Annotated in this window: 46 protein-coding genes (1 of these 46 cut by a window edge); 22 read left to right on the plus strand and 24 right to left on the minus strand. The window is 68.6% G+C overall.

Features of this window, described 5'->3' with window-relative positions; translation table 11 throughout:
• Positions 1 to 72: 72 nt before the first annotated feature.
• On the minus strand, positions 73 to 204 hold the full coding sequence (locus AC5RVS_RS14695; protein ID WP_494108698.1) for a hypothetical protein: 132 nt from the start codon (positions 202 to 204) through the stop codon (positions 73 to 75).
• Positions 205 to 729: 525 nt separating this feature from the next.
• On the minus strand, positions 730 to 2154 hold the full coding sequence (glnA, locus tag AC5RVS_RS14700; RefSeq protein WP_494108850.1) for a type I glutamate--ammonia ligase: 1425 nt from the start codon (positions 2152 to 2154) through the stop codon (positions 730 to 732).
• A 236-nt stretch (positions 2155 to 2390) separates the two neighbouring features.
• Between glnA and AC5RVS_RS14705 the strand changes: the two genes are divergently transcribed.
• On the plus strand, positions 2391 to 2828 hold the full coding sequence (locus tag AC5RVS_RS14705) for an RDD family protein (protein ID WP_493987450.1): 438 nt from the start codon (positions 2391 to 2393) through the stop codon (positions 2826 to 2828).
• A 102-nt stretch (positions 2829 to 2930) separates the two neighbouring features.
• Here AC5RVS_RS14705 and AC5RVS_RS14710 read toward each other — a convergent pair whose 3' ends face one another.
• The 3 genes from AC5RVS_RS14710 to lipB all read right to left on the minus strand — a co-directional run bounded on the left by AC5RVS_RS14710 (position 2931) and on the right by lipB (position 5507).
• Positions 2931 to 3686, minus strand: coding sequence for a DUF4191 domain-containing protein (locus AC5RVS_RS14710; protein ID WP_493987449.1), 756 nt, complete (start codon positions 3684 to 3686; stop codon positions 2931 to 2933).
• Positions 3687 to 3789: 103 nt separating this feature from the next.
• Positions 3790 to 4794: a lipoyl synthase gene (lipA, locus tag AC5RVS_RS14715; RefSeq protein ID WP_493987448.1), complete on the minus strand. Its 1005-nt coding sequence runs from the start codon at positions 4792 to 4794 to the stop codon at positions 3790 to 3792.
• Positions 4791 to 5507 (minus strand): lipoyl(octanoyl) transferase LipB, encoded by a 717-nt coding sequence (gene lipB, locus AC5RVS_RS14720; RefSeq protein ID WP_493987447.1) that lies wholly within the window; start codon positions 5505 to 5507, stop codon positions 4791 to 4793. Before lipB ends, lipA begins: the two co-directional genes overlap by 4 nt.
• Before the next feature lie 104 nt (positions 5508 to 5611).
• Between lipB and AC5RVS_RS14725 the strand changes: the two genes are divergently transcribed.
• Together AC5RVS_RS14725 and AC5RVS_RS14730 are read left to right on the plus strand one after the other, a co-directional pair.
• Entirely contained in the window at positions 5612 to 7396 is a 1785-nt protein-coding gene (locus AC5RVS_RS14725; RefSeq protein ID WP_494108699.1) for a serine/threonine-protein kinase, read from the plus strand.
• A gap of 9 nt (positions 7397 to 7405) precedes the next feature.
• Positions 7406 to 10900, plus strand: coding sequence for a S41 family peptidase (locus AC5RVS_RS14730; RefSeq protein WP_494108700.1), 3495 nt, complete (start codon positions 7406 to 7408; stop codon positions 10898 to 10900).
• 73 nt (positions 10901 to 10973) lie between these two features.
• Here AC5RVS_RS14730 and AC5RVS_RS14735 read toward each other — a convergent pair whose 3' ends face one another.
• From AC5RVS_RS14735 to AC5RVS_RS14755, 5 genes are all read right to left on the minus strand, one after another.
• Positions 10974 to 11405, minus strand: a complete 432-nt coding sequence (locus AC5RVS_RS14735) for an OsmC family peroxiredoxin (protein ID WP_494108701.1) — start codon at positions 11403 to 11405, stop codon at positions 10974 to 10976.
• 171 nt (positions 11406 to 11576) lie between these two features.
• On the minus strand, positions 11577 to 11927 hold the full coding sequence (locus tag AC5RVS_RS14740; protein ID WP_493987443.1) for a hypothetical protein: 351 nt from the start codon (positions 11925 to 11927) through the stop codon (positions 11577 to 11579).
• A gap of 178 nt (positions 11928 to 12105) precedes the next feature.
• Complete coding sequence (gene sucB, locus AC5RVS_RS14745; protein WP_494108702.1) at positions 12106 to 13896, minus strand: 2-oxoglutarate dehydrogenase, E2 component, dihydrolipoamide succinyltransferase; 1791 nt, start codon at positions 13894 to 13896, stop codon at positions 12106 to 12108.
• A 112-nt stretch (positions 13897 to 14008) separates the two neighbouring features.
• Entirely contained in the window at positions 14009 to 15391 is a 1383-nt protein-coding gene (gene lpdA, locus AC5RVS_RS14750) for a dihydrolipoyl dehydrogenase (RefSeq protein ID WP_494108703.1), read from the minus strand.
• A 180-nt stretch (positions 15392 to 15571) separates the two neighbouring features.
• Entirely contained in the window at positions 15572 to 17095 is a 1524-nt protein-coding gene (locus AC5RVS_RS14755; RefSeq protein ID WP_494108704.1) for a leucyl aminopeptidase, read from the minus strand.
• A gap of 314 nt (positions 17096 to 17409) precedes the next feature.
• Here AC5RVS_RS14755 and AC5RVS_RS14760 point away from each other — a divergent pair, with 314 nt between their 5' ends.
• The 4 genes from AC5RVS_RS14760 (at position 17410) to AC5RVS_RS14775 (ending at position 22560) form a co-directional block, all read left to right on the plus strand.
• Positions 17410 to 18348: a proteasome assembly chaperone family protein gene (locus AC5RVS_RS14760; RefSeq protein ID WP_494108851.1), complete on the plus strand. Its 939-nt coding sequence runs from the start codon at positions 17410 to 17412 to the stop codon at positions 18346 to 18348.
• A gap of 33 nt (positions 18349 to 18381) precedes the next feature.
• Positions 18382 to 19737, plus strand: a complete 1356-nt coding sequence (locus AC5RVS_RS14765) for an MFS transporter (protein WP_494108705.1) — start codon at positions 18382 to 18384, stop codon at positions 19735 to 19737.
• Between the two features lie 95 nt (positions 19738 to 19832).
• Positions 19833 to 21035 carry a DUF4192 domain-containing protein gene (locus tag AC5RVS_RS14770; RefSeq protein WP_494108706.1) on the plus strand — a complete coding sequence of 401 codons (1203 nt, stop codon included), beginning with the start codon at positions 19833 to 19835 and terminating at the stop codon, positions 21033 to 21035.
• A gap of 250 nt (positions 21036 to 21285) precedes the next feature.
• Complete coding sequence (locus tag AC5RVS_RS14775) at positions 21286 to 22560, plus strand: RNA polymerase sigma factor (protein ID WP_494108707.1); 1275 nt, start codon at positions 21286 to 21288, stop codon at positions 22558 to 22560.
• A gap of 241 nt (positions 22561 to 22801) precedes the next feature.
• Here the strand turns inward: AC5RVS_RS14775 and AC5RVS_RS14780 are convergent, their stop codons facing one another.
• On the minus strand, positions 22802 to 23023 hold the full coding sequence (locus AC5RVS_RS14780; RefSeq protein ID WP_493987436.1) for a DUF7455 domain-containing protein: 222 nt from the start codon (positions 23021 to 23023) through the stop codon (positions 22802 to 22804).
• Between the two features lie 250 nt (positions 23024 to 23273).
• Between AC5RVS_RS14780 and AC5RVS_RS14785 the strand changes: the two genes are divergently transcribed.
• Complete coding sequence (locus AC5RVS_RS14785; RefSeq protein WP_494108708.1) at positions 23274 to 25385, plus strand: DNA gyrase/topoisomerase IV subunit B; 2112 nt, start codon at positions 23274 to 23276, stop codon at positions 25383 to 25385.
• Here the strand turns inward: AC5RVS_RS14785 and AC5RVS_RS14790 are convergent.
• Together AC5RVS_RS14790 and AC5RVS_RS14795 are read right to left on the minus strand one after the other, a co-directional pair.
• Positions 25382 to 26356 (minus strand): M56 family metallopeptidase, encoded by a 975-nt coding sequence (locus AC5RVS_RS14790; protein ID WP_493987434.1) that lies wholly within the window; start codon positions 26354 to 26356, stop codon positions 25382 to 25384. The genes AC5RVS_RS14785 and AC5RVS_RS14790 overlap by 4 nt on opposite strands.
• Before the next feature lie 5 nt (positions 26357 to 26361).
• A complete protein-coding gene (locus AC5RVS_RS14795) occupies positions 26362 to 26751 on the minus strand; it encodes a BlaI/MecI/CopY family transcriptional regulator (protein WP_493987433.1) in 390 nt (129 codons plus the stop codon).
• A 191-nt stretch (positions 26752 to 26942) separates the two neighbouring features.
• On the opposite strand from AC5RVS_RS14795, the gene AC5RVS_RS14800 reads away from it, so the two are divergent.
• Genes AC5RVS_RS14800 through AC5RVS_RS14815 form a run of 4 tightly spaced genes read left to right on the plus strand, consistent with a single transcriptional unit; the run spans position 26943 to position 34009 of the window.
• Complete coding sequence (locus tag AC5RVS_RS14800; protein ID WP_494108709.1) at positions 26943 to 28577, plus strand: cytochrome ubiquinol oxidase subunit I; 1635 nt, start codon at positions 26943 to 26945, stop codon at positions 28575 to 28577.
• A 32-nt stretch (positions 28578 to 28609) separates the two neighbouring features.
• Complete coding sequence (cydB, locus tag AC5RVS_RS14805) at positions 28610 to 29629, plus strand: cytochrome d ubiquinol oxidase subunit II (protein WP_493987431.1); 1020 nt, start codon at positions 28610 to 28612, stop codon at positions 29627 to 29629.
• A gap of 5 nt (positions 29630 to 29634) precedes the next feature.
• Positions 29635 to 33021: a thiol reductant ABC exporter subunit CydD gene (gene cydD / locus AC5RVS_RS14810; protein ID WP_494108710.1), complete on the plus strand. Its 3387-nt coding sequence runs from the start codon at positions 29635 to 29637 to the stop codon at positions 33019 to 33021.
• Positions 33022 to 33025: 4 nt separating this feature from the next.
• The gene (locus AC5RVS_RS14815) at positions 33026 to 34009 is read left to right on the plus strand and encodes a GNAT family N-acetyltransferase (protein WP_494108711.1); all 984 of its coding nucleotides are present in this window, start codon (positions 33026 to 33028) and stop codon (positions 34007 to 34009) included.
• Between the two features lie 50 nt (positions 34010 to 34059).
• On the opposite strand, the gene AC5RVS_RS14820 is transcribed toward AC5RVS_RS14815, so the two are convergent.
• Together AC5RVS_RS14820 and AC5RVS_RS14825 are read right to left on the minus strand one after the other, a co-directional pair.
• Positions 34060 to 34578 (minus strand): DinB family protein, encoded by a 519-nt coding sequence (locus tag AC5RVS_RS14820; RefSeq protein ID WP_494108712.1) that lies wholly within the window; start codon positions 34576 to 34578, stop codon positions 34060 to 34062.
• Between the two features lie 9 nt (positions 34579 to 34587).
• The gene (locus tag AC5RVS_RS14825) at positions 34588 to 37089 is read right to left on the minus strand and encodes a DNA gyrase/topoisomerase IV subunit A (protein ID WP_494108713.1); all 2502 of its coding nucleotides are present in this window, start codon (positions 37087 to 37089) and stop codon (positions 34588 to 34590) included.
• A 47-nt stretch (positions 37090 to 37136) separates the two neighbouring features.
• Here AC5RVS_RS14825 and AC5RVS_RS14830 point away from each other — a divergent pair, with 47 nt between their 5' ends.
• The 3 genes from AC5RVS_RS14830 to AC5RVS_RS14840 all read left to right on the plus strand — a co-directional run bounded on the left by AC5RVS_RS14830 (position 37137) and on the right by AC5RVS_RS14840 (position 41743).
• Positions 37137 to 39845: a bifunctional acetate--CoA ligase family protein/GNAT family N-acetyltransferase gene (locus AC5RVS_RS14830; protein ID WP_494108714.1), complete on the plus strand. Its 2709-nt coding sequence runs from the start codon at positions 37137 to 37139 to the stop codon at positions 39843 to 39845.
• A 39-nt stretch (positions 39846 to 39884) separates the two neighbouring features.
• A complete protein-coding gene (locus AC5RVS_RS14835) occupies positions 39885 to 40559 on the plus strand; it encodes a DUF5998 family protein (RefSeq protein ID WP_493987425.1) in 675 nt (224 codons plus the stop codon).
• 83 nt (positions 40560 to 40642) lie between these two features.
• Positions 40643 to 41743 carry an alkaline phosphatase family protein gene (locus AC5RVS_RS14840; RefSeq protein ID WP_494108852.1) on the plus strand — a complete coding sequence of 367 codons (1101 nt, stop codon included), beginning with the start codon at positions 40643 to 40645 and terminating at the stop codon, positions 41741 to 41743.
• A gap of 74 nt (positions 41744 to 41817) precedes the next feature.
• Here the strand turns inward: AC5RVS_RS14840 and sepH are convergent, their stop codons facing one another.
• Entirely contained in the window at positions 41818 to 43263 is a 1446-nt protein-coding gene (gene sepH / locus AC5RVS_RS14845; RefSeq protein WP_494108715.1) for a septation protein SepH, read from the minus strand.
• A gap of 325 nt (positions 43264 to 43588) precedes the next feature.
• On the opposite strand from sepH, the gene AC5RVS_RS14850 reads away from it, so the two are divergent.
• Positions 43589 to 43891, plus strand: coding sequence for a DUF4193 domain-containing protein (locus tag AC5RVS_RS14850; RefSeq protein WP_493987423.1), 303 nt, complete (start codon positions 43589 to 43591; stop codon positions 43889 to 43891).
• Between the two features lie 59 nt (positions 43892 to 43950).
• Here AC5RVS_RS14850 and AC5RVS_RS14855 read toward each other — a convergent pair whose 3' ends face one another.
• Positions 43951 to 44457 carry a DUF3093 domain-containing protein gene (locus tag AC5RVS_RS14855; protein ID WP_494108716.1) on the minus strand — a complete coding sequence of 169 codons (507 nt, stop codon included), beginning with the start codon at positions 44455 to 44457 and terminating at the stop codon, positions 43951 to 43953.
• Positions 44458 to 44645: 188 nt separating this feature from the next.
• Here AC5RVS_RS14855 and dut point away from each other — a divergent pair, with 188 nt between their 5' ends.
• From dut to AC5RVS_RS14875, 4 genes are all read left to right on the plus strand, one after another.
• A complete protein-coding gene (gene dut / locus AC5RVS_RS14860) occupies positions 44646 to 45110 on the plus strand; it encodes a dUTP diphosphatase (protein ID WP_493987421.1) in 465 nt (154 codons plus the stop codon).
• A 113-nt stretch (positions 45111 to 45223) separates the two neighbouring features.
• Positions 45224 to 45949: a DUF3710 domain-containing protein gene (locus AC5RVS_RS14865; RefSeq protein ID WP_494108717.1), complete on the plus strand. Its 726-nt coding sequence runs from the start codon at positions 45224 to 45226 to the stop codon at positions 45947 to 45949.
• Positions 45942 to 46289: a single stranded DNA-binding domain-containing protein gene (locus AC5RVS_RS14870; protein ID WP_494108718.1), complete on the plus strand. Its 348-nt coding sequence runs from the start codon at positions 45942 to 45944 to the stop codon at positions 46287 to 46289. The genes AC5RVS_RS14865 and AC5RVS_RS14870 overlap by 8 nt, the downstream gene beginning before the upstream one ends.
• A 3-nt stretch (positions 46290 to 46292) precedes the next feature.
• On the plus strand, positions 46293 to 47078 hold the full coding sequence (locus AC5RVS_RS14875) for a DUF3159 domain-containing protein (RefSeq protein WP_494108719.1): 786 nt from the start codon (positions 46293 to 46295) through the stop codon (positions 47076 to 47078).
• Between the two features lies 1 nt (position 47079).
• Here the strand turns inward: AC5RVS_RS14875 and AC5RVS_RS14880 are convergent, their stop codons facing one another.
• The 7 genes from AC5RVS_RS14880 to AC5RVS_RS14910 form a co-directional block, all read right to left on the minus strand.
• Complete coding sequence (locus AC5RVS_RS14880) at positions 47080 to 47760, minus strand: potassium channel family protein (protein WP_493987417.1); 681 nt, start codon at positions 47758 to 47760, stop codon at positions 47080 to 47082.
• Positions 47757 to 48431: a potassium channel family protein gene (locus AC5RVS_RS14885; protein WP_493987416.1), complete on the minus strand. Its 675-nt coding sequence runs from the start codon at positions 48429 to 48431 to the stop codon at positions 47757 to 47759. The genes AC5RVS_RS14880 and AC5RVS_RS14885 overlap by 4 nt, the downstream gene beginning before the upstream one ends.
• A gap of 134 nt (positions 48432 to 48565) precedes the next feature.
• Entirely contained in the window at positions 48566 to 50050 is a 1485-nt protein-coding gene (locus AC5RVS_RS14890; RefSeq protein WP_494108720.1) for an FGGY-family carbohydrate kinase, read from the minus strand.
• A 20-nt stretch (positions 50051 to 50070) separates the two neighbouring features.
• Entirely contained in the window at positions 50071 to 51327 is a 1257-nt protein-coding gene (locus AC5RVS_RS14895; RefSeq protein ID WP_493987414.1) for a sugar ABC transporter permease, read from the minus strand.
• Positions 51324 to 52265: an ATP-binding cassette domain-containing protein gene (locus AC5RVS_RS14900; protein WP_493987547.1), complete on the minus strand. Its 942-nt coding sequence runs from the start codon at positions 52263 to 52265 to the stop codon at positions 51324 to 51326. Before AC5RVS_RS14900 ends, AC5RVS_RS14895 begins: the two co-directional genes overlap by 4 nt.
• A gap of 72 nt (positions 52266 to 52337) precedes the next feature.
• Entirely contained in the window at positions 52338 to 53441 is a 1104-nt protein-coding gene (locus tag AC5RVS_RS14905; RefSeq protein ID WP_494108721.1) for an ABC transporter substrate-binding protein, read from the minus strand.
• A gap of 59 nt (positions 53442 to 53500) precedes the next feature.
• The gene (locus tag AC5RVS_RS14910; protein WP_494108722.1) at positions 53501 to 54511 is read right to left on the minus strand and encodes an NAD(P)-dependent alcohol dehydrogenase; all 1011 of its coding nucleotides are present in this window, start codon (positions 54509 to 54511) and stop codon (positions 53501 to 53503) included.
• A 219-nt stretch (positions 54512 to 54730) separates the two neighbouring features.
• Here AC5RVS_RS14910 and AC5RVS_RS14915 point away from each other — a divergent pair, with 219 nt between their 5' ends.
• Positions 54731 to 56704, plus strand: coding sequence for an APC family permease (locus AC5RVS_RS14915; protein WP_494108723.1), 1974 nt, complete (start codon positions 54731 to 54733; stop codon positions 56702 to 56704).
• Positions 56701 to 57478: the 5' portion of a class I SAM-dependent RNA methyltransferase gene (locus tag AC5RVS_RS14920; protein ID WP_494108724.1), read on the plus strand. The gene runs 539 nt beyond the window's last position; 778 of the gene's 1317 nt are visible here — the first part of the coding sequence; it begins with the start codon at positions 56701 to 56703; its stop codon lies beyond the right edge, outside the window. Before AC5RVS_RS14915 ends, AC5RVS_RS14920 begins: the two co-directional genes overlap by 4 nt.

Raw genomic sequence — 57478 nt, forward strand, 5'->3', positions numbered from 1 at the left:
GATGGACAGTGTAGGAACTTCCATCATCGGAAGACCTCGACCTCTATCCGGACACCGACGCGCCAACGCTATCTACACTCTCGATTCCGATGAGCCAACGAAGGACAGACCCATGTTGAGCCAGGAAACGATGAGCGTGCTGAATAAAGCCACCAGCATGAGCCGCTGTTGTTTCCGGTTCCACTCATGTATGCCCTGGCTCATGCCCTGACACTATTGATGCCGTTAGAGCTTGTCACCAGATAGGCAAAGAATCTCAACGTCCCTAGGTCGAACAGCAGCAACGCTTGCCGCCTTACTGATAGGCCCCGTCTAGCAATCGGAATCGAGCCTTGAGCGCCGCCACTTCTGCGAAAATCTTGGGGGAGAAGGTCTATCCGGCGAGGTGGCAGAGGTATAACGTTGTGCTCCCGGCGGGGCCCTACATGGGGATAGGGGAGATGCTCAGAGGATGAGAGAACAGCTCCGCGGAAAAGGGGACTGTGGGGCTGTTCCTCTCGCTGGGTGCCTTTATTCGCCGCACCGGTTACTTGGGGGGCCTCCGGGGCAAATTGGAGCAGGCGCCGCGCGTTAGTCTGCCATCCTGACCCGGTTAGACGAGACATGCTCTCGAGCTTGTTCAGCGCCCTTTCCGGACAAAAAAGAGTCCGCACGGGCCGCCGTCACCGAAGTGCTGGCGGCTCGTGCGGACTCCCTGCGGACTAAACCCCGTTTAGCCGCGGAAACCCGCTAGCAGCCGTAGTAGAGCTCGAACTCGTACGGGTTCGGGCGGGCGGCCAGCGGCGCGATTTCCTCTTCGCGCTTGTAGGCGATCCAGGTGTCGATCAGGTCCTGGGTGAAGACACCGCCCGCCTGCAGGAACTCGTTGTCCGCCTCCAGTGCCTCGAGCGCTTCCTCCAGCGAACCCGGAGCCTTCTGGATGTCCTTGGCTTCCTCGGCGGGCAGCTCGTACAGGTCCTTGTCGATCGGGTCGGCCGGCTCGATGCGGTTCTTGATGCCGTCCAGGCCTGCCATCAGTTGGGCGGCGAAGGCCAGGTAGGGGTTGGAGCTGGGGTCCGGAGCGCGGAACTCGATGCGCTTGGCCTTGGGGTTGGAGCCGGTGATCGGGATGCGGATGCCGGCCGACCGGTTGCCCTGCGAGTAGACCATGTTTACCGGGGCCTCGAAGCCCTTGACCAGCCGGCGGTAGGAGTTCACCGTCGGGTTGGTGAACGCCAGCACCGCGGAAGCGTGCTTGAGCAGGCCGCCGATGTACCAGCGGGCGGTGTCGGAGAGGCCGGCGTAGCCCTTCTCGTCGTAGAACAGCGGCTGCCCGCCGGTCCAGAGCGACTGGTGGCAGTGCATGCCGGAGCCGTTGTCGCCGAAGACCGGCTTGGGCATGAACGTGGCGGACTTGCCCCAGGCGTCGGCAACGTTCTTGACGATGTACTTGAACTTCAGCAGATCGTCGGCGGCGTGCGTCAGGGTGCTGAACCTGTAGTTGATCTCGGCCTGGCCGGCGGCACCGACCTCGTGGTGGGAGCGCTCGACCTCGAGGCCCACGGCGTCCAGTTCCACGCAGATCGCGTCGCGCAGGTCCGCCTGCTTGTCGGTGGGGGCCACGGGGAAGTAGCCGCCCTTGACCGGGGTCTTGTACCCCTGGTTCCCGCCTTCTTCCCTCTTGCCGGAGTTCCAGTACGCCTCGACCGAGTCCACCCTGTAGAAGGAATGCTCGGGGCTGGACTGGTAGCGGACGTCGTCGAAAATAAAGAATTCGGCTTCCGGGGCGAAGAACGCGGTGTCGGCGATTCCGGTGGAGGCAAGATACGCTTCGGCGCGCTCGGCCACGCCGCGGGGGTCGCGGTGGTAGGGATCGCCGGTGCGCGGGTTCACGATGGAGAAGTTCAGCGCCAGCGTCTTCTCGACGCGGAACGGGTCGATGAAGGCGGTGGAAACATCCGGAATCAGCTGCATGTCGGACTCGGCGATGCCTTGGAAGCCGCGGATCGAGGAGCCGTCGAAGAGTTGGCCGTTCACGAAGAAGTCCGCGTCAACGGTCTTGGCCGGCACGTTGAAGTGCTGCTGGACGCCGGGCAGATCGGTGAAACGGATATCGACGAACTTCACGTCTTCGTCGGCGATGTACTTGAGGACCTCGTCCGCATTCTTGAACATCGGGGTCATGCTCCTTACGCATTCTGGGGGAACCTGCCTCCGCTGAACGGGGCCGGCAACAGTTACAACAATAGGAGCAGGGAATTTCCCGACAGTGTCGCAATTGTTTCGGGCAGGTTACGAAATCGATGTGCACAGCAAGTTTACCGCCAGTGGTCCTCTCGCTTTACCGGCAGCCAATCCGGGGCCTGAACCCCGGGGAAGCCGGCGGCAGGCGTGACCGGTAAACTTGAGGGGTGGTAAGCAGACGCGATCTTGGTTCCTGGCTCGAAGGCCCCCCGCAGTCCAACATCCAGAAATGGCCCGGGCAGCGGCTCGGGCTCCCGCAGTCCGGCTCCGGCTCGATTGCGCGTCCGGGGCGCCGGATGGTGGCGCTGCTCATTGACTGGCTCCTGTGCTATGCGATCGCGAACGCCTTCCTGGGCGGCAACCAACTCGCTATCCTGGCAGTGTTCGCCGTCGAGCAGTTGCTGCTGGTGGGGACGCTCGGCTACAGTTTCGGCCACCGCCTGCTCGGCATCCACGTGCGCAAACTCGACGGCTCCGCGCCCGGGTTGCTGGCCGCCGTCGTGCGTACCGCCCTCCTGTGCCTGGTGATTCCGGCGGTCATTTTCGACCCCGACCAGCGCGGGTTCCACGATCGTGCCATGGGCACCGTCCTGGTGCGCCGCTGAGGCAGCGCCCAAGGGTGCTTCAACCCCGATCAACGCCAACCCGTTAAACCCGAGAGGCTGCCGGTGAGAACCGGCAGCCTCTCGGTGTGTCAGGCGGGAGGATCAGCGTCCGCGCATGGCCTTGCGATCCGGGCGGGCTTTGAACGGGTCCACGCCCTTCGGGATGGGGAGCTTGTTGCTGCCCAGGGCCGACAGCCGCTTGTCCACGGCGCTGACTTCCTGCTTGGTCAGTTCCTTCTTGAGCTTCTGCACGGTCTTGGCCACCTTGCTCAGCTCCACCTGGCCTTCGCCGCGGCCCGTCTCGATCACATGGATCGTGACGTTGGGCAGGATGCGGCGCATCCGGCGCCGCTCCGACTCGACCAGCTGCCGCACCCGGTGCGAGGGGCCCTCGGTGACCAGCACAATGCCGGGGCGGCCCACGGCGCGGAATACGGCGTCCTGGGTGCGCGGGTTCACGGCCACCGGCTGGTCCTGCAGGATCCAGCCGCGGCGCAGCACGCTGAGCGCCGCCCCGGAAGCACCGGGCTGGCCCTCGATCTGCGAAAACGCCGCACGTTCGGCGCGCCGCGACAGGATGAAGGTGGCGGCCAGCAGGCCCAGCGGGACGGAGATGATCAGCAGCGTGACCCAGTTGTTGATCAGCAGGCCAATGACCAGGCCGACGGCGACGATGCCGAGGAACGCCAGCAGCATGAACCAGACAACATTCGGGTCGTTGCGCCGGGTCATCCGGAAGACCTGGCCGATCTGCTTCAGCCGGCCGGGCTGCTTGTTGGCTTTGGACGGTTTCCCAGCCTTGGGCTTGCGTGAGAAGAGACCCCGCTTCGGGGCGTCGGAATCGGTGCTATGGGCCATAATGTCCAATTCTATCGTGACGGAGGAGGCTCTCGTGCCGGATGCGGACACGGCAACGGTCCGGCAGCCGGCAGGCTCCCGGACCGCGGTTCCGGCGGTTCGGTTACCGGGCAGCCATCAGCGTGGCGGCTTCCTGGCGGGTGCTGCCGGACTCGCCGATGTGCGCGAGCTGGGGCGGAAGCTCCAGGCCCTTCTTGCGCATGGCGGTGGCCCAGAGACGGCTGGCACGGTAGGACGAGCGCACCAGCGGTCCGCTCATCACACCCAGGAAGCCGATTTCCTCGGCCTCCTGGCTCAGTTCCACGAACTCCTCCGGCTTCACCCAGCGCTCTACCGGGTGGTGGCGCTCGGTCGGGCGCAGGTACTGGGTGATGGTCACCAGGTCGCAGCCGGCGGCGTGGAGATCGCGCAGCGCCTCGGAAATCTCTTCGCGCGTCTCGCCCATGCCCAGGATCAGGTTGGACTTGGTCACCATGCCGTGGTCGCGGCCCTGGGTGATGACGTCCAGCGAACGCTCATAGCGGAAGGCCGGCCGGATGCGCTTGAAGATCCGGGGCACGGTTTCCACGTTGTGCGCGAACACCTCCGGTTGGGCTTCGCAGATGGCCGCGATGTGTTCGGGCTTTCCGGAGAAGTCCGGAATCAGGATTTCGACGCCGGTGCCGGGGTTGAGTTCGTGGATCTTCCGGATGGTCTCGGCGTAGAGCCACACGCCCTCGTCGGCCAGGTCATCGCGGGCGACGCCGGTGACGGTGGCGTAGCGCAGGTTCATCTGCTGGACCGACTGGGCGACCTTGGTGGGTTCCAGGATGTCGACGGGTGAAGGCTTTCCCGTGTGAATCTGGCAAAAATCGCAGCGGCGCGTGCACTCGGATCCGCCGATCAGGAAGGTTGCCTCGCGGTCTTCCCAGCATTCAAAGATATTGGGGCAGCCTGCCTCTTCGCAGACGGTGTGCAGCCCCTCCTTCTTGACCAGGTTCTTCATGCCCACGTACTCGGGGCCCATATTGACCTTTGCCTTGATCCAGTCCGGCTTGCGCTCCACGGGGGTGGCGGCATTGCGGGCCTCGACGCGCAACAGGCGGCGTCCTTCAGGGGCGAGCGTCACAACAGGGCTCCTTCGGTCTGGCGGTGGCCAGTGTCGGTGTCGGTGGCCGCGGGTCCGGGGGTGCCCGTCTTGACCAGGGATGTTTCGAACGAGCGGAGTTCTGCCTCCACCCGGTCTGCGATGTCGGCCGGGGCCACGTCCAGCCCGGTCTCGGCCTGGATGGTGGTGGTGCCGGCGTCGGTAATGCCGCAGGCAATGATCTGGCTGTAGGGTGCCAGGTCATTCCGGCAATTGAGCGCGAAGCCGTGCATGGTTACCCGGCGGTTGACGCGGATGCCGATGGCGGCGATCTTGCGGGCGGGGCCGCGCTCGTCGGCCTCGATCCAGACGCCGGAGCGGCCCTCCATCCTGGTGCCGGCCACGCCGTAACCGGCGAGCACGTTGATCAGGACCTGCTCGAGGATGTCGACGTAATCGGCCACCCGGGTTGGATCGGGAAGGGCCACGATGGGATAACCCACCAACTGGCCGGGGCCGTGCCAGGTCAGCTTGCCGCCACGGTCCACGCTGACCACGGGGGTGCCATCCAGCGGCCGCTCATGGTCTTCGGTCCGCTTGCCGGCGGTGTAGACGGCACTGTGCTCGAGCAACAGCACGGTGCTGGGCGCCGTGCCAGCCACGACTTCAGCGTGCAGCTTGCGCTGCAGCGCCCAGCCTTCTTCATAGTCGACGTAGTCAGGGGCGAAGCCCAGTCGTGAAAACTCAAGAGCCATTCAGCAAGACTACGCTTCGAGGGCCGGGCACTGCTATTTGTGTAGCGCCCCAATTGCTGTGGATAACTCCTGCAGCCCACAGCCGAACGGAGTAGAAGTGGTCCATGGAAGATGGGCAGACACTTGGCGCAGCCTCCGTCGAGCCGGAACCGCCGCGTCCCGCGGCGGCGGGGTTGCACGTGCAGCGATGGCTGGGCAGTGGCGCATCAGCCTCGGTCTGGCTTGTCCGCGAGACGGCGACCGGAACGGAGTATGCACTGAAGGTGCTGTCCGCGCCGCCTGCTCCCTCCACCGACGACGCCGGCGGCCCGCCGCCGGTGCGCCGCGCGGCCCGGCACGGATCCGCCGCCGGGGAGGGCGAGCCAGCGCCCTGGGCGATTGCCGCGGAGGGGCAGCAGGGGACCGCGGCTGCTGCCGCCGCCGACCATGAACTGTTGCTGCTGGCGGGCGCGCGGCATGAGCACCTGCTGCCCGTCCATGGCCACGTGGAAACTGATCGCGGGCCCGGGCTGCTGCTGGAGTATGCTGCCGGCGGCTCGCTCGCGGCACTCGTCGCCGCCCGCGGACCGCTGGCCGTGGGCGAGGTGGTGACGATTCTGACCCCAATCGCCCAGGTTCTGGATTACCTGCACGGGATCGGGACCGTGCACGGAGACGTCTCGCCCGGCAATGTGCTGTTCACCGCCGTGGGCAAGCCGCTGCTGGCCGACCTGGGTGTCGCCCGTGCGCTGGGCAGCGACCGCCCGCCGGCGGCGGGCACGCCGGGGTTCGGGGCACCGAGGAGCGGGTCCGGCGGAGGTTGCCTGGATCCCGAAACGGACATCTATGCGCTGGCAGCCCTCGGGTGGTTCGCGCTCACCGGCCGGGTGCCCGGTGCCACCGCACAGCGGCCGCCGCTGGCGGCGTTGGTGCCCCAGGTGCCGGATGATCTGGTGGCCCTCCTGGAAGACGGACTGGCCGAGCGTGTAGGGGAGCGCCCCTCGGCGGCGGAGTTCGCCCGCCGGGCGATTCGGGCCGCAAAGCCGGACGCGCTGGATTTGACGGCGTCGGCGCATCCTACCGTTGCCAGTCAATTGTTGACCCGGCGGCCGGCGGCGGGAAAGGCGGCGGGCCGCCGGGACTGGGGACCGCTGCCACCGTTTCCCCGGCCCCTGTCCCGGCGCGATGCCCGGCCCCTGTCCCGGCGCGATGCCCGGCCCCTGTCCCGGGGCGATGCCCGGCCGGCCGCCGGCCGGTGGGCCAAGGCAGTACTGGCGATCACCTCGGCGGCGGCGGCAGCGGGACTGCTGTCCGCCCTGGCGGGCGCCTTGGCGCCTGCTCCGCCCAACGACCCAGACGCCGCGCGGTCGCCTGGCCGCGGCAAGTCCGTGCAACAGGTGTCCACGGCGCAGCACGAAGGACAGCCGCCTTCTCCCCCCGAGGCCCGGGTCCTGCCGGCGGCCCTGGCACAGGCGCTGCGGGGCGACGATGCGGCCGCGGCCGTGCCTGCCCTGGCTTGGTTGCGCACCGAAGCGGTCAGGACGCGCGATGCAATGCTCCTCGACCGGGTGAATGTCCCCGGAACGGCCGTCATGGACACGGACCGGGAGATCATCGCGGCACTGGAAGGCTCGGGGAGTTGGCTCGAGGGCCTGGAAACCACGGTGGAGGACGCAACCGCTGATCCGGCGGCGCAAGGCGGAGGAAAGGAAACGGTGGCCGCGACGGTCACCACGTCGGCGTTCCGGCAGGTGACCGCCGACGGCAGCGTGGTGGGACGGCGCGCCGAACCCAGCGTGCAACGGGTCCAACTGGAGATGGTGAGGCAGGACGCCGGCTGGCTGATCCAGGCCGTCCATGAGGCGCCCCGCCGCTCCGATGACCCCAGAGCGGGCGCGGGCCGTGACTAAGATCGAGGCATGACTTCATCGAGCTACTTCCGCTACCCGCACGTGCACGGCGATCTTGTCACGTTCGTCGCAGAGGACGACGTGTGGGTTGCACCCATTGCCGGCGGCCGGGCGTGGCGTGTCTCGTCGCTGCAACTGCCGGCCAGGAACCCCAGGTTCTCGCCGGACGGACAGCACCTGGCCTGGGGTGTGGTGCAGGCCAGCGCGCCCGAGGCCGTCACGGCATCGGTCGACGGCGGAGGGTTCCGCCAACTGACGTACTGGGGGCATGCCTCCACCAGGGTAAAAGGATTCACGCCTTCGGGCGACGCCCTGGTGACGAGTTCCTTCGAACGCGAAGAGTCGCGTCATACCTGGGCCTATGCTGTGCCGCTGGACGGCTCCGACGCCCGGGTCCTGCCCTTCGGGCCCGTCGACTCGATCGCGTTCGGGCCGGAACTCGGCGACGAGCGTCCGCTGGTGGTCGGGAGCGTGCTCTCGCGCGAACCGGCTTGGTGGAAGCGTTACCGCGGCGGTACGGCCGGCAAGCTGTGGATCGACCGGGACGGAGGCGGCGAGTTCGAGCGCTTGGCGGCAGAACTCGACGGCAACCTGGCGGACCCGATGTGGATCGGCAACCGGATCGCGTTCCTGAGCGACCACGAAGGCTACGGCAATCTGTATTCGGTGCGGCCGGACGGAACAGACCTCCGCCGGCACACAGACCACGACGGTTTCTATGTCCGCCATGCCGCGACGGACGGCAACCGGGCGGTCTTCGAATCCGCCGGTGAACTCTGGCTCCTCGATTCCCTGGACGCGGCACCGCGCCGGCTCCAGATCACGCTGGGCTCGGCATCCACGAGCCGCCGCGGCCGCCCACTCAACGTGGCACAGCACCTGGCGTCCGCCGTCCCGAATCCAAAGGGAACCGCGTCCGTCATCGAAACGCACGGCACCGTGCACTGGCTGACCCACCGGGACGGGCCTTCGCGCGCGGTGGAATCGACGGCCGGCGTCCGCGCCCGGCTGGCGCGGCCCCTCGGTGACACGCGCGTGGTCTACGTCGCCGACCACGACGGCGAGGAAGCCCTCTACATCCGCCAGGTCTTCGAACAACTTCCCCGCGGCGACCAGCCTGCTCCCGCCGCACCCGCGCCGGCCCCGGCCGAACCGGAGCCCGACGGCTTGCCCCGCCCGGTGTCCGCCTCCGCCGTCGTCCATCCGACCCAATCCCAGCCCATCGTGGAGGTGCGTTCCGTCGGAAAGCAAGGCGTCGGCACGGAGAGCCGGGAACCGGACGCGCGTTCCGCCGAAGCGCTGGAGCCGCAGCAATTGCGCCGCGTGGAGCTGCCCGGACCGGACCGGGTGAGCGCGCTTGCCGCCAGTCCGGACGGGTCGCTGGCGGCAGTGGCCACCGAATACGGGCAGGTACTGGTCCTGGACGCCGGAAACGGGGAGCTGCGGCGCCTCTCCGGCACCGACCACGGGGCCGTTAGCGAGCTGGTCTTTTCACCGGATTCCCGCTGGATCCTGTGGGCCGAGCCGGTGACCGCGGAGGGTACCCGCACCCGCCTGCGGCTCGCCCGGGCCGACGGCACCGGCGGCATCGTCGACGTGACCGACGGACGTTTCCGCGACCATGGGCCGGCCTTCACGCCGGACGGCAAGTTCGCCGCGTTCCTCTCCGAACGGAGCTTCGATCCGGTCTATTCCACCCACAGCTTCGATCTGGGTTTCCCCGAATCGACCAAGCCGTTCCTCGTGGCCCTGGCCGCTGCCACGTCTTCGCCGTTCGGCCCGTCGGTGCACGGCACGCTGCCGGACGCACCGCCGGCGGCTGGGAAGGAGCCAAACGGTTCCCCGAACGGGGAGGACCAAACCCCGTCCGCCGTCGCTGAGGTGGTTGTGGACGCCGAACGGCTGGCCGAGCGGATCATCCCGGTCCCGGTCCAGCAAGGCCGCTACACGGACCTCAGCGCGGTCGAAGGAGCCCTGCTGTGGCTGGCCAGTGATCCCGCCGGTGTCACCGGAGAGGGACGCGCGTCGGCGGAGGAACCGGAGCAGTCCCAGCGGCTGGAGCGGTTCGACCTCTCCCGCCGGGAGGTTTCCGTGCTGGTGCCGGCCGTGGACGCCTATGAGGTGTCCCAGGACCGCAAACGGATCGTGTACGTGCACAAGGCGCAGGTGAAGGCCGTGCCGGCCGCCGGGAAGGTCGACGACGACTCGCCCGAGAGCGTGCAGGTCGACCTGAGCCGGATCCGGGTCACGCTCGAACCGCTCAGGGTCTGGGGACAGGCGTTCGACGAGGCCTGGCGGCTGCAGCGCGACTTCTACTGGGCCGAGGACATGGCCGGGCTGGACTGGCAAGGCGTCTACGACCGTTACCGGCCCCTGGTGGAACGACTTGGGTCGCATGACGACTTGGTGGACCTGCTCTGGGAGCTGCACGGCGAACTCGGCACCTCGCATGCGTACGTTTCGCCCCCGCCGGTCGCGGAACCTGGCTCCGGGAAACAGGGACGGCTCGGCGCCGACCTGACGCGGACCGAGGCGGGCTGGACCGTGCAGAAGATCCTCGCCGGAGAATCATCGGATCCGCTGGCGCTGTCCCCGCTGACTGCTCCGGGCGCAGCCGTCGACCCGGGTGACGTGATCGCGGCGGTGGACGGCATCCCCGTGGATCCGCTGGCAGGCCCGGCGCCGCTGCTGGTCGGCGCGGCCGGCAAGACCGTTGAACTGACCATCGTTAACGGGGCGGGCAGCCCGGAAGCCGGCCTGCAGCGGCGGATCGCGGTGGTCCCCATCCGCGACGAGGAGCGGCTCCGGTACCAGAACTGGGTGTCCGGGAACCGCCGCAACGTCCGCGAGGCATCGAACGGACGCTTCGGGTACCTTCACATTCCGGACATGGTGGCGCGCGGCTGGGCACAACTGCACCGCGACCTGGATGTGGAGACCGCCAAGGACGCGCTCGTCATCGACGTACGGCGCAACCGGGGCGGCCATACCTCGCAGCTGGTGGCCGAGTTGATCGGTCGCAAGGTCACGGCATGGAACCTCGCGCGCGGCGAGCAGCCGGGCACGTACCCGGCACATGCGCCGCGGGGCCCCGTCGTCGTCCTCACCGATGAATACGCCGGGTCCGACGGCGACATCATCACCCAGGTGAGCAAGCTGCGCGGAATCGGTCCCGTGGTCGGGACGCGGACGTGGGGCGGGGTGGTTGGCATCGACGCGAAATTCTCCCTGGCCGACGGCACCGGTGTCACGCAGCCACGGTACGCGTTCTGGTTCACCCAGGGCGTGGGCTGGGGCGTGGAAAACTACGGGGTGGACCCGGACATCGAGGTGCCGTTCCCGCCCCATGCGTACGGGGCGGGGGAGGACCCGCAGCTGGAGCACAGCGTCGGCATCCTCAAGGAGATGCTGGGCGAACTGCCGACCGACCAGCCGCCGGCGCGGGCCGGTTATCCCGTGCTGCGCCCCGGACCGCTGCCGCCGCGTCCGCAGGAGGCCGGCTGAGCGCCGGGTTGAACACTAAAGAACCCCGGGCACACCGAAGGTGCCCGGGGTTCTTCAACGAAAGATTTGTGCGCTAGCCGGCCAGGGTGGCATCAATCGTGATGCTCGGGACGGAGGCCAGGGCGCCGGAAACAGGACAGGTGTCCTTGGCGCCGGAGGCCAGGCGCTGGAAGTCGTCCTCGCTGATCCCGGGCACGGTCGCGTTCACGGTCAGGCGAATCTCGGTGATGCCGGTGCCCGGCACGAAATCCACGGCCGCCGAGGTCTTAATGCTCTCCGCGGTGGTTCCGTTTTCCTTGAGCATGTTGCTGAACTGCATTGAGTAGCAGGTGGCGTGGGCCGCGGCCAGCAGTTCTTCGGGGCTGGTCATTCCTTCGGACTGGTCCGCACGTGCCTTCCAGGTGACATCGTAGGTGCCGATCCCGGACGTTTCGAACGTAGTCTGGCCGGCGCCGCTAAACAGGTCGCCGTTCCACTCGGTGCTGGCAGAACGTGTTGTAGCCATGTGTCCTCCTTGGTCGATGTACAGGATGCGTTTTCCGCCGGTCCCGGCCAGAGTCGGCCGGTGCCGTCATCCTCATCCTAGGGGAGTTGCGCCGGGCTGTCCGGCGGCACCGTTAAAGCCACTGCGACCGGCCCCGGGTCGGGGCCGGCCGCAGCGCGGGAATTCGTAAGGTCAGTTCCAGAGGGTGGCGATGGCGACGTTCAGCAGCGCCAGGCCGCCCACGGAGTGGGCCAGACCGGCCGAAATCGGCTCGCCGGCCTTGTACTTGCGGCGGCCGATGAACGCGAGGACGCCCACGACGAGCCCGATGACAAGCTTGATGGTCAGCTTTACGTAGTCGGCGTCCATGGCCAAGGCCGGGATCAGGCCCATCATGATGATGCCGGTAATGAGCTGCAGGGCGGCGCCGTCGAACTGGCGGGGGTGGACGGTGGGCTTCTTCATGTTGCCGATCCAAATGCCGACGATCATGGCAGCACCGACGATATGCAGGAAGACGAAAATGTTGTAAAGGATGTCCATGGGCCCAGCTTATCGGCCGGGGAAGCGCCCAGATCCGCGCCATGCCGGGCCGGCACGGGGTTTTTCTACCTTGCGTAGTACGGCTGGGGGGCCGAGGGCGGCAGAGCACAGCGGCGGGCTGCGTCCACTGGGGAACGCAGCCCGCCGCTGATTCGTGCGTCGCGCGGGGCAGTCCGGGCTAGAGGCCCAGGTCCGCCTCGAACTGTCCGGCTTCCAGGCGCGCCCGCAGCGTCTGCAGGAAACGGCCGGCATCTGCGCCGTCGACCAAACGGTGGTCGTAGGTCAGGGACAGGTACATCATCGAACGGATGGCGATAGAATCGTCGCCGTTCTCATCCTGGACCACCATGGGCCGCTTGACGATGGCGCCGGTACCGAGGATTCCCACCTGCGGCTGGTTAATGATCGGCGTGTCGAAGAGGGCCCCGACGCTGCCGATGTTGGTGATCGAGAAGGTGCCGCCGGAGAGCTCGTCGGGAGCGATCTTGTTGCTGCGGGTACGTGCGGCAACATCGGCGATCTTGCCCGCCAGGCCGGCCAGGTTCAGGCTGCCGGCGTCATTGATCACCGGGACCAGCAGGCCCTTGTCGGTATCCACCGCAATGGCCAGGTGCTCGGCGTCGTGGTAGGTGATCTCCTGCTTTTCCTCGTCGTACCCGGCGTTCAGCTTCGGATGCTGCTTTAGCGCCTCCGCGACGGCCTTGGCGATGAAGGGCAGGTAGGTCAGCTTGACGCCGTTCTGCTCCTGGAAGGACTTCTTGGCGCGCTCGCGCAGCTTGGCCACCTTGGTCATGTCGACCTCGTGGACCTGGGTGAGCTGGGTGGAAGCGTCCAGCGATTCGCGCATCCGGCGGGCGATCACCTGGCGGATCCGCGGCGCCTTCTCGACGGTGCCGCGCTTCGCCGAGGCCGCCGCCTCCGCCGGAGCCTTTGCGGCGGCGGCGGCTGCGGGAGCTGCGGGAGCTGCGGCCGGCTTGGCGGCTTCGGCTGCCTCCATAACGTCCTGCTTGCGGATGCGTCCGCCAACGCCGGTGCCCTTGACGGTGGACAGGTCCACGCCGTGTTGGTTGGCCAGCTTGCGCACGAGCGGGGTGACGTAGCCGGCGTCCGGGCCGGCGGCGGACTCGGCGGCGGCCGGGGCAGGTGCAGCCTGGGGGGCTGCTGCCTCCGGAGCCTCCGCCTTGGGCGCCTCGGCCTTCGGAGCTTCGGCGGCCGGTTCCGCCACCGGGGCCTCGCGGTCCTCGGCGGGCGCGGCGGCCACCGGCTCCGCTTCCTTCGGCTCCGCCTTGGCGGGGCCGGCACCGGTGCCAATGATGGCGAGCACTGAACCGACCTCGGCGGTCTCATCCTCGGCGACCTTGATTTCCTGCAACGTGCCGGCCACCGGGGACGGGATCTCCGTGTCGACCTTGTCGGTGGAGACCTCGAGCAGCGGCTCATCGACCTCGACCGTGTCGCCCACCTGCTTCAACCAGCGGGTGACCGTTCCTTCGGTAACGCTTTCGCCCAGGGCCGGGAGCGTGACTTCGGTGCCCTCGCCGGAACCGGCGGCCGGAGCTTCCTCGGCAGGGGCTTCCTGCCGCGGCTCCTCCTGCTTCGGAGCCTCCTGCTGGGGCTCTTCCTGCTGGGGGGCCTCCTGCTGGGGGGCCTCCTGCTGGGGGGCCTCCTGCTGGGGGGCTTCCGCCTCTTCTTGCGCCGCCGGCGCTGCTTCGGCGGCCTCGCCTGAGCCGGAACCGTCGCCAATGCGCACCAGCGGGGCTCCGACGTCGGCGGTTTCGTCCTCAGCCACCAGGATCTCTTCGATCACACCGGCTACCGGAGAGGGGATCTCGGTGTCGACCTTGTCGGTGGACACCTCGAGCAGGGGTTCGTCGACTTCGACCCGGTCGCCGACCTGTTTCAGCCAGCGGGTCACAGTGCCTTCGGTGACGCTTTCACCGAGGGCGGGCAAGTTCACGGTTTCAGACATGTGGTGCCCGTTCTCCTTTGAGTCTATTTTTCCGGCCTGGCCGGTACATCGAGTCTTGTCTTGAGCCTAGTGCACCCGTCCGGCGGGGACGGGTGCACCAGCGGAGGGCTTGTTACCCGTGCAGCGGGCGGCCGGCCAGCGCCATGGCGGCTTCGCCGAGGGCCTCGTTCTGCGTGGGGTGCGCGTGGATGAGCGCCGCGACGTCCTCCGGGTAGGCTTCCCAGCTGACGATCAGCTGCGCCTCGCCGATCTGCTCGCCGATGCGGCCGCCGATCATGTGCATGCCCACAATGGGGCCGTCCTTTTCGCGGACCATCTTGATCATGCCGTTGGTGCCCAGGATCGAGCTCTTGCCGTTGCCGGCCAGGTTGTACTCGACGGTTTCCACGTTGTCCTTGCCGAACTTCTCCTCGGCCTGCGGCTGGTTGAGGCCGACGGAGGCAATCTCCGGGTCGCAGTAGGTGACCTTCGGGATGTTGATGTCTTCGATGAGGGCCGGCTTGTTGCCGGCGATCTCCTCGGCCACGAAGATGCCCTGCTGGAATCCGCGGTGGGCCAGCTGGACGCCCGGGACGATGTCGCCGACGGCGTAGATGTTGCCGACGCCGGTGTGCAGCCGCTCATTGGTGATCACGAAGCCGCGGTCAACCGTGAGGCCGGCTTCCTCGAAGCCCAGTCCTGCGGTGCTCGGCCCGCGCCCGACGGCGACCAGCATCAGGTCGGCCTGGAACGTTTTGCCGTCGGCGAGGGTGACCACCACGCCGTCGTCGTTCTGTTCCACCTTGTCGAAGAAAACGCCGGTGTTGAACTTGATGCCGCGCTTCTTGAACGCGCGCTCCAGCTGCTTGATGATGGCCGGGTCCTCGTTGGGCACCAGCGAGGGCAGGCCCTCGACGATGGTGACGTCAACGCCGAACGAGTTCCAGACCGAGGCGAACTCGACGCCGATGACGCCGCCGCCGAGCACCACGGCGCTCTTGGGCAGGGTGTCCATCTTCAGGGCGTGGTCGGAGGTGATGACCTTGCCGCCGATTTCCAGGCCGGGGAGGGTCTTGGAGTAGGAACCGGTGGCCAGGACGATGTTCTTGCCCTTGTAGGCGGTGCCGCCGACCTCGATGGTGTCCGTGCCGACGAGCTTGCCTTCACCTTCGATGACGGTGATGCCCTTGGACTTGACCAGGCCGGTCAGGCCCTTGAACTTCCCGGCGATGACCCCGTCCTTGTAGGCATTGACGGCAGCCATATCGATGGAATCGAGGCTAACGTTCACGCCGTATTTCGCGGCGTCCTTGGCATGGTCGGCCAGCTCGGCCGAATGCAACAGCGCCTTGGTGGGGATGCAGCCGTTGTGCAGGCAGGTGCCGCCGAGCTTGCCCTTTTCCACCAGGCCGACGCTGAAGCCCAGCTGCACGGCGCGCAGGGCAGCGGCATAACCGCCGCTGCCGCCGCCGAGGATCAGGATGTCGAATTCTTGCGCTGTTGCCGAATCGGCCACGTGAACGCTCCCTCGCGTGTTCGCAACGTGTGGTGACACGTCGATGAGTTGATTGGGGTTGACGAACGAAGTTGGTTGGGTTTCACCTTAGCCCTCCCGCATACCATCATCTAGTTGGTGACGGCCCCAACAGGCCGGATTGTGTGCGGATTCACGCGGGAAGTGGCGAGGGATGCAGGCTCAGGAGCTGCGGGCCACCACATCCTCGGCATAGGCAACCAGCGTGCGGACGGCGACGCCGGTGCCCTCCTTCGGGGTGTAGCCGTGCGGAGAGCCTTCGTTGAAGGCCGGACCGGCGATGTCCAGGTGGGCCCACGGGATGCGCACGCCGCCGGATTCGCCCACGAACTCGCGCAGGAAGATCGCGGCGGTCAGCATGCCGCCGTACTTGTCGCCCATGTTGGACAGGTCTGCCACCTGCGAGTCCAGGCTGGGACGAAGTTCTTCCGGCAGCGGCATCGGCCAGAACAGTTCCCCCGCCCTGTCAGCGGCGGCCTTGACGGCATCACGTACCGGTTCTTCGCCCATGACCGCGGCCACCCGGCTGCCCAGCGCGACCATCTGCGCGCCCGTCAAGGTGGCGACGTCCAGCAGGACGTCGGGATGTTCCTCGCTGGCGGCAGCGAGTCCGTCGGCCATGACCAGCCGGCCTTCGGCGTCCGTGTTCAGCACTTCCACCGTCTTGCCGCCGTACATGGTTAATACGTCGGAGGGACGGGAGGCGGTGCCGGAGGGCATGTTTTCCGCCAGGCATAGCCACGCGGTGGCCTTCACCGGCAGTCCCAGCTCGGCGATGGCCAGGACGGCGTTCAGCACCACGGCCGCGCCCGCCATGTCGCACTTCATGGTCATCATGCCCGTGGCCGGCTTGAGCGAGAGGCCGCCGGAGTCGAAGGTGATGCCCTTGCCCACGAAGGCGAGCTTCGCCTTGGCCCGGACCGGCGCGTATTCCACCTTGACCAGGCGGGGCGGGCGGCTGGATCCCTTGCCGACGCCGGTCAAGCCGCCGTAGCCGTCCTTGGCCAGCCGGTTCTCGTCCAGGACGGTGACCTTGACCGGCAGGTTCCTGGCCATCTGCGTGGCCGCCTCGGCGAACGACTCCGGGTACAGGTGGCTCGGCGGCTGGTTGACCAGGGAGCGCGTCGCATTGACCGCCCGTCCCAGCACCGAGGCCCGCTTGAGCGCCTTCGCCAGTTCCTTATCGCCGGCGACCGGCGTGATGACGGTGGCTTCCGCCACCGGGCCGCGGACCCCGGCCCCGCGGGTGCGGTGATCGCTGAAGTCATAGGCCCCCAGGGCCGCGCCTTCGGCAACAGCCGCGGCTTCGGCGACCGTTCCGGCCGGCAGGCCGAGGGCCACCGACCGGACCCCGGCGAGTTGCCGCACGGCCGAGCCGGCGGTGCGGCGCAGGGTTTCTTCCGTCAGCGCCTGCCCGGGCAGCAATTTCCCGACGCCCGCCAGCACCACCACATCCGCCCCGGATTCGGGCAGCCCCGGCAGGCGGTGCACCTCGTCGGCGGCCCCGGTTACACCGAGCAGCGGGAGGGACTCCTGCAGCGTCTTCGACGCCTTGGCCGGCAACGGATTCTCCAGCAGGACCGGACCATCGCCGTCCTGTCCGACCGCAATGACGAGGGCGTTGGACTTGGCCTTTTTGACATCTTTGGCAATGGCGCTGAGCTTGAGCTCGGTCGTGGGGATCACGCAGATCTGTCCTAACTTCTCCTTCAGCCGGCCGGCGCCGGACGGGTGGTGCCCGCCGCCGCTCACCGGTTGCTTACCGTTGTGTTTACAGTAGTTCCAGCAGGAATGAGCCTTTAGAGGTTGGCCGGAACAGGGCCTGCACCTGTCGATCGTAGTCTCTCCGGCACCGGATCCGGTGCCGCGCACGCGCTGTCACGGCCAGCAGTGCAGGAATTTTTCCGCCCGCCCGGGCGCTGAACATTGCTAGAGAGCCATGCACGGCAGGGAAAGACGATGCCGGAACGGAGGGCACATTGCTGGATCCACAGTCGCTGATGTCGACCAACGCGGAGTTGTTCGACTCGCCTGCGCTGCGCGGGCTTGATCTCGTCATGGGATTTACCGGTGCAGCCGAAGCCGGTCATGTGGTGGAGCAGATCGGCGACGAATTGCTCGACGAGCTCGATGCACAGCTGGTCGCCTCCTTCGACGTCGACCAACTGGTGGACTACCGCAGCAGGCGGCCCCGCATCACCTTCGCGGGCGACCGTTTCACCGACTACGAAGCCCCCGCCATCGAGCTCTACCGGCTGGTCGACGGGCTCGGCACGCCGTTCCTGCTGTTGACCGGTCCCGAACCCGACTACCAGTGGGAGCGGTTCTCCCGGGCGGTCGTCTGGCTGGCGAACCGGCTCCAGACCCGGCTGGTCGCGTGGGTCCAGTCGCTTCCGATGCCGGTGCCGCACACCCGCCCGATCGGCGTCACCGTCCACGGCTCGCGGCAGGACCTGATCGACGGGATCACCAGTTGGAAGCCCCAGGCGGAGCTGCAGGCCGGCATCGGCCCGCTGCTGGAAATGCGCCTGGCCGAGGCCGGGCGCGACGTCGTCGGCTATTCCATCCATGTGCCCCACTACCTGTCGGACGCCCAGTACCCACCGGCCGCCGTCGCGGCACTGGAGTACGTCGGCGCCGCCACCTCGCTGACGTTGCCGACAGATCGGCTGCGCGAGACCGGACGCGAGGTCGAAAGCCAGATCGACCGGCAGGTACAGGATTCTGCCGACGTCCAGCGGGTCGTCGGCCGGTTGGAAGAGCGGTATGACGAGTACGCGGGGCACGAAGAGCGCCGCTCGCTGCTGGTCAAGGACAACGAAGAGCTTCCCGACGCCGACGAAATCGGCGCGGCCGTGGAGGCCTTCCTGGCCACCCGGCCTGCCACGGACGACGGCGGGGGCGAAGGAGCCTCCGCAGGGTCCGGCGACGCCGATTAGTACCTTGCCCCGGGCCGTGGGCAAGATGGAGCAATGGATTCGCGGCGGGCTTGGTGGGTGTGGGGGAGCGGGATATTCGCCTACTTGGTGGCGATCACCCAGCGGACAACCTTTGGCGTAGCAGGCCTGCAGGCCACTGAGCGCTTTGATGCCACCGCCGCCGCGTTGTCGACGTTCACCGTGCTTCAACTGGTGGTTTACGCGGGGTTGCAGATACCCGTGGGCCTGATGGTGGACAAGTACGGGCCGCGGATGATGGTGGCCGGAGGAGCCGTGCTGATGCTGGCCGGGCAAACCGCATTGGCTTTCGCGTCCTCGGTTCCCGAAGGGCTGGCCGGACGCGTCCTGGTCGGTGCCGGCGATGCCATGACCTTCGTGTCCGTGCTGCGGTTGCTGCCCAGTTGGTTCAGCGGGAAGCGGATACCGCTGCTGACCCAGTTGACCGGCCAGCTGGGTCAGATCGGCCAGCTGATCAGCGTCATCCCTTTCGTGGCCATCCTCAACCTTGCGGGTTGGACGCCGGCGTTCCTCTCCGTTGCCGCGCTCTCGGCGGTGGCCTTCGTCCTTGCCCTCGCGGTGGTCCGCAACGAGCCGGGCCAACAGCGGAAGGCCCCGCAGCCGAGCTTGCGCCAGACCGGGGCGTCGTTGGCCGAGGCGTGGCGGGAACCGGGTACGAGACTGGGACTGTGGACTCATTTCACGCTCCAGTTCCCCGCGAACGTATTCATGCTCATGTGGGGCTACCCGTTCCTGGTCTCGGCCCAGGGCCTGACGCCGACGGAAGCCTCGGTGCTGATGACGGCCGCGGTCCTTACCTCCTTCGTCGCCGGCCCGTTGCTGGGACGCTGGGTCGGCCGGCATCCCCTGAGGCGCTCCACCATGGTTCTGCTGATCGTTGCGGCAATGTCGGCGGCCTGGCTGTGCGTGCTGGTTTACCCCGGCCCTGCCCCGTATTGGCTGCTTCTGCTGCTGGTCATGGCCGTGTCCGTCGGGGGACCGGGGTCCATGATCGGCTTCGACTTCGCCAGGACCTTCAATCCGCTCAGCCGCGCCGGAACGGCAACCGGGATCGTCAACGTCGGCGGCTTTATCTCGGCGCTGCTGGTAATGCTCGGCATGGGCGTCGTCCTTGACGCCCTGCTGGCCAGCGGGTTCTCCCAGGGAGACCTGTACGCGCTGGACTCATTCAAGCTGGCCTTCAGCCTCCAGTTCCTGTTCCTGATCGCGGGCACGCTGGCGATGCTGGCCGTGCGCAAACGAGTGCGTACCCGGATGTCGCACGGAGGGATCACCGTGCCGCCGCTGCGTGACGCGCTGGCACGGGAGCGCCGCCGGCGGCGCGAACGGATCCGGGAACGCAGGGGGAACGGCGGAACCCGGGGCGGTTGAGCACCCTCCCTCCACAAGGCCTTCGCCAGGGCCACCGTCCACAGCGGCGACCCGTCGGCTAGCGGCCGGGCCGGCCGCAGCGGAAGGCTCCTGTCATGGAGAAGAAGAAGTTCACCGCCCGCCAGCCCGTCGACGTCCTGGGTTTCGTGCCGCATGCGCTGGGATTCCTTCCCGCCGACAGCGTGGTGCTGCTGGCCCTTTCCCGGGGCCGCCTGGGCGCGACGCTCCGCCTGGACCTCCCCACCAGCGAGGACAGCTGCCACCTCGAGCTGTTTACCGACACAGCGGCGGACTATCTGCGCTCCGATGAGGACGCCGACTCCGCGCTGCTGATTCTCTACACGGACCACCCCTGGCGTTCGCCGGACCGGCCGCCTCACGCCCGACTCGTAGCCTCCCTCGGCCGTTCCTTGTCCGCCGCCGGACTGCCGGTGCGCGGGGGCTGGACGGTGGGCCCGCAGCACTGGCGCGAGCTTTACTGCGGCGACATCGGATGCTGCCCGATGCCCGGGCGGCCGGTGTCACAGATCCGGGACAGTGCGTTGAACGCCGAACTTGTCTACAGCGGCAGCACCTATGCGGCATCCGCGGCAGAGGCCGCCGAAGCACCGTCACCGGCAACGTCCGCGGCGCCCGCTGCGGCGGCCGGTATACAGCAGGAGGCGGATCGGCTCGCCGAGGGACGCGCGGGAGGGTGGACCCATCCGGCCTTCTACTTCCATACCCTCTGCCGCTGGGAGCATTCCCTGGCCGCGCACCGGGCCGGAACCGTCACGGCGGAAGCACAGGCATTCCTGCTCGCAAGCCTGACCGACAACGCGGTCCGGGATGGCGTTGCCATCTTCGCCTGCAGCAGCCCCGAGACCGCGTACCGGTGGGCGGATGCGTCCGGCCTCCTCCAGGACACGGACGGGGCGACCGACGCGGTGCCGCCCACGGAGCCATTGCCCGGATCCGGCGATCCTGCGGCGGCCCGGGGCTGGTCAAGGATCTTGATCGGCGACTCGCCCCACGCTCCGGACTGGGATCGCGTGGATGCCACGGCCCACCTGCTCCAACACCTGCACGCCGTCGGAACGGGGCGCTCCCGCGCCGCCGCCGGCACGCTGCATGCCTGGATCGAATGGGCACGGGGGCGCGGTTCGCATGCGCATCAACGGGCGGAAGCCTGCCTGCGCGAATTGCCTGGCTACCGGCTTGCGGAACTGGTGCAGGAACTGGCGGGCAGCGGAATGCTGCCGGTGTGGGCGCGCCGGCGGGAGACGGCCTGGCCGGGCCGGAGGCACCTGGCGGCATGACCGCGGCGTCCGCGATGGTCGAAAACCAGTTCATCCGGCGGTCTGAATCGTGAGACAATGGGAACCGAGACCCGGTTGGGTTCGTGTTTCAAACAGCGGTAGTTCCTGCGGGAATACCGTCGCCGCGGAACAGGTTATGCCTTGCAGACCCTGCGTCCGTGGTTTGGTTTGAAGTCATTCACGGACTTGACAGGGTCATAGTGGTGTTACCCGCAGGTAGCGTCACAGACCGCCGTACGAAAGGTTCTCTGTGTCACCGGACAAGAAGACTGCTGCAGCTCCCGATGAGGAGACTGCTGCCTCCGCTCCGAAAAAGTCCGCGACGACCAAGCGCGCGGGCGCCCAGTCAGCGGCAGCGGCGGAAGCTGCTCCCAAACGGCGCGGCCGCAAGCCCGGTGCCGCTGCCAAAAAGGATGAGGCGAACACCGCCGGGCTGGCTACGGAAGAAGTCGACGAGGATCCCGAAGCTGAGCCGGAGCCCACGGAGGAAGATGTAGAAGCCGCCGAGGAAACCGGCGCCAAGAAGGGCAAGGAAGGCGAGACCGGTTCCGGGTTTGTTTACTCGGACGCCGACGACGACGACGCCCCCGCCCAGCAGGTAGTCTCCGCCGGCGCCACCGCAGACCCGGTCAAGGACTACCTGAAGCAGATCGGCAAGGTCGCCCTGCTGAACGCCGAGCAGGAAGTCGACCTCGCCCTGCGGATCGAGGCCGGTCTCTTCGCCGAAGAGAAGCTGGCCAAGGACGACGGCACCATGGAGACGCGCCTGCGACGCGACCTGGAGCAAATTGTCCACGACGGCAAGCGCGCCAAGAACCACCTGCTGGAAGCCAACCTGCGCCTGGTGGTCTCGCTGGCCAAGCGCTACACCGGCCGCGGCATGCTGTTCTTGGATCTGATCCAGGAAGGCAACCTGGGCCTGATCCGCGCCGTCGAGAAGTTCGACTACACCAAGGGCTTCAAGTTTTCCACCTACGCAACCTGGTGGATCCGGCAGGCCATCACCCGCGCCATGGCGGACCAGGCCCGCACGATCCGCATCCCGGTGCACATGGTGGAAGTCATCAACAAGCTGGCCCGCGTGCAGCGCCAAATGCTCCAGGACCTGGGCCGCGAGCCGACTCCCGAAGAGCTGGCCAAGGAACTGGACATGACGCCGGAAAAGGTCGTCGAGGTCCAGAAGTATGGGCGCGAGCCGATCTCGCTGCACACGCCGCTGGGCGAAGACGGCGACTCGGAGTTCGGCGACCTGATCGAAGACTCCGAAGCCGTGGTTCCCGCCGACGCGGTCAGCTTCACCTTGCTGCAGGAGCAGCTCCACTCGGTGCTGGACACACTGTCCGAGCGCGAAGCCGGCGTGGTGGCCATGCGCTTCGGGCTGACCGACGGCCAGCCGAAGACTTTAGACGAAATCGGCAAGGTCTACGGCGTCACCCGTGAACGCATCCGCCAGATCGAATCCAAGACCATGTCCAAGCTGCGGCACCCGTCGCGGTCGCAGGTACTGCGCGACTACCTGGACTGATATCCGACTGCGCAGCAGGGCCGGCACCCGCAGGGGCCGGCCCTGCTGCGTTAACCGGGGGGCACGGGAAGGGGAGAGAGCCCGCGCCGTATCCAGGCCCGTATGCGCCGGCGGAAACGCCTTCGGAAACGCCAAGGGCGCCGTTCCCCTTGCGGGGAACGGCGCCCTTTGATCGGGGTACCGCGCGGACCTGTCGGACCGCACCGGGGACGGGCTGCGGCTGCAGCTGTTCCCGGAGAACCTATTCGGCGGCGGCGCCGGCCTTTTCGGTCAGCCGGCCGGTCTCGTCCTGCCATTCCGAGGCCTTGGAGCGAAGCTGCGGCTCATGCTGCCGGGCATGGTGCCCGCAGAAGAGGAGTTCGCCGCCGGAGGAGGCCAGGACAGCCCGTACATAGGCTTGGGCGCCACACCGGTCGCATCGGTCCAATGCGGTCAGTTCACGGGGGGCTACTGCTGTTGTCATGATGACCTCCTTACGAGTGCGTCTATCCATAGAACCATCCGAAGCGCGTAAATCTTCGCAAGATGGGGCAACTTTCGCTCACCGCGTATCACGTGTCGGTAACAGCCGGGAGCTGCGTCACATGCCACCGTGCGCCCCGGCGCGGTGCACAAGCCCGCCCGCAAAGGGGATTAGCCTAGTAACGGTCCGTTATTCGCGGCGGGCCGCGGCCAAGGACCGCAGTTCTGTCTGCCAAGGAGCACTCGTACACGTGGCGCCAACGAAGTCTGAGTACACAGCACGCCATCTTTCCGTCCTGGAAGGGCTGGAAGCCGTCCGCAAAAGGCCGGGCATGTACATCGGGTCCACCGATTCCCGCGGGTTGATGCACTGCCTCTGGGAAATCATCGACAACTCCGTCGACGAGGCGCTGGCCGGCTACGGGCAGAGCATCAAAATCACGCTGCACCCGGACGGATCGGTGGAGATCCACGACGACGGTCGCGGCATCCCGGTGGACATCGAACCAAAAACCGGCTTGAGCGGCGTCGAAGTGGTGTTCACCAAGCTGCACGCCGGCGGCAAATTCGGCGGCGGCTCGTATACCGCCTCCGGCGGCCTGCACGGCGTCGGCGCCAGCGTGGTCAACGCCCTGTCGTCCCGCCTGGATGTCCAGGTGGACCGCGGCGGCAAGACATACCAAATGTCCTTCCGCCGCGGCGAGCCGGGCAAGTTCATCGACACGGCCCGGGGGCCGGGCCCGGAGTCCACGTTCGAGCCGTTCGTCACCGGCTCCAAGCTGGAAGTGGTCGGTACCGCCAAGCGCGGCGTCACCGGCACGCGCATCAGGTACTGGGGCGACAGGCAGATCTTTACCCCGGACGCCAAATTCTCCTACGAAGAGCTGCAGAACCGGGCCCGGCAGACCTCGTTCCTGGTGCCGGGGCTGAAGATCACGCTGCGCGACGCGCGCAAAATGGCCGGCACCCCCGGCGGGGACGGCCCGATCGAGGAAGTGTTCCACCACGACGGCGGCATTGCCGAGTTCGTCGAGTACCTGGCCAACGACAGCGCCGTCACGGATGTCTGGCGCTTCCACGGCTCCGGCAAGTTCAAGGAAACCGTTCCGGTACTCGACGAAAACGGTCACAGCAAGATTGCCGAGGTCGACCGCGACTGCGAGGTGGACGTGGCCTTGCGCTGGGGCATCGGCTACGACACCACGGTCCGTTCCTACGTAAACATCATTGCCACTCCCAAGGGCGGCACGCACCAGACCGGCTTCGAACAGGCGCTCCTGAAGACCTTCCGCAAGGTGATCGAGGCCAACGCGCGCAAGCTCAAGGCCGGCAGCGACAAGATCGAAAAGGACGACGTCTTCGCCGGCCTGACCGCGGTGCTCACCGTCCGCCTGGCCGAGCCGCAGTTCGAAGGCCAGACCAAGGAGATCCTGGGCACCTCCGCCGTACGCGCCATCGTGTCCCGGGTGGTGGAGAAGGAGCTGTCCGCCAAGCTGGCGTCCTCGAACCGCGGGGACAAGGCCCAATCCGCGCTGCTGCTGGAAAAGGTCGTCAGCGAGATGAAATCCCGCATTTCGGCCCGCGTCCACAAGGAGACGCAGCGGCGCAAGAATGCGCTGGAGACCTCATCCATGCCGGCAAAGCTGATCGACTGCCGCACCAACGAAGTCGAACGCACCGAGCTGTTCATCGTCGAGGGCGACAGCGCTTTGGGCACGGCGCGGCTGGCCCGCTCTTCGGACCATCAGGCGCTGCTGCCCATCCGCGGCAAGATCCTCAACGTGCAGAAGGCCTCGGTGGGCGACATGCTCTCCAACGCCGAATGCGCGGCCATCATCCAGGTGGTCGGGGCCGGGTCGGGACGCAGCTTCCAACTGGACGCCGCCCGCTACGGCAAGGTCGTGCTCATGACGGATGCCGACGTCGACGGCGCGCACATCCGCACGCTGCTGCTGACGCTCTTCTTCCGCTACATGCGCCCCCTGGTCGACGCCGGACGCGTCTTCGCCGCCGTGCCGCCGCTGCACCGCGTGGAGATCATCAATCATGGCGCCAAGGCCAACGAGGTGGTGTACACCTACTCGGAGAACGAACTCCACAAACTGCTCGCCACGCTGGAGCAGGACGGCAGGAAGTACAAGGAGCCGATCCAGCGCTACAAGGGCCTGGGCGAAATGGACGCCGACCAGCTGGCCGAGACCACCATGGAGCCTCGCCACCGAACCTTGCGCAGGGTGCGGATCGAGGACGCCGAAGCCGCCGAGCGCGCCTTCGACCTGCTGATGGGTTCCGACGTGGCCCCGCGCAAGGAGTTCATCGTGGCCGGCGCCTCGATGCTGGACCGGGAACGGATCGACGCCTAGGCCGCCAGCCCGGGTGCCACCAGCAGGGCGGTCGGCACCGCCAGCAGCAATGCCGCGGCCAGCAGCACCGCGGCCCGGGCTGCCCCGCTGAGGGCCGGAACAGGGGAGAGCAGCCGCCGGAGCCGGTGTGCGGTGACAAGGGTTTCCGCCTCGGCGGCGCCGAGCAAAGCCTTCGCGGGGTCGCCGATGCCGGCGGCGGGGCCCGCCGTGGCCGCCGGCCGCTCACCGGCGGCGACGACGGCGATAGCACGCACCAGTGTCCCGCGGTCCGACGTCTTCAGGGCATGGTCGTCTGCGAGCATCTCGATCAGCTCGTTCACGGCCGTCCTGGCCAGCTTCGACGTGGGGAGCCAGGGCAGGGCCGCCCGCCAGGCGGCGAAGGCCCACAGCAGCAGGTCGTGGCGCTGTTCCAGATGCGCCTTTTCATGCGTCATGACGGCGTGCAGTTCGTCCGGCGAGAGCAACTCGAGCAGACCGTTCGAGAGCACCGTGACCGAGCCGCCGCCGCCCGGCAGGCAGTAGGCCACCGGCGCCGGATGGTTGATCACCAAGGTGCGCGGGGAGTCCTCGGACGGGGAGCTGAGCAGGTTCAGCAGGTCGCGGTGCCGGCCGCGCTGCTTGCGGATCTTGTAGTAGGTCAGCAGCAGCGTGAAGACCAAATGGACGGAGAGCAGCAGGGCGGCGCTGAGCGCGAACACGTGCACCAGGTCAAGGCCCGTGTCCGCGCTGTCGTCAAGCAAAAGGCCGGTCAGTCCACGAAGGCCCGCCAGCAGGTGTTCGCCCAGTGGTTCCAGGCCCCACGTCAGCATCGCCCCGATCATGGACAGGCCGCCGGCCAAGGCGATGGCTTGCCAAAGCACCAGCGCCGTCCCGGGACTGCGGGCTGTCCAGCGTGCCCGAGAGAGCAGGATGGGAGCCGGCCACGCCAAAATGACCGCCATGGCGGCCAGCAGATAGGAGGCCAGGAACATTCAGCTCAGTCGGAAGAGAGGATCTTGCGCAGGGTTTCGGCTTCCTCGTCGCTGACCGTGCCGATAAACCGGGCCAGGACGGCCTCGCGGTCCGGGGCCGAGCCCAAGACTTCGTGCATCAGCTCCACGGTGTGCTCTTCACGGCTCGTTACTGCCCGGTAGCGGTGGGGGCGGATGTCGCGGCCGCGCTGGACCAGTCCCTTCTTCTCAAGCCGGGACAGGACCGTCAGCACCGTCGTGACGGCCAACTCCTTGCCATCCGCTCCGTCCGCGGAGACCTGTGCCAAAGTGTCGCGCAGCTCATTGGCCGTCAGGCCGGCTTCAGCAGGATCGGCGGCGTTCTGGGACCACAGCACGTCCATGACCGCCCGTTCCAAATCTCCGAGAGTAGCCATCTGGTTCCTTTTCGTCTCTTTAACGTCGCATCGACGGCGCGCAGAACCTTTCCGCGACCGTGCTCTTGGTCTCTAATTTACCGTCTTTCGCCCAAATGTTCTACAGTTCGTAGAAGATTAAGTTCTACGGCTTGTAGAAAAGGTTTCCGGAGCTGTCCGGATACCCAGTTCAGTCCGGGGAGGCAATGGCAATGGAAGCACTGGAAATCGCGCGGTGGCAGTTCGGTATCACGACTGTCTACCACTTCCTCATGGTGCCGCTGACCATTGGCCTCGGGCTGCTCGTCGCGATCATGCACACGGCCTGGTACCGCACCGGCAAGGACCAGTACCTGAGGATGACCAAGTTCTGGGGCAAATTGTTCCTGATCAACTTCATCATGGGTGTGGCCACCGGCCTGGTCCAGGAGTTCCAGTTTGGCATGGCCTGGAGCGAGTACAGCCGTTTCGTCGGCGACGTCTTCGGCGCGCCGCTGGCCATGGAGGCGCTGCTCGCGTTCTTCGTGGAGTCCATCTTCCTGGGGTTGTGGATTTTCGGCTGGGGCCGGCTGCCCAAAGCGGTGCACCTGCTCAGCATTTGGGGCGCCTCGCTGGCCACCGTCTGTTCGGCCTACTTCATCCTGGCCGCGAACTCCTGGATGCAGCATCCGGTCGGCGTTGAAATGGTCGACGGGCGGCCGGTGATGGTGGACGTCTGGGCGGTGCTGACCAACAACACCCTGCTGGTGGCTTTCCCGCACACAATCTTCGGCGCCACCTCGGTCGCCGGCGGTTTCCTGCTGGGCATCAGCTGGTACCACCTGTGGAAGCGCCGCCGCGACGGCATCGACACCGTAGGCCCGGACGGCACGGTGGTCGTGGGATCGGATCCGGCACGCGGCAGGGATGCGGCCGACCACAAGGTCTGGCTCCGCTCGCTGCGGATCGGCGCCGTCGTCGCCGTCGTCTCCTTCGCCGGCGTGTCCCTCACCGGGGACCTGCAGGCCAAACTGATGTTCCAGCAACAGCCCATGAAGATGGCGGCGGCGGAGGCCGCCTGCCACGACGGGACCGGCTTCTCCATCCTGACGGTCGGCGACCTCGGCTCCAACGACTGCGACGACATGGTCGCCGTGGTGGAGTTGCCCGGACTGCTCTCCTTCATGGCCAACGGCGACTTCGACACCGAGATCCGGGGCATCAACAGCCTGCTGCCGGAGTACCAGGAGCGCTTCGGGACGCACCTGCCCGACAACCCGATCTACGGCGAGCGCGCCGGCAGCGAAATCGACTACGTGCCGGTCATGGAAGTCACGTACTGGGGCTTCCGGATGATGATCACCTTCGGCATGTTGGCAGCCGCGGCCGCCGCCGTCGCCCTGTGGGTGGTGCGCAAGGGCACCGTGCCCGAATCGAAGTGGCTGATGCGGCTGGCCGTGCTCGGAATCCTCGCCCCGTTCGGCGCCAACTCGGCCGGCTGGATCTTCACGGAGATGGGCCGCCAACCGTTCGTCGTCGCACCCAACCCGGACCCCGACGGCATCGACAACGTCTTCATGTTCACGGCCGCGGCCGTGTCGCCGGGCGTCTCGCTGGGGGAGCTGATTTTCTCGCTGAGCGCCTTCACCCTGGTCTACGGCTCACTGCTGGTGGTGGAAGTGAAGCTGCTCGCGGCCTACTGCCGCGGCGGTGTGCCCGCGGCGATGCCCGAACTGCTGCACGCAACGTCCGCGGATGGCCCGGGCAAGGACGACGGCGGCGACGGCACCGGCGGCCGCGGCAAGGACGGAGACGGAAACAACGGCGACGGCAAAGACACCGATGATGTGCTCGCCTTCGCGTACTGAACCGGCTCCTACGGATCGATAAGGACGGCTACATGGAAACCCTGCCCACCATCTGGTTCATTGTCATCGCCTTCTTCTGGACCGGGTACCTGTTCCTGGAGGGATTCGACCTCGGCGTCGGCATGATGATGCGCGGCTTCGCCCGGAACAACACGGAGCGCCGCGTGCTGCTCAACACCATCGGCCCGGTCTGGGACGGCAACGAAGTCTGGCTGGTCACCGCGGGGGCTGCCACGTTTGCGGCTTTCCCCGAGTGGTACGCCGCCCTGTTCTCCGGCCTGTACCTCCCGCTGGTGCTGGTGCTGCTGGCCCTGATCTTCCGCGCCGTCGGCATCGAATACCGCGGCAAGGTGGACACCGATCGGTGGCGGGCCCGCTGGGACTGGGCGATCGCGCTGGGCTCCTTGGTCGCGGCCTTCGGCGTCGGCGCCATGCTCGCCCTGACCACCACCGGCCTGCCGCTCAACGCCAACGGCGACCGCGTGGGCGGACCGTTCGCCTGGTTCAACGGCTATGCAGTGCTCGGCGGGCTGGCAGTGGTCGGCTTCAGCCTGGTGCACGCGGCGGCGTTCCTGGCGCTGAAGACCGACGGCGGGATCCGGTTGCGGGCCAAGGCGCTGGTCCTGCGCTGGCTGCCGGTGGCGCTGCTGCCGATGGCCGCCTGGGCGGCCGTGTTGGTGCTGCGCCACGGCAAGGCGCTGACGGTGGCGACGCTGCTGGTCGCCGCCCTCGGTGCGGCGGCGGCCTGGCTGCTGGCCAAGGCCGGGCGGGACGGACTCTCCTTCGCCGGGCTGGGCATTTTCGTGGTCGCCGGGACGGCAACCATCTTCACCGCGGTGTTCCCCACCGTGCTGCCCTCGACCGTCGACGAGGCATTCAGCCTGACGGTGGGTTCGGCGTCGTCCTCGGACTACACGCTGGGCGTGATGAGCGTGGTGGCGTTGTTCGGCATCCCGGCGGTGCTGGTCTACCAGGGCTACACCTACTGGGTGTTCCGCAAGCGCGTGAGCGCATCCGCCATCCCCGCAGCACACGCCGTCACCGCACAGTGAAGCCGATGCTTCCGGCGGGCGCCGCCGGCAAACGTGCGCTCTACCTGCTGGGGCTGGCCGCGGCCGTCAAGGCCGGCGGCTTGGTGATGCTCGCTTCGGCGGTGGCCGCCGGGGTGGCGGGCGTGGCGGCCGGGACTTTCAGCTGGGATGCGGTGCTCCTGCCCGGCGCGCTCGGCGCCGTACTGCGCGCGGCCGCGGCGTGGGGCCAGGATGTCGCGGCGCAGCGGGCGGCGGCCGGGGTCAAGGAGGACCTGCGGGCCCGGCTCGCTGCGCGGATCCTGCACGACGGCGGCGGCTCCCCGGCCGGGGGCGACCGCTCCGCCCTGGGTGAGGGCGCCCTGAGCGTGCTGGCCACCCGGGGACTGGACAACCTGGACGACTATTACGCCAAGTACCTGCCGGCGCTGGTGACCTGCGCCACGGTGCCCCTGCTGGTGGGGCTGCGGATCCTGGCCGCTGACTGGGTGAGCGCGCTGATCGTGGTGCTCACGCTGCCGCTGGTGCCGGTCTTCATGATCCTGATCGGCAAGCACACCGAAGACCGGACCAAACAGGCCGCCGCGGCTTTGGACCGCCTGTCCGACCACCTGCTGGAACTGGCCCGCGGACTCCCGGTCCTGGTCGGGCTGGGCCGGGCTGCCGCACAGACCAGGGCCCTGGGCGATGTCGCCCGCGCCTACCGGGAGCGGACCCTGGCCACCCTGCGGGTCGCCTTCCTGTCCTCACTGGCACTGGAACTGATCGCCACCATCTCCGTGGCCGTGGTGGCGGTGTTCGTGGGCATCCGGCTCGTCTACGGCGAAATGGACCTGGAAGCCGGACTGCTGGCCCTGATCCTGGCTCCGGAGTGTTTCCAGCCGCTGCGCGACCTCGGCTCAGCGCATCACGCGAGCGAAGACGGCCTGGAAGCCCTCGAACGCAGCAAGGCCGTGCTGGACGCGCCGCCCGGCCGGCCGCTGGTCCCCGCTTCGGACGCCGGGCATCGGTCCGGGGCCGCCGGCAGGGAAGCGCCCCAGCTGCGGGTCGCGGGGCTGGCTGCCGGCTACCCGGGCCGCGGCCAGGTGCTGGAAGGGCTGGATTTCACGGCACCGGCCGGCCGCATCACCGCCCTGTCCGGACCAAGCGGGGGCGGCAAGACCACGGTGCTGGAGATCCTGGCCGGCCTGCGCCGGGACGGGGCCGGCATCCACCTGGCCGGCCAGGTGTCCGGCGTCGACCGCGGCCGGATCGCGTGGATCCCGCAGCACCCGGTTCCCTCCGAAGCCACCGCGGCCGAAGAGGTGGCCCTGTATGCGGGGCTGGCAGGACCGGCCGGGCGTGCGGCGGCGGAGGAAGCGCTGGCGCGGGTCAATGCCGCCGGTTTGGCGGACGCGGACACCGGCGACCTCAGCCCGGGAGAGCTGCGCCGCGTGGCCGTGGCACGGGCCTTGGCCCGGATCGAACATGTCCCCGGTGTGGACGTGCTGCTGGCCGATGAACCCACCGCACACGTGGATGAGCGCAGCGCCCGCGCGATTCAGGCCGCGCTGCACGGGCTCCGCGGCCGGGTGACCACGGTGCTGGTGGCACACGACCCGGACACGGCGGCGCTCGCCGACCACGTGGTGCCGGTGATGCCGGCGCCCGGGGGAGTTCCTGCCGCCCCGGCGCGTACCGGCGGTCCGCGGCCCGCGGCACCGGAGGCCGAACGCGGCGGGCCCGCGCCCGAATCCACGGCAGGCTCCCGAACGGAAACGCCGGGGGAGGGCGCCGCCGGCGCCGGGCCCGGCCTCTGGCGGCAGGCGGCGCTGCTGCGGCCGTGGAGCCCCCGCTTCCTGGCGGCGTTGTGCTTTGGCCTCGGCGCAGCGCTCTTCGCCGTCGCGTTGGCGGGCCTGTCCGGCTGGCTGATTGTTTATGCCAGCGAGCAACCGCCCATCCTGTACCTGATGACCTCCATCGTCGGCGTCCGGTTCTTCGGGATCGGACGCTCGGTCCTGCGCTATCAGGAGCGGCTGAAGCTGCACGACGCCGTCTTCGAAAGCACCGACCGGCTGCGGATCCGGCTGTGGAACGGGCTGCTGCAGCGGCCGGCGGCGTGGCGGCGGCTGGCCCGCGGCGGCGGCGCCCTGGAACGGCTGGTCGGAGATGTGGACGAACTGCGGGACATCGCGCCCCGCGCCGTCTTCGCCCCGCTGATGGGCCTGCTGGTGGCCGCCGCGTCCTGCGTGGCCACGGCCCTGCTGATGCCCGCGGCCCTGGGGTGGCAGCTGCTGCTCTCGGGGATCTGCGTGGTGGGTGCCCCCGCCGTGACGCGCGGGGCCGACCGCCACGCCCAGGCGACGAACGTGCGGGTCAAGGGCAGGTCGCTGAACGCTTTCACTCGGCTGCTGGCGGCAGCGCCGGACCTGGCCGCAAACACGGCGGCCGGGCCGCTGCTGCAGCGGGCCCGCCGCCTGGACCGGGAAGCCACCGCCGCCGTGCAGCGCAGCGCCTGGGCGCAGGGCCTGGGACACGCCCTGACCGTGCTGACCTGTTCCCTGTCCGCGGTGGTGATGATCGGTTCCGCCGGTGGAACAGTGCCGGGGGCGGCCGCCGTCGTCGTCCTGATGCAGTTGGCGCTGGCGGAACCGTTCATGGCGGTGAACACCGCCGTGCAGCAATGGGGCGCCTGGCGCGAGGCCGGTGCGCGCGTCATGCCGGAGCTGGGCACCAGCGGCGCGGGTCCGACGGGCGAAACGCGGCGGGAAGCCCCGGTCGAAACGTTGGAACTGCGCAACGTTTCCTACCGGTACCCGGGCGCCGGCCACGACGCCTTCACCGGAGTGGACCTGCGGGTGGAGCGCGGACAATGGCTGGCGGTCACCGGCCCTTCGGGCAGCGGGAAGTCCACGCTGCTCGGTGTGCTGCTGGGCTTCCTGCCGCCGGCATCCGGCCACTACCTGGTCAACGGAATGGCCGGCGGGGCGCCGCGGTCCGCCATCGCGTGGATGCCGCAGGAGGCGCACCTGTTCAACTCAACGCTCCGGGCCAATCTCCTGCTGGCGCGCCCGGCCACGGACGCGCCGACCGAAGAGGAGATGTGCTCGGCGCTCACCGCCGTGGGGCTGGGCGGATTCCTGGCCGGGCTGCCGCACGGGCTGGGCACTCGGATCGGCCCGGGCGGGCACTTCCTCTCCGGCGGCCAGCGCCAGCGGCTCGCCGTGGCCCGGGCGCTGCTGGCCGACTCGGACGTGGTGCTGCTGGATGAACCGACCGCGCACTTGGACCGCGAGGCGGCGGACGCGTTGCTGGCCGACCTGCGCCGCGGGCTCGCCGGCAAAGCAGTGGTCATGGTGACCCATGACGAGCGGCAAGCCGCCTGGTGCGAGCACCGGCTGCGTCTGGCTACCGGCTACGCCGCTGCCCTAAGCTGAGGCAATGACCGATCCCGACCTGCCGGACCTTCCCGGCGGAGTCCTGCGCTGGCGCCCCATGTCCGCCTCGGACATCGAGGGCTGGCACCAGTTGATCCGCCGCATGGCCGCCGTGGACCAGCCGGTCTGGGTCGAGACGACGGCGGACCTGGCGGAGGCGTTCGACGACCCCGCCAACGACCCGGCGCAGACCACGGCCATCGGCGTGGACGCCGACGGAACGGTCCGTGCCGTGGGGCGGGTCTACGCGAACGCCGGCTCCGCGGCGGCCCACACCTGGGGCGGCGTCGACCCGGAATGGCGCCGCCGCGGCATTGGCAGGGCGCTCTACGACTGGCAGGCCGAGTGCCAGCGTCGCCGGTTCAGCGCGGCCGGCATCGCCGGCGGTGTCCTGCGGACCAGCACCGAAGAACGGGACCCGGCGCACAACGCGCTGATGGCCGCCGTGGGCGCCACGGTGGTGCGCTACTTCACCGAGATGACCCGGCCGCTGGAGACGATTCCGGAAGCACCGCTGGCCGAGGGGTTCGCGTTCGTCGACCTGGACCCGGAGGACAGCGAGGCCGTGAGGCTCGCCCACAACGAGGCCTTTGCGGACCACTGGGGCAGCGAGCCCAGGGACGAGCGCCGGTGGAACACCCTGGTGAGGCATCCGCAAACCAAGCCGGAGTGGAGCATGTCGGTGGTGGAGGCCTCGTCGGGCGAGACGGTGGCCTACCAGGTGGCCAGCTTCGACCCCGAGTACAAGCTGCAGTCAGGGTACGACGAAGGGTTCACCAATCTCCTCGGCGTCCGCAGGCCATGGCGCGGCCGCGGGCTGGCCCAGGCGCTGTTGGCCGAAGCGATGCGCCGGTTCCGGGCCGGCGGGATGGCACACGCCGGCCTGGGCGTGGACACGCACAATCCCAGCGGGGCACTCGCACTCTACACGCGGATGGGCTACGTGCCCACCCAGCGCTACCTGGACTATGAACTGCCGCTGACCTGACGCGGGCAGGGGCCTGCGCCCCGGCGTCGTGCAGGGCGGCCGGCCGACGGCTACGCCCCGACGTCGTGCAGGTGATGCATGACGTCGTGCAGGAAGTAGCTTCCGAGCGTGGTCACCGTGAAAGCCGAACCGTTGCTGCGCCTGCCGCGCCGGTCCCATTCGGCCGGGGTCACCGCATTGAAGCCGGCGGCCACCTCCGCCGCGGCCGCCGCCAGTTCCTGGGCCACGGCGAGCGGGTCCTGGCTGCCGTAACGCCCCTTTACGGCCGCGGCGTTCTGGTCCCAGTCGGCAAACTCCGGGTTGTCCTGGCTGAGCATCAGCTCCAGCCGGGCATCGAACACCCGGCAGACATCACGCACGTGCGCCGCGTACTCCAGCACCGACCACGTCGAGTCGTTGGGGCGGACGTGGACGCCGGGCTCCGCCAGGGCCGCCTGCCAGCGGGGCACCGTGGCCAGCACCGCCGGTCCGATCCGGTCCGGCGTGACGCCGGCCGGGTCGAAGCCGCATTCCGGGCAGGGCCGCTCGGTGACCCACGTCCAGTCCTTGGTGTCGGGGATGATCGCCATGCAGCCAGCTTAGGAGTCTTCCGCCCCCTGCTGCGATAGGGAGGGACCGACGGCGTCCACCGGCTGGGACAACGGGATGCCGGAACCGTCGCGGCGGCCGTGTTCGGTGGGCAGGGCCCGCGAGGCGCCGTTGGACGAGCTTGCCTTCGCCGGACCGTGCCCGGCCCACGCCAGCGAGAGTATGTCCTCGCCCTTCAGGAAGCGGTGCGCGCGCACTCCGCCGGTAGCGCGGCCCTTGGCCGGGTACTCGGTGAACGGGGTGACCTTGACCGAGCCGGGGGAGGTGCCCGGCAGGGCTTCCCGGGTGGAGGCGACGGTGACGACGACGGCGTCGGCATCCCCCGCGGCGACCGCACCAAAGAACGCCACGGCGTCTTCCGCGCTCAGCTTGATGCCCGCGACACCGCCGGCTGTGCGGCCCTGGGCGCGCACCGCCGAGGCCGGGAAGTGAAGCAGTTGCGCCTGGCGGGTGATGAAGACCAGTTCGTCGTCGTCGGCCGGGACGCTCAGGCCCACGATGTAGTCCTTGGGCTTGAGCGCGATGATCTCCCAGTCGTCCCGGTTGAGCGGGTAGTCCGGGGTCACGCGCTTGACGATGCCCTGCGCAGTGCCTAGGGCCAGGACCTTGTCCAGCGGCGCCAAAGCCACCAGGGATTCGCCCTTCGCCAGGGTCACGAACTCCTTGACCGGGACGCCGCCGGCCAGGTTGGGCGATCCGGCAGCGGCGGCGAGCACCGGCATGTCCAAGACCGGGAGCCGCAGCATCCGGCCCAGCGAGGTCACGGCTCCGATTTCGGCCCGCGCCGTGGTCTTGACGACGGACGCCAGGACATCGTGCCTGATCCGCTGGCCGTCCGACAGGGGCTCCTGGTCCACCGTGCGGGCGAGCTGGCCGGAAGCGGAGAGCAGGACCCAGCACGGATCGTCCGCGATCTGCAGCGGCAGGGCGGCCTTGGCGTTCTTGCCGGCGGCCGCGGGAGCCGGCAGGGCGGTGCCGCGGAGCGGGGCCGCCGCCTCCGATTCGAGCAGCACGGTCCGCCGCGGCGTGGCGTAGAGCGCGGAAACCTCGCCCAGTTCGTCGGAGACCAGCTGGCGCAGCATGGCCTCGTTGGCCAGGATCTCCTCCAACCCGGCGATTTCGCGGCGCAGTTCGTCCTGTTCCTTCTCGAGCTCGATCCGCGAGTATTTGGTCAGCTGGCGCAGCCGCAGTTCGAGGATGTGATTGGCCTGGATTTCGGACAGGTCGTAGATGGCCATCAACCGTTCGCGGGCGGCGGCGGCCTCGTCCGAGGAGCGGATGATCTGGATGACCTCGTCGATGTCCACGATGGCAATCAGCAGGCCTTCGACCAGATGCAGCCGGTCCTTCTTCTTGCCCAACCGGAACGCGGTGCGCCGGCGCACGACGCCGATGCGGTGGCTGAGGTAGACCTGCAGCAGTTCCATCAGGCCCAGCGTGCGCGGCTGCCCGTCGACCAGCGTCACATTGTTGATGCCGAAGGAGTCCTCCATGGGCGAATAGCGGTACAGCTGCGCCAACACGGCGTTGGGATTGAAGCCGTTCTTCAGCTCGATGACCAGGCGCAGGCCGTGCTGCCGGTCGGTGAGGTCCACGATGTCGCTGATGCCCTGCAGCTTCTTGGACGTGACGGCGTCCTTGATCTTTTCGATCACCTTCTCCGGGCCCACGCCGTAGGGCAGTTCGGTGACCACCAGGCCGGTGCGGCGGGCTGTGAGCTTCTCCACCTCCACCTTGGCGCGGGTCTTGAAGGAGCCGCGGCCGGTGGCATACGCATCGCGGATGCCGTCCAGGCCCACGATCTTGCCGCCGGAGGGCAGATCGGGTCCGGGGACGAACCGCATGATGTCCTCGAGGGTGGCGTCCGGGTTGGCGATCAGGTGCTGGGCCGCGGCGATCACCTCGCCGAGGTTGTGCGGCGCCATGTTGGTGGCCATGCCCACGGCGATGCCGGAGGAACCGTTGACCAGCAGGTTGGGGAAAGCGGCCGGGAGTACCGCCGGCTGCATCAGCTGGTTGTCGTAGTTCGGAACGAAGTCCACAACGTCTTCGTCCAGGTGGTCGGTCAGCGCCAGGGCCGGCGGCGCGAGGCGGGCCTCGGTGTAGCGCGGTGCCGCGGGACCGTCGTCGAGCGATCCGAAGTTGCCGTGGCCGTCGATCAGCGGCATGCGCAGCGAGAAGGACTGCGCCATCCGCACCATCGCGTCGTAAATGGCGGCGTCGCCGTGCGGGTGCAGCTTGCCCATCACCTCGCCGACCACGCGGGCGGACTTCACATGCCCCTTGTCCGGCCGCAGCCCCATCTGGGACATCATGTAGAGAATGCGGCGCTGCACCGGCTTCAACCCGTCGCGGGCATCGGGCAGTGCGCGCGAATAGATCACCGAATAGGCGTATTCGAGGAAGGAGCCTTCCATCTCGGAGGTCACGTCGATATCGACGATGTTCTCCGTGTAGTCCTCTTCGGGGGCGGGAGTCTGGCGTCGGGGCATGGGTAGAGCTTCGGTCCTTAGCTAAAAGTTGCGGATACAGTGAGTTTATGGCGCAAGAGGCTGATTCCCCCGATTATCCGGATTATTGGGAAGCGGATGTCGTGCTGCGCGACGGCGGGACGGCGCACCTGCGCCCGATCGTCCCGGCCGATGCCGAGGCCCTGCAGGCCTTCCACGTGGGGCAGTCCGAGAGCTCCATCTACCTGCGCTTTTTCACCTTCAAGTCCAAGCTCAGCGCCCGCGAACTGGCCCGCTTCACCAACGTCGATTACGTCAACCGGGTGGCCTTCGTGATCACCATCGGCGACGAAATCATCGGGATTGGCCGCTATGACAGGCTGGACGATCCCGCCGAAGCCGAGGTCGCCTTCAACATTTCGGATGCCCACCAGGGCAGGGGGCTGGGATCCATCCTGCTGGAGCATCTGGCCGCCGCCGCCCGGGAAAACGGCATCAGCAAGTTTTCCGCCGAAGTGCTGCCGGAGAACCGGAAGATGATCACCGTCTTCAACGACGCGGGCTACGAGGTGCGGCGCCATTTCGACGACGGAGTGGTCGCCCTCGAGTTCGACATCGACCCGACCGATCGCTCCCGTGCCGTGATGGCCGCGCGGGAACACCGGGCCGAGGCCAAGAGCGTGGCTGCCCTGCTGGCGCCCGGATCCGTGGCCGTGATCGGCGCCAGCCGGGACTGGGGCAGCGTGGGCTACTCGCTGCTGGAGAACATCATCGAAGCCGGCTTCACCGGCCCCGTCTACGCCATCAACCCGCAGGCCTTCGAACTGAACGGCATGATCTCCCACGCGGCCATCGCCGACGTCCCGCACCCCGTGGAACTCGCCGTCGTCGCCGTCCCTTACGAGGAAGTGCCCAAGGTGGCCCGCGAATGCGCTGCCGCCGGGGTCAAGGGAATCCTGGTGGCCAGCGACGGCTTCTCCCAAGCCGGGAACGAAGGGTTGCAACGACAGCGCGAGCTGGTGCGCCAGGCCCGCGCCCACGGCATGCGGGTGATCGGCCCCGGTTCGCTCGGACTCCTGAACACCGACCCGGCCGTGTCGCTGAACGCCTCGATGGCGCCCGCCATGCCGCCGCGCGGGCCGCTCGGGCTGTTCAGCCAGTCCGCAGCGATCGGCGTCCTGCTCTACACCGCCGCCAGCCGGCGCGGGCTGGGCCTGTCGTCCACCGTGTCGGCGGGGAACCGGGCCGACGTCTCCGGCAACGATGTGATGCAGTATTGGGAAGACGACCCGGCCACCAAGGCGGTGGGGCTCTACCTGGAATCCATCGGCAACCCTCGAAAGTTCTCCCGGATTGCGCGCCGGCTCTCGCGCAGCAAGCCGGTGATCGTAGCCAAGTCCGACGTGATGGGACTGCAACTGCCGCCCGGCCACGCGGTGCGCACAACCCAGGCCCCGCTGGGCGCCCTCGACGCGATGTTCCGCCAGTCCGGCGTGATCCGCGTAGAGACCAACGAAGAGCTGATGGACGTGGCGCAGGTCCTGGTCAGCCAGCCGCTTCCGGCCGGAGCCAACCTGGCCGTGTTCAGCAACTCCATGGCGCTGGGCAACGTGGTGGCCGACGCCGCCAAGGCGCACCAGCTGGACGTGGTCCGGCGGGAGGTGGCGCTAAACCTGAATACCGGCCAGTCCAACGCGCTGCCGATGCTTCGCCGGCAGGTGCGGCAGGCACTGTCCGCACCCGAGGTGCACGCCGCCGTCGTCACCCTCCTTCCCGCCACCGGAATCCAGACCTCCCTGCTGGCGGAGGTGCTGCGGGACTGCGCCGAAGAAGCCGGCAAGCCGGTGGTCGCCTCCTTCACCGGCGTGCTCGATCTGGCCGAACGGACCGACGGCTTGCTCGCCACCGGAGGCCGCGTTGCCGAGGGCGGGTTGCAGCGCGGCCTGCCCAGCTTTGCCAGCCCCGGCAGCGCCGTGAACGCGCTGGCGGCAGTGGTCCGCTACGCCGAATGGAAGGCCCGCGACCAGGGCGACTTCGCCGAACCGGCGGGAACCGACCCGGCCGAGGCCCAACGGCAGATCGACGCCCTGCTCGCCGGGGTCACGGGGACCGACCTGCTGACGCCTACCCCCGCGCAGACCGCCCGGCTGCTGGGCTGCTACGGCATCACGGTGCAGGAGTCGGCCGGCTTCACGCACGACGACGAGGCCGTGGCCGCTGCCGAACGGCTCGGCTGGCCCGTAGCCGTCAAAACCACCGATGCGCGGCTGCGGCAACGGCTGGACCTCGGCGGGGTCAGGCTGAACATCACCGACGAGGCGACCCTGCGCGCCAACATCGCGCACATGCGGGCCAGCCTGGCCCCGTTCGGCGACATCCCGCTGGAAGTCCAGTCGATGGTGCCCGCGGGCCAGGCCTGCACCATCCGCTCGATCGAGGATCCGCTCCTGGGCCCGGTGGTGTCTTTCGGGCTGGCCGGCGACGCCGTCAACCTGCTGGGGGACTGGTCCCACCGGATTCCCCCGCTGACCACCGTGGATGTGGCGGACCTGGTCCGCGGACCCCGCGCGGCCGAGAAGCTCTTCGGCTACCAGGGCCTGCCGGCGGTGGACGTTCCGGCGCTGGAAGACCTGATCGCCCGTGTGGCGCAGCTCAAGGACGAGCATCCCGAGGTTGCGTTGCTGGAACTCAACCCGGTACAGCTCTCCGACCGGGGCCTGGCCGTGCTGAACGCCGAAATCCGGCTCGGAAACCACGCGCACCGCACCGACAGCGCGCGGCGCGCCATGCGTGACTAAACCGTCCGGGTTGGCCATCTGGCAGCAGGGTAGGGGATTATGGAACACATGAGCCCCCTTTCGACGGCCGAACGCCGCAGTCTCGATGACGCCCTCAACCGGGCAGGCTTTTACCCGCTGCTGGTTTCCGACGTGGTCCACGACGCTTTGGACGAGCGCGAGCCGCTGTCCCACCTGGTGCACCTGGAGACACACTTCGACCGCAACGAGGTGCACCGGCACATCACCGTGCTGGTGCTCACCGAGGACATGCTGGTGATCACCCACGTGGACGACCAGCAGCTGGACGAGGAGGGCGAGCAGATGGTGGCGCAGATTTCCACCGAGTCGGTCCCGGTCAGCCAGATCCGCTCCGTGGTGCTCAGCTACGTCTACGCCCAGCCGCAGAACTACACCTCCGCCGACCAGGCCCGCGAATTGACCCTGGCCATCGCCTGGTCCGGCGGCCAGCGGCTGGACATGGGCCCGGCCGGCTGCGGCGATCCGCAGTGCGACGCCGACCACGGCTACACCGGCAACATCGTCCAGGAAGACATCGTGCTGCGGGTCAGCGCGGAGGCCGACGGGCTGCAGGCGGTCCAAAACGCCAAGGACTTTGCCCGCGCCCTGCGCAAGGTCAGCACCAGCCACCCGGAACCCGCCGCCGCGCCGGGCCCGGTGCAGCAGCGCCCGCGCATCGGCAACCGCCTGGTCCGCGGCCACCACGGCCGCTGACCCGCGGGACTGACTGCGTGACCCTGACACAGGAACCGCTTCCGGCTGCCCCCGGCTACGGCCGCAACTCCCTCGGCGAGGTCATGACCAGCGCCGCGGCCGCGCTGGGCGCCGAGGGCTTCGACAATGAGCTGCAGCTGCCGCCGGCGCGGCGCGTGTGCGTGGTCATGGTGGACGGGCTGGGCAAGGCGCTGCTGAAGCAGCGCGGCGGACATGCACCCTTCCTGCGCCAGGCCATGGACAACTCGCGCACCCTCGGCAGCGCCCTCCCATCGACGACGGCGGCGTCCCTCGCCAGTTTGGGGACCGGGCTGGCACCCGGGCAACACGGCATGGTCGGCTACGACGTCCTCGATCCCGGGCAGGACAAGGTGGTGAACCAGCTCGGAGGCTGGGACCCCGGGGTGGATCCGCAGGTGTGGCAACCGTATCCGACGGTGTTTGAACGGGTAGCGGCGCAGCTTCCGGTCACCACCGTCAGCCTGCCCCGGTTCGCGGAATCGGGCATGACCCGGGCGGCGCTGCGCGGCAGCACGTTCGTGCCCGGCGCCACCGGCCACGCCCGGACCCAGGCCGCGGCCGAAGCGCTGGCGGCCACGGACCGGGCGTTGGTGTACCTCTACTTCAACGAACTGGACAAGGCGGGCCACCGGTTCGGTGCGGCGTCGGCCCAATGGGGGAACGCGCTGGAGGAACTTGATTCGGACATGCGCCGCCTGGCCCGGCAGCTTCCGGCCGATACGCTGCTGCTGCTGACCGCGGACCACGGCATGCTGGACGTGGCGGAGGAATTTCGTTTCGACTACTCGGCGGACCCGGCCCTGGTGGCAGGGGTCCGGCACACCGGCGGCGAACCGCGGCTGGTGCATCTCTATTTTGAACCGGACGCCACGGACGGGCAGCGCGAACAGGTGGCCCGTGCCTGGCTGCAGGAATACGGGAAGCAGGCCTGGGTCTTCACCCGCGAAGAAGCGGTCAGCCGCGGGTTCTTCGGCCAAGTCGACCCGCGGGTGCTGCCGCGCATCGGAGACCTGATGGTGGCCGCCCGCGAACCCGTCGCGTTCTACGACACCCGGCGCGTTCCGGAGACGGCACTGTCCGTGGTCGGCCAGCACGGCTCGCTGACCAAGGCGGAGCGGGAAGTGCCCCTGCTGACGCTGGCGGCTCCGGGCAAACGGCGCTAGGACTCCGCGCCCGCCGATAACGGGAGGCCGCCGGAACGCGCACCCCGCCGGGTCCGGCTGCCGCCGGCGGCAGGTCAGTCGTGCTTGGTGCCGAAGACGATCTCGTCCCAACTGGGAACGCTGGAGCGCTTCGGCTTGATGGCGCGCTTGGGCGGTTGCGGTGCCGGATCGGCCTGCCGGGCGCCTGTGGTTTCGGTTTCGGGGTCCGCGGCGCTCTTCGCCCCGGCCTCCGCAGTCCCGGCCTGGTCCGCGGCCGCTGCTTTGCCTTTCTCCACGGTGTTCAGGGGTGCGGTGGGAGGACGCACAAACTCGATCCGGTCGTCGGCCGCACCTGCTTCCTGCGCGCCGCCGCCGGTCTCGAGGCCCGCGTCGCCGGCTTCGCTGGCTTCGCCGGTAAAGTCTCCGCCCGCCTCCCGACCGTCGCCGCCGGTTTCCGTGGCCTGCGGTTCCCGCAGGAATCCGGGCGCGCCGGAGAGCGTGATTTCGTGCGTGTGGGTGCTGATCCCGTGCCCCAATTCCAGCGACGAGGCCGCGCCGTCGTCGTAGGCCGGAGCCAAGGTCAACGGGAAGCCGGCCCGCGGCCGTGCGCCGGGGGCATCGTCGTCGGAATCGTCCGCTTCCCCGAACGATTCGCGCGGGTGGGCCGCCGGAATCGGACCGTGGGTGAGCATCAGGGCCAGCGCGTCGTCGGCATCTTCGTCGACGCCCAGCCGCTGGCCCCGGCGGGAGCGCAGCACCTCCAGCAGTTCGTCCGACTCGGAGGACTGCCCGCCGTCCTGCCCGCCGTCCTGCTGCCCGGCGGGTTCGAGGTCCGGGTCCGTCCCGGTGTCGGCTTCGAAGTCGAAGACGTGGTCGGTGACGGCCTTCAGCCGGCGTGCGGGTACCGGGCCGTCCACGGTTTCGAGTTCGCTCAGCTGCTGCGCCCACCGGTTGGCATTCTGGATGGTGCGGCGGGCCGCGTGGAAGACCCAGCGGGCGGGCGGTTCTTCCCCGATGGAGTCGGTGGCGGGGGCGGCCGGGGCGGTGAAGGAGGCCACAATTTCCCAGCTGCCGTCGCTGCGACGCCAGGAGTCCCAGACCATCGAGTCGGGATCGATGCCGAAGGCGTGGATCCGGTGGTCCACCATTTCACCCAGGGTGGCAGGCTCATCGCCGAAGGCCGAACGGTAACCATCGTGGCCGGGCAGCGGACCGGCGACCTCCACCTTGCGGGCCTGCTCGACGATGTAGTGGCGCTCCGCCAGCACCGGGCTTTCATAGCGCCGAATCCGTGCAAGGTCGAGGCCGGATTCGGCCGCGACCTCCTCGGCAGTGGCGCCTGCACGAATGCGCGCCTGGATCTCCCGGGGGGACAAACCGGCGTCCGATGGTTCGCCGGCACCGGGAGCGCGGGTGGTTGTCGGTCGGAAGACCGCTGTGCGCAGGGCTTCGTCTATGGCCAGACGGTAGTCGTCCCCACCTGCGCTCAACAGCAGATGTTCGCCATCCTCATGGACACCCACCAGCCGTAGATCCTGCATGAAAACCCTCCACCAGACGACACTTTATGCCTGAAACTCTGCCACCCATACCGGGCTTTTCCTATTGTTTTCGCAGGTGTGGCGCGGTGTTTGTGGCCAAGGTCGCCCTCACCGGGCGCCATTTCCGCAGCCCGCCGTGAACGCCCTTCGAACCCCGCGGTTTGGCAGGCGCACGGAAATCGGCAAGAATCTTCGCGTCACGGGCACAAATCAGACGGCGAATGCGTTGAGCCTGTGCACAGATCGTCAGGCGTGGGGCAGGTGTCCCGGAACCGGGGGTCTGACGTGAAACTGGACTCGACCACCGGAGTGGGAGCAAACAACAATGGCCACTGACTACGACGCCCCGCGGAAGCCGGACGAAGAGACCCACGAGGAGTCCATTGAAGAGCTGAAGTCGCACCGGCGGACCGACACCCAGTCGGCCGTCGTCGACGAGGACGAGGCCGAGGCGGCCGAGGGGTTCGAGCTGCCCGGCGCCGACCTGTCCGGCGAGGAGCTGCTGGTCCGCGTCCTCCCGGCCCAGCAGGACGAGTTCACCTGTGCTTCCTGCTTCCTGGTCCGCCACCGGTCGCAGGTGGCGAAGGAGAAAGACGGGCTGCTCTATTGCCGGGACTGCGAGGGGTAGCTGCGCGCTGCGCTTCGGGCGCCGCGTGCCGGCCGGCGGAGGCTGCCCTCAGCGTGCGGCTAGGCGGCGTCCGGCGCGGGACGGTTCAGCGCCGCGGCGAGTTGCTGCGGCCGGCGCGTGGAGGTAATCCAGTAAGGGGTCAGGTCGGATTCGTCGGTGATTTCGATGGTGACCACCGGGTCGATCCAGCCGCGCAGGCACATGTAGGCGGTGCCGTTCAGCTTGGTGCCACGCTGCTCGGTGGCCGCCTCGCCGGTGAAGGCTTCCACCCGCCCCACGTAGCGGCGCTCAATCTGGGCGCGGCCAACCTGCAGCATCGTATCGGTGACCAGGATCCGCGGCGTGGAAGCGATCAGCAGGACCGCCAGCAGGACGGCGGCGACGACGGCGCCAATGATGCCCGCGGTGATGCTGATCGGGGCCAGCATCACGATGACCGCAGCGGCGGTGCCGGCAGCGATGAGCCAGACCCAGAAGTTCGGCCAGAGCCGCTCATCGAAGTGGGTCACGGATGAAGGACCGCCGGCGGGACCGGAGCCGCCTGCAGGGGTCGCGGGTTGTGTCATGGACTCAGCTTTTCACCTTTTGACAGGCATTTCATCTTGCTCCCGGCGGGGCCCCGGAAGCCTGCCCGCCCGCGGGCGCCACGGTTGAAAAGGCGCTAGAGTGATGTGCGGAATATCTCAGCGGGCCAGGCCCTCGGCGGCCGCCATTTTCCCGCCACATCCGCAATCGCAAGGACAAACGATCACGAGTGCAGCAGACAACTGAAACGCTGACGGTCCAGCTGAAAATGCTCGACGACGGGCTGGAACCGCCTGCCTACGCCCACCCGGGGGACGCCGGGGCCGACCTGCGGAGCCGGATCGATTTCCGGATCGCTCCGGGCGAGCGCGTCCTGGTGCCGACGGGCGTGGCGCTGGCGCTGCCGCACGGGTATGTTGCCCTGGTCCATCCGCGTTCCGGGCTGGCCGCCAAGCACGGGCTGACCATCGTCAACGCCCCGGGCACGGTGGACGCCGGTTACCGGGGCGAAATAGCGGTTACGCTGCTGAATACCGATGCCAGTGAAACGCTCATCTTCAAGCGGGGGGACCGGATCGCGCAACTGGTCATCCAGAAGGTGGAGACCGCCGCATTCGAACGCGTCGCCGAGCTCCCGGACTCCGTGCGGGGGGCCGGCGGGTTCGGATCCACCGGAGGGTTCGGCGCCGGCTAGTGCCGCGCGGCGGCGTGCCCGGGCACGTGCATGCCTGGCCGCGCAGGCAGCATCCCCTCAGCGCAGACATTGAGCAACCCGGTGCAGCACCGGAGGAAGAGGAATCTCACGTTATGGCATTTGGGCGTTCCAAGAAGAAGAACCAGAACGACGGCGAAGAGCCGGAAGCCGGCGCGGCCGCACCCGGCGAGGAAGCCACCCGGCCGGCGCCGGACAGCGGGCCCCGCCGCAACGGTCCCTACGACGACTCCGAGCAGGACACCGGGAACGGCTACCTGGACCTGGGTGCGCTGAAGGTCCGCCCCCGGGAGGGCCTGCAGCTGCGGCTGGAGGTCGAGGAGAAGTCCAAGCGGGTTGTTGCGGTGACCTTGGACCTGGCCGGTTCCAACTTGCAGCTCCAGGCATTTGCCGCACCGAAATCCGAGGGGCTGTGGAAGGAAATCCGCACCCAGATCGCGAGTTCCGTGGGCTCGCAGGGCGGCACCGTCCAAGAGATCGACGGACCGATGGGGACCGAGGTGGTGGCCAAGCTGCCGGCACAGACCCCTGATGGGAAGAAGGGCTTCCGGGTGGCCCGCTTTCTCGGCGTCGACGGGCCGCGCTGGTTCCTGCGCGGCGTGATCGGCGGCCCCGCCGCGCTGGACCGGGCCAAGGCCGCCGACCTCGAAGAACTCTTCCGCTCCACCGTGGTGGTCCGGGGCACGCAGCCGCTGCCGCCCAAGGACCTGCTGCAGCTCAAGATGCCCAAGGGCGTCCCGGGACAGCCGCCGGCCGCCGCGCCGCACAACCCCGGACTGACCGCGCCGGAGCGGGGTCCGGAGATCACCGAGATTGGCTGACCGCTCCCGCGTCCATCGCGGCGCCGCGGACAGCGCCATCGCGCGGCTGCCGGAGCGCGGCCAGGTGGCCGGCACGGGGTTGGTCGAGGCGATCACCATCGCGCCGCCCGGGCAACCGCCGCGGTTTGTCGCCGTCGTCACCGACGCGGGCCAGCAGGAGCCCGGCAAGCCCCGCGACGGCGGGCACCCGCGGGTCCGGCTGGTCTGGCTGGGGCAGCGCCGCGTCCCCGGCATCGCGGCGGGTATCCGGCTGGCCTTCGAGGGCATGCTGTTTAGGGTGGAAGGAACCGCCACCATCTACAACCCGCGCTACGAGATCCTCAGTCCGTTGGAGAATTGACCCATGACAGACCAGCAGCCGGACTCCGGTCCGGAGCACATCGTGCCGCCGGCCGGCGCCGGGCAGCCACCGGGCGCCCGTCCGGAACCCGCGGGGGAACCAGGCACCAGGCGCCCGGACAGGGCCGAAGCACTCGCCGGCGCCTATGCCGCAAGCGCCGCAGTCCACCGTACCGACGACGGACAGATCGATGTGCTGAAGACCGTTGGCGGCGTCCGCGGCCTGGCCGAGAGCATCCTGCCGGGCGTGATCTTCCTGGTGGTCTTCACCATCGGCCGGGAGCTCGGCCCCGCACTGATCGGGGCGCTTGCGGCCGCCGCCGGCTTCACCGTGCTCCGCCTGGTGCAGCGAGGCACCGTGACGCAGGCCTTCTCCGGCCTCGTGGGGGTTGCCATCTGCGCCTTCGTCGCCAACTCCACGGGCCGGGCCGAGGACTTCTACGTCTGGGGCTTCATCACGAATGCCGCCTACATCCTGGTCATGCTGGTGTCGGTGGCCGTCAGGTGGCCGGTGCTCGGCCTGATCTTCGGGTTGATCCGCAGCGAGGGCACGGCATGGCGGAAGGAGCCGAAGCGGCTGAAGGCGTACACCATTGCCACCTGGATCGTGATGGCGGTGCTCTTGCTGCGGCTTGCGGTGCAGCTTCCCCTCTACCTGATGGGCGAGGACGGACTGGTGGCGCTGGGCACCACCCGCTTGCTCATGGGCGTCCCGCTGTACGCGCTGGGGCTGTGGCTGGCCTGGCTGGTCTCCCGCCCGTCCTCCGTGGAGGCGGGCCGGGCCGAGTGAACTAGTCGGCCGCCGCCGTTGCGGGCCGGCCCGTCAGGACCGCCCGCAGGTCGTCCTCGGCCGCGATGGTGGTGATGAAGAAAAGCTCGTCGCTGCCCTCCACCACGTCGTCAGGGCTCGGCGTGATCGGTGCGTCGTCGCGCAGGATCGCCACCACCGTCGCATCCTGCGGCCAGGCGATGGAGCCCAGCCGCTGACCGATTAACGCCGAGTCGGCGGGAACCGTGAACTCGACCATGGATGCGACGCCGCTCTGCAAAGTCAGCAGGCGCACCAGGTCGCCGATCTCCACCGCTTCCTCTACCAGGGCCGTCATCAGGCGCGGGGTGTTCACGGCAACATCCACGCCCCAGGAATCGTCAAACATCCAGTCGTTTTTGGGGTTGTTCACGCGTCCGACCGTGCGGCCGACGCCGAACTCGCTCTTGGCCAGCAGCGAGACCACCAGGTTCACCTTGTCGTCGCCGGTAGCCGAGACCACCACGTCGGCTTCTTCCAGCCGGGCTTCACGCAGGGTGGTGATCTCGCAGGCGTCGCCGACCAGCCAGCGGGCACCCTTCAGCCCGCTGCGGCCGATCACCTCGGGCTTCGGATCGATCAGCAGGATGTCGTGGTTGTTGGAGAGCAGCTCGCGCGCGATCGACGATCCAACGCTGCCGGCTCCGGCAATGACCACTCTCATTCGGACTCCTCCACCGGGGGTTTGGACAAGATCCTGTCGATCTCGAACGTCGAATCCACTGCCATCATGGCGTGCACTATGTCGCCCTTCTGGTAGCGGGTGCCGCGGGCGGGCAGGATTCCCTCACCGAAGCGGGTCAGGTAGGCCACCCGGGCGCCGGAGGCGGCTTCGATCTCGGCCAGTTCCCGGCCCACCCAGCCGTCGTCCAGCTCCACCTCACCCAGGATCAGGCGGCCCGAGGCCTCACGGAAATCGCCCTTGATGCCCTGTTCGGGCAGGATCCGCCGGAGCACCTGATCGGCGCTCCAGCGCACCGCGGCCACCGTGGGTATGCCGAGCCGCTGGTAGATCTCGGCGCGGCCGGGATCGTAAATGCGTGCCACTACATGCGGCACGTGGAAGGTCTCGCGGGCCACCCGGGTGGCGAGGATATTGGAATTATCGCCGCTGGAAACGGCAGCGAAGGCGTAGGCGTTCTCGATGTCCGCGTGCCGCAGGGTGTCCCGGTCAAATCCGACGCCGGTGACCTTGCGGCCGGTGAATCCCGAGCGCAGCCGGCGGAACGCCCGGTCGTCCTGGTCGATGATGGCCACGCTGTGCCCGGAGTCTTCCAGGGTGTGGGCCAGCGTCACGCCCACGCGCCCGCAGCCCATGATCACAAAGTGCGCCATCCACGTCCTTCCGGCACCCGCCGCAACAGCGGGAATCAAATGTACTGCAACCATAACGCTGAACCGGTCCGTCGATGTCATGACAGGGCAGGGGGTCGAAACAGGGCCGGCGGCTGCGGGGCAGCCCGGGCCGCCTACCCGGCCGCGGGCTCCTGCAGGGCGGCGAGCACGTGCATGTGCTCACGGTTCGATGGGTAGAGGAGCCGGTAGGTGGCGTAGAGCTTTTCGTAGAGCGGGGCGGTCGCCGGATCGGGCTTCACCGTCGCCGCCGTGCGTGCCCAGTCGGTCCCGGCGGGCACGGCCCCGGTGCCGATGGCGGCGAGCAGCGCGTCCCCGTAGCTGGCACCGATGGCCTGTTCCGGGACCAGCTGTTCGCGCCCGCTGATGTTGCTGACGATTTCCGTCCAGAGCCTGGCCTTGGTGCCGCCGCCGACGGCCACGACGCGCCTGATCGGTTCGCCGGCGTTCTCGAGGGACTCCAGGATCTGCCGGATGCCGAAGCCGATGCCCTCATACGCTGCACGGAACAGATGGCCGCGTCCGTGGCGCAGCGACAGGCCGGTGATCAGGCCGCGGGCGTCGGGGTCGAAGACGGGTGTCCGTTCGCCGGCAAAGTAGGGCAGCAGCAGCAGTCCGTCTGATCCCGGCGGCACCGCGGCGGCCTCCGTGACGAGCTGCTCGAAGGGGACGTCGCCGAACAGCCGCTGCAGCCAGGTGGTCAGGCTCCCGGACGTGGACATCCCCGCGGCCAGCGTGAGGGACCCCGGGTCCACGCCGGCCGTGGTCCAGAGCTTGGGTTCGGCGCGGAACTCCCCGAGGACAAGGACGAAGAACATGGTGGAGCCGTACATCAGCATGAGGTCGCCGGGCTGTCGGACGCCGGCGCTGAACGCCTCGGCCCAGGCATCGACGGTGCCCGCGCAGACCGGCACTCCCTCGGGCAGCCCCGTCGCTTGGGCCGCCCGGCGGTGGACGCGGCCGCCTACTTCGGCCGGCCACGCCAGCCGGGGCTTCGGCAGGTGGCCGGCGACGGCGTCGTACCGCTCCGCATGCCACCGGTTCCCGCGAACGTCGTAGAGCGGATCGCACTGGCTGGCGGTGTGATGGTCCAACACCAGCTCGCCGGTCAGCCTGGCCAGGATGAAGGAGTTCAGGCTGTGCCAGTTCCGGGCACGGGCGAAGACCTCCGGTTCCCGGTTGCGCAGCCAGCGGAGCTTCGGTCCCACGGCCTGGGACGACAGGACCTTGCCCGCATCGCGAAAGATCGCCTCCGCGCCGAACTCCTCCGTAAGCTCGCGGATTTCGACGACGGCGCGCGCATCGATTCCGTACAGGATCGACGGGCGCAGCGGGGTCAGGTTTTCGTCCGTGACGACCAGGCTGGGACCCATCGCGCTGACACAGACGCCGGCGACGGCCCCGGCGTCGTTCCGGGAGAAGAGCTCCCGGCACAGCCGCACCACCTCCGCCCACGCCCCGCCCTCGGCGTCGAACTCCGCCCAACCCGGCCGCGGGTAGGCGACGTCGTGCGCGGCCGTCGCGCTGTCCAGTACCCTGCCCCCGGCGTCCGCGAGCACCGCCTTGCTGCTGCCCGTGCCGATGTCGATGCCCAGGAACATGGCGCTCCGGCGGCCGGCCACTAGGCGCGGCCGTGCGACGTGCGGGACTTGCGGGATACGGCGTCGAGGATCACGGCCAGCAGCAGCACCAGGCCGGTGATCATGTAACGGAACGAGGACTCAAGGTTAAGCAGGGTGAGGCCGCTGGAGATGGACTGGATGACCAGGATGCCCAAGAGGGCGGAGAACGCCGAGCCCCGGCCGCCGAACAGGCTGGTCCCGCCGATCACCGCGGCGGCGATGGCATTCAGGTTCACGTCCCCGGTGCCGCTGCTCTGTGCCGAGGCGGCCAGCCGGCCGGCGGCCAGCATGCCGCCGACGGCCGCGAACGTCGAGCACAGGACGAAGATGGACACGTAGATGCGGTTGACGGCGATGCCGGCCCGCCGCGCCGCTTCCCGGTTGCCGCCGACGGCGTAGACGGAGCGGCCCCACTGGGTCCGGGTGAACGCGTAGTGCATCGCCAGCACCAGGGCGGCGAAGAAGACGAACATCCAGCCGACGCCGCGGGCCTGGTTCAGGTACCACACCGCGAACAGCAGGATCACGGCCAGCAGGATTGTCTGCATCACGACCAGCTTCATCGGCCGCCCGGACAGGCCCGCCTTGACCCGCTGGCGGGAGAGCGTGAGCTGGCTGAGGAAGAAGCCGGCCACGCCGACGACCGCCAGCACGTACGACAGCCACCCCGGCACGAAGGCCTGCTGGCCGAACCAGACAAGGAAGGAATCGAACGGCAGGTTGATGGTGCCCTCGACGCCGAGCACGAACAGTTGCAGGCCGAGGAAACCGAGCAGGCCGGCCAGCGTGATCACGAAGGACGGCACCCCGAACTTGGTGTACACCAGCGAATAGACCAGTCCGATCGCGGCGCCGACCGCCATCGCGGTCAGGACCGCCAGCCCGATCGGCCAGTCCTGCTTGATGAAGGTGACGCCGACGATCGCGGCCGACAGGCCGCTGACGGAGCCGACGGACAAATCGATTTCGCCGACCAGCAGGACGCAGACGATGCCCAGCGCGATGACTCCGACGGCGGCGCTTTCCAGCAGCAGGTTGACCAGATTGGCGCTGGAGAGGAAGAACGGGTTGAGCACCTGGAAGATGGACCAGATGACCAGCAGCCCGACGACGATGGGCAGCACGCCCAGATCGCCGCCGCGGACCCGGTTGATCCCGACCTTGACGGCGCCCTTGAAGCCCTCGGTCCGGATCAGCCGTTCATCCTGCAGGTCCGTGGCCACGGGGATGACCGGGGCGGCTGGATTCGTTGTCATGGTACGGTCCCTTCTTCCGGTGCTGCTGCCCCGGACCCCTGTTTGCCCGCGCTTCCTGCGGCTTGGCCGGGTGGCAGCGAGCCTCCGCCCGGTCCGCCCAGCCCGGCCCCCTCGGCCCCGGTGTCGGTTCCTGCCTCGCCGGCCGCGGCTGCTGCTGCCCCGGTCTGGGCGGCGCGCTGGGTCACGACGTTGTCGGTGGCGCCGGTGATCGCGGCGATCAGGTCGTCGGTCGACACGTCCTTCATCCGGAACGTGCCGTTGTTCTTCCCCAGCCGCAGCACCGCAACGCGGTCGGAGACGGCTTTGACGTCCTGCATGCTGTGGCTGATCATGATCACCGCGAGGCCGTTTTCACGCAGCCGCTCCACCAGGTTCAGCACCTCGGCCGTCTGCGCCACGCCGAGGGCTGCCGTGGGCTCGTCGAGGATGATGAGCTTGGGGCTGCCGAGCAGCGACCGGGCGATGGCGACGGTCTGGCGCTGGCCGCCGGAGAGGGAGGCTACGGCGATGCGGACCGAAGGGATTTTCGCCGAGAGCTGGCGCAGCAGCTTCCAGGACTGGACCTCCATCTCCACTTCGTTCAACCGCCACGCGCCCAGCTCCCGGCCGAGGAAGAGGTTGTCGACCACGCTGAGGTTGTCGCAGAGCGCGAGGTCCTGGAACACCGTGGCGATGCCCAGCTGAATGGAATCCACCGGCGTGTGGATGGTCACGTCCCTGCCGTCGAAGTTCACGGTTCCGGCGTCCTGCGGATGCACGCCCGCGAGGATCTTGACCAGGGTCGACTTCCCGGCGCCGTTGTCACCGACCAAGGCGACGACTTCGCCGGCGTGGACGTCCAAGTCAATGCCGGTCAAGGCGGCAACGGCACCGAAGTGCTTGCTCACGCCCCGCATGGACAGCACCGGAGCGGTTGTCTCCGGCCGTTCTGCTGACACAGTGGACACTGCTTCCCCTTCCCTTACGACGGCGGTGCCGCGGTGGGCGCGGCACCGCCGGCCGCGGCTGCGCTACGTGATGCCGAGTTCGTCGCAGCCCGCCTTGTACTCACCGGTGCAGATTTCCGAAGCCTCGTAGATGCCGCCGTCGAAAATCACTTCCTTGACGTTCTCCTTGGTGACAACTGTCGGCACGAACAACGCTGACGGGGTATTGAAGAGCGTCGCGTCGGGTTCGGGGGTCTCGCCATTGAGCAGCTGGACCGCCACTTCGGCCGACTTTTCAGCGACGATCTTGATGGGCTTGGAGATCGTGTTGTACTGGTCGCCCTTGATGATCCGCTGGATCGCGGCGACCTCCGCGTCGTTGCCGGTGACCGGCGGGAACGGCGAGACGCCGGCGGCCTTCAGAGCGGCGATGGAGCCGCCGGCCGTGCCGTCGTTGGCGGCCACGATACCGGTGATGTCCTCACCGAACTGAGTGATCTGGCCGGCCACCCAGTCCTGCGCCTTCGACGGCTGCCACTCCGGGGTGTCATAAGAGGCCAGGATTTCATGCTCGCTGGCCTCGACGGCTTCCTGCGCGCCTTCCTTGATCAGCTGCGCGGCCCGGTCCGTGGGGGAGCCATTGACCATCAGCACCCCTCCGGTCTCTTTGCCGTCGGCGTCCAGCTTGTTCACCAGGTCCTCGGCGATGAGGCTGCCGATCTTCTTGTTGTCGAAGGAGACGTAGAAGTCCGCCGGCGTGTCCGGGACCGGCCGGTCATAGGTGACAACCTTGATGCCCTGGCCCTTCGCGGTGTTGACCAGCGAGGCGGCAGCGGTGCTGTCCACCGGGTCCAGGACCAGGACCTCGACGCCCTGGGTGATCATGGCGTTGGCCTGCTGCTGCTGCTTGTTCGCGTCGCCGTCGGCGTTCTGGTACAGCACCTCGCAGCCGCCGCACAGCTCTTCGACCTTGGCCTTGAACAGCGGGCTGTCCTGCTGCTCGTAGCGGGTCGAGGCCCGGTCCGGCATCAGGAACGCGATCTTGCCCTCGGCCTGGCCGCCGCCACCGCCTGCGGTCCCGCCGCCGCCGCCGCCTTCGCCGCCGCCGCCGCCACCGCAGGCAGTCATGCCGGCTGCGAGAAACAGGGCCGTGGTGAGGCCCATGATTCCCCGTGTGTTCTTCTTCATCGGAACTCCTCTTACTGGTGGCGTGCCGCGTTGCCGTTCGTGCGTTCCGGCACCCGCGGTCAGAGCCGCTGGGGGTAGATCATCGCCTTGAGCGATTTGGGTTCGGTGGAGGTGTTGTCCAGTGCGGCCGCGGTCTGCGGCAGTGAAAAGCTGTGCGTGACCAGTCCCTCCAGGTTGATCCGGCCGGAGGACACCAGGTCGATGCCCAGCGGCCAGGTGTTGTTGTACCGGTTCACCATCGAGATCGTGATCTCCTTCCAATTGAGTGTGGACAGGGGCAGCGGCACCTCCTCGGTCTTGGCCAGGCCGATGACGGCCGCCCGCCCGGCCTCGCGCAACCGGCCGAGCCCGGAGGCGAGGACGCCGTTGGCGCCCGAGCATTCCAGCAGCACGTCATAGGCCCGCGCCGTGACCGCATCGCTTTTCTCCACCGCGAACCCGTGGTCGCGGGCCACGCCGAGCCGGTAGTCGGAGACGTCCGTCAGCGTGACGCTTCCGGCGCCGAGGGCCCGCGCCGCCTCGGCGGCAAGCAGGCCCACCGGCCCGGCGCCGGTGATCAGCACGTCGTCGCCGGCCTGGAGGTTCGCCCGCCGGCAGCCCCACAAACCCACGGACAGCGGCTCGAGCAGCGCGCCGTCCTCGTAGCTCATCGAATCCGGGATCGGGAAGTAGCAGCGGGCGTCCATGGCCAGGTACTGCAGCAGTGCGCCGTCGTAGGGCGGGGTGGCCAGGAACTCCAGGTTCGGGCAGAGGTGGTAGCGCCCCGCCCGGCACTCTTCGCAGCTGCGGTCGGGCGTGCCCGGCTCGACGGCCACCCGGTCACCGACTCGGACGTTGCCGACCCCTTCGCCGACGGCGACCACCTCGCCGGAAACCTCGTGGCCCAGGATGAACGGGCCGTCAACGACGAACGGGCCGATCTTCCCGTAGCGGTAATAGGCGACGTCGGAGCCGCAGACGCCCACGGCTTCCACCCGGATCACGGCCTGGCCCCGACCAGGCTCGGGTATCGGGCGCTCCTGAATCTCGATGCTGTTAAGGCCGGTCATCACGGCGGCGGCATTGCCCATCTAAGACTCCTTAGCGAGCAGTCACTGGGTCAATCGGCCCAGCATTGTGAATGTGATGCTGCGCACATTCACACACGCATATGCTAACCCGCTCTGTGGTGCCGCGGCTATGAAATCGTCGACCGGGGTTCCTGATGCCCCGAAGTTTTCCGGCCGGCGGTCTAGACTCTAAGCCGTGAAGATCCGGACCCATTCGCTGCCTGTGTCGCCGAGCGAAACGTGCTGACATTTCTCGATGCCCTCAAGCGCGTCTTGGTGGGCAAGCCGTTCCGCAGCGAGCGGCTGAAGCAGGACGCCCTGCCGCGGCGGCTGGCAGTTCCGGTCTTCTCCGCCAACGCGCTCTCCTCGGTGGCCTACGCCCCGGACGAGATCCTGCTCACGCTGGCCCTGGCGGGGGTTGCGGCGATCGCACTGTCGCCCTGGGTCGGACTGGCGGTCATGGCGGTGCTGCTGGTCCTGGTGGCGTCCTACCGGCAGAGCATCCATGCGTATCCGTCCGGCGGCGACTACGAGATCGCCACCAAGAACCTGGGCAAGCCGGCGGGCATTACGGTGGGTTCGGCGCTGATGCTGGACTACGTGCTCACGGTTGCGGTGTCCATGTCCTCCGCGGCGCACTATCTGGTGTCCGCCGTCCCGGCGCTGAAGGGCTGGCAGCCCGGAGCGGCCGTAGCCGGCATCGCGATCCTCGCCCTGCTCCATCTGCGGGGGCTGGGACGTGGCCGCCTCACCGTGGCGATCGCCACCTATATCTTTGTGGGCACCGTGCTGCTGATGTGCCTGGCCGGGTTCGTCCTTGACCTCAGCGGCAGTCTTGGCGAGGCCCCCAGTGCGGCGTTCGACGTCGTGCCGGAACCCGGTTTGGAGGCCGGCCTGACCGGCTTGGCCGGCGCGCTGCTGGTACTGCGGGCCTTCTCCACGGGCGCAGCGGCACTCACCGGCCTGGAGACACCGGCCAGCAACGTGCCGGCCTTCGAGAAACCGCGCGCCAAGAACGCCGGCTTTGCGCTGCTGATGCTGGGCATCTCCGCAACCGTGATCACCATGGCGGTGATGTACCTTGCCCGGGCCACCGACGTGCGGGTGGTGCAGGTCCCCGCCGACCAACTGCGGCTGGACGGCGGGCAGCTGCCGGCCGGCTACTTCCAGTCCCCGGTGCTCAGCCAGTTGGCGGAGACGGTCTTCGGCGACGGCGCCCCGCTCTTCTACCTGACGGTCGCGGCCACCGCGGCGATCCTGGTGCTGGCCAGCCACTCGGCGTTCAACGCCTTCCCGCAGCTGGCATCGATCCTCGCCACCGACGGCTTCCTGCCGCGCCAGCTGCGCACCCGGGGAGACCGGCTCAGCTACAGCAACGGGGTGCTGGCCCTGGCGGCCGCGGCCGTGGTGCTGGTGCTGGTTTTCAACGCGGACGTCACCCGGCTGATCCCGCTCTACGTGATCGGCGTGATCGTTTCCTTCACCTGCAGCCAGCTGGGCATGATCCGGCACTGGTCGCGCGAAATCCGGGCCACCCCGCACCGTCCGGTGCGCCGCCGGATGCTGCGCTCGCGGTTCATCAACATGGTCGGCTTCATCCTGACCGTCACCGTGCTGGTGGTGGTCCTGGTGAGCAAGTTCGTTTTCGGGGCCTGGCTGGCCGTACTCGGCATCGTCCTGCTCGGGCTGGTCATGCTCAGCATCAACCGCCATTACGTCCAGGTGGCCCGTGAGCTCGCGATCGATCCGGACCAGCCCACCACCGCGCTGCCGTCACGGGTGCACGCAGTCATCCTGGTCTCGCACGTGCGCAAGCCGACGCTCCGGGCGCTTGCCTTCGCCCGGGCCTCGCGCCCGTCCCGGCTCGACGCGGTGGTGGTGGACCTCGACCGCGAACAGACCGAGCAGACCCTGCGCGACTGGGAGAAGCTCAACATCCCCGTCCCGATCACGGTGCTCGCCTCCCCGTACCGCGAAACCACCACACCGATCATCGACTACATCAAGAGCATCCGCCGGGACTCACCCCGCGAACTGGTGGTGGTCTACATCCCCGAATACGTCGTGGGACGCTGGTGGGAACAGCTGGTCCACAACCAGACCGCGCTGCGCATCAAGACCCGCCTTCACTTCGAGCCCGGCGTCATGGTGGCCAGCGTGCCGTGGCAGCTGGCCTCCTCCGATTCCGTTCGCCGCTACCAGGAGCTTTCATGACCGACCCCGCACCGCAACTGATCGAACTGACCATCGGCGCCCCGGCGCACGGAGGCCACTTCGTCGCGCGGCACGACGGACGGGTGGTGTTCGTCCGGCACGCGCTGCCGGGGGAGCGGGTGCTGGCACGGGTCACCGAAGGCGGACCGGACGCGGGCTTCTGGCGGGCGGACACCGTTGAGGTGCTGGAGGCATCCGCCGACCGGGTGCAGCATCCCTGGGCGCCGGCGGACGCGCTGGCCGCTGCGGAAGCCGGCCGGCCGGCCGTGGGCGGCGCCGAATTCGGCCACATCGGGCTGGACGCCCAGCGCCGGCTGAAGGGCCGGATCTTCGCCGAACAGCTGCAACGGCTGGCCAAGCTGGAACGGCAGGTCACCGTGGAAGCCCCGGCGGGGGAGTACGACGACGGACTCGGCTGGCGCACGCGCGCCGCCTTCGGCGTGGGGTCCGACGGGCGCCTGGCCATGCACGCGCACCGGTCCGACGAACTGATACCGATCCAGGAGATGCCGCTGGCCGCGGATGGCGTCAACGACCTGCGGCTGTGGGAGCTTGATCTGTCGGGGCTGGAGCGGGTGGAGGTGGCCGCGCCCGCCGACGGGAGCACTCCGCTGGTGCTGCTGGTGCCGGGGGCCGGGACAGCGGCCAAACGGCTGGCCAAGATCGCCGAACGGATCGAACCCGGCGTTTCGGTTGCCGCCTGGGAGCCCAAGCCAGGGCGGCTCACCCGGTTGCGGGGACGCACGTGGGTCGCCGAGACCCGCGGGCGGCACC

Source organism: Arthrobacter sp. Y3221048 (assembly GCF_059092685.1).

What these genes read in the sequence shown, in the direction of transcription:
- AC5RVS_RS14695 (WP_494108698.1), bottom strand. Translation starts at nt 204, where the DNA reads ATGAGCCAGGGCATACATGAGTGGAACCGGAAACAACAGCGGCTCATG.
- glnA (WP_494108850.1), bottom strand. Translation starts at nt 2,154, where the DNA reads ATGTTCAAGAATGCGGACGAGGTCCTCAAGTACATCGCCGACGAAGAC.
- AC5RVS_RS14710 (WP_493987449.1), bottom strand. Translation starts at nt 3,686, where the DNA reads ATGGCCCATAGCACCGATTCCGACGCCCCGAAGCGGGGTCTCTTCTCA.
- lipB (WP_493987447.1), bottom strand. Translation starts at nt 5,507, where the DNA reads ATGGCTCTTGAGTTTTCACGACTGGGCTTCGCCCCTGACTACGTCGAC.
- AC5RVS_RS14725 (WP_494108699.1), top strand. Translation starts at nt 5,612, where the DNA reads ATGGAAGATGGGCAGACACTTGGCGCAGCCTCCGTCGAGCCGGAACCG.
- AC5RVS_RS14730 (WP_494108700.1), top strand. Translation starts at nt 7,406, where the DNA reads ATGACTTCATCGAGCTACTTCCGCTACCCGCACGTGCACGGCGATCTT.
- AC5RVS_RS14735 (WP_494108701.1), bottom strand. Translation starts at nt 11,405, where the DNA reads ATGGCTACAACACGTTCTGCCAGCACCGAGTGGAACGGCGACCTGTTT.
- AC5RVS_RS14740 (WP_493987443.1), bottom strand. Translation starts at nt 11,927, where the DNA reads ATGGACATCCTTTACAACATTTTCGTCTTCCTGCATATCGTCGGTGCT.
- sucB (WP_494108702.1), bottom strand. Translation starts at nt 13,896, where the DNA reads ATGTCTGAAACCGTGAACTTGCCCGCCCTCGGTGAAAGCGTCACCGAA.
- AC5RVS_RS14760 (WP_494108851.1), top strand. Translation starts at nt 17,410, where the DNA reads ATGTCGACCAACGCGGAGTTGTTCGACTCGCCTGCGCTGCGCGGGCTT.
- AC5RVS_RS14765 (WP_494108705.1), top strand. Translation starts at nt 18,382, where the DNA reads ATGGATTCGCGGCGGGCTTGGTGGGTGTGGGGGAGCGGGATATTCGCC.
- AC5RVS_RS14770 (WP_494108706.1), top strand. Translation starts at nt 19,833, where the DNA reads ATGGAGAAGAAGAAGTTCACCGCCCGCCAGCCCGTCGACGTCCTGGGT.
- AC5RVS_RS14780 (WP_493987436.1), bottom strand. Translation starts at nt 23,023, where the DNA reads ATGACAACAGCAGTAGCCCCCCGTGAACTGACCGCATTGGACCGATGC.
- AC5RVS_RS14790 (WP_493987434.1), bottom strand. Translation starts at nt 26,356, where the DNA reads ATGTTCCTGGCCTCCTATCTGCTGGCCGCCATGGCGGTCATTTTGGCG.
- AC5RVS_RS14795 (WP_493987433.1), bottom strand. Translation starts at nt 26,751, where the DNA reads ATGGCTACTCTCGGAGATTTGGAACGGGCGGTCATGGACGTGCTGTGG.
- AC5RVS_RS14800 (WP_494108709.1), top strand. Translation starts at nt 26,943, where the DNA reads ATGGAAGCACTGGAAATCGCGCGGTGGCAGTTCGGTATCACGACTGTC.
- cydB (WP_493987431.1), top strand. Translation starts at nt 28,610, where the DNA reads ATGGAAACCCTGCCCACCATCTGGTTCATTGTCATCGCCTTCTTCTGG.
- cydD (WP_494108710.1), top strand. Translation starts at nt 29,635, where the DNA reads ATGCTTCCGGCGGGCGCCGCCGGCAAACGTGCGCTCTACCTGCTGGGG.
- AC5RVS_RS14815 (WP_494108711.1), top strand. Translation starts at nt 33,026, where the DNA reads ATGACCGATCCCGACCTGCCGGACCTTCCCGGCGGAGTCCTGCGCTGG.
- AC5RVS_RS14820 (WP_494108712.1), bottom strand. Translation starts at nt 34,578, where the DNA reads ATGGCGATCATCCCCGACACCAAGGACTGGACGTGGGTCACCGAGCGG.
- AC5RVS_RS14825 (WP_494108713.1), bottom strand. Translation starts at nt 37,089, where the DNA reads ATGCCCCGACGCCAGACTCCCGCCCCCGAAGAGGACTACACGGAGAAC.
- AC5RVS_RS14830 (WP_494108714.1), top strand. Translation starts at nt 37,137, where the DNA reads ATGGCGCAAGAGGCTGATTCCCCCGATTATCCGGATTATTGGGAAGCG.
- AC5RVS_RS14835 (WP_493987425.1), top strand. Translation starts at nt 39,885, where the DNA reads ATGGAACACATGAGCCCCCTTTCGACGGCCGAACGCCGCAGTCTCGAT.
- AC5RVS_RS14840 (WP_494108852.1), top strand. Translation starts at nt 40,643, where the DNA reads ATGACCAGCGCCGCGGCCGCGCTGGGCGCCGAGGGCTTCGACAATGAG.
- sepH (WP_494108715.1), bottom strand. Translation starts at nt 43,263, where the DNA reads ATGCAGGATCTACGGCTGGTGGGTGTCCATGAGGATGGCGAACATCTG.
- AC5RVS_RS14850 (WP_493987423.1), top strand. Translation starts at nt 43,589, where the DNA reads ATGGCCACTGACTACGACGCCCCGCGGAAGCCGGACGAAGAGACCCAC.
- AC5RVS_RS14855 (WP_494108716.1), bottom strand. Translation starts at nt 44,457, where the DNA reads ATGACACAACCCGCGACCCCTGCAGGCGGCTCCGGTCCCGCCGGCGGT.
- AC5RVS_RS14865 (WP_494108717.1), top strand. Translation starts at nt 45,224, where the DNA reads ATGGCATTTGGGCGTTCCAAGAAGAAGAACCAGAACGACGGCGAAGAG.
- AC5RVS_RS14875 (WP_494108719.1), top strand. Translation starts at nt 46,293, where the DNA reads ATGACAGACCAGCAGCCGGACTCCGGTCCGGAGCACATCGTGCCGCCG.
- AC5RVS_RS14880 (WP_493987417.1), bottom strand. Translation starts at nt 47,760, where the DNA reads ATGAGAGTGGTCATTGCCGGAGCCGGCAGCGTTGGATCGTCGATCGCG.
- AC5RVS_RS14885 (WP_493987416.1), bottom strand. Translation starts at nt 48,431, where the DNA reads ATGGCGCACTTTGTGATCATGGGCTGCGGGCGCGTGGGCGTGACGCTG.
- AC5RVS_RS14890 (WP_494108720.1), bottom strand. Translation starts at nt 50,050, where the DNA reads ATGTTCCTGGGCATCGACATCGGCACGGGCAGCAGCAAGGCGGTGCTC.
- AC5RVS_RS14895 (WP_493987414.1), bottom strand. Translation starts at nt 51,327, where the DNA reads ATGACAACGAATCCAGCCGCCCCGGTCATCCCCGTGGCCACGGACCTG.
- AC5RVS_RS14905 (WP_494108721.1), bottom strand. Translation starts at nt 53,441, where the DNA reads ATGAAGAAGAACACACGGGGAATCATGGGCCTCACCACGGCCCTGTTT.
- AC5RVS_RS14910 (WP_494108722.1), bottom strand. Translation starts at nt 54,511, where the DNA reads ATGGGCAATGCCGCCGCCGTGATGACCGGCCTTAACAGCATCGAGATT.